The following is a 45000-nucleotide window of genomic DNA, read 5'->3' as shown; positions in this document are numbered from 1 at the left end:
CCAGAACACGCCCTGGATGTCGATGCCCTTCAGGAGGGCCAGGTTCAGCGGAATCTTCGGGATCTCGCCGGCTGCGAAGCCGACGACCAGGAAACGTCCCTTCCAGTTGAGCGAGCGCAGGGCCGGCTCGGAATAGGCGCCGCCGACCGGATCGTAGACGACGTCGATGCCGGCGTCGCCGCCGAGCCGCTTCAGTCCATCGCGCAGCGGTTCCTGGCTGTAGTCCAGGGTCAGGTCGGCGCCATGCGCCTTGGCGAGGTCGAGTTTTTCCGCCGAGGAGGCGCAGGCGATCACCCGCGCGCCCATCGCGTGGCCGAGCTCCACCGCCGCCAGCCCGACGCCGCCGGTGGCGCCGAGCACCACCAGGGTCTCGCCGGGCTGGAGATTCGCCCGGTCCTGGAGCGCATGCAGCGAGGTGCCGTAGGTGACTGAGAGGCCCGCCGCCTGCTCGTCGCTGACGCCGTCCGGCACCCGGGTCAGGCCGGAGACCGGCGCCACGACCCGTTCCCGGCAGGCGCCGTAGCCGAGATGGACGATGACCCGCTCGCCGACCCGGAAGGCCTCGACGCCGGACCCGAGCGCCTCGATCACCCCGCAGGCCTCGGCGCCCGGGGAGAAGGGGAGGTCCGGCTTCACCTGGTAGCGGCCGGCGATGATCAGCGTGTCGAAGAAGTTGAGCGCCGCGACGCTCACCCGCACCAGGGCCTCGCCCGGGCCGGGCACCGGATCCGGCACGTCCTCGATCACCAGGTCTTCCGGCCCGCCGAGCGCCTTGCACAGGAGTGCCTTCATCGCCACCGATCCTCCCCGCCGCACGCCGGCGGCCTGGCATCGAGTGGTGAGCCAGGCCGGGCCCGCTGGCAAGCCGACCTTCGCGTGAGATCGTGAGCGTCAGCGGCGCTCGTACGTGCCGACGAGCAGTCCCTTGGCGAGCACGTGGCCATGCATGCCCTCGAGGAGGGTGCTGCGGCCGGGAACGCCGTCGAGCCCGAGATGCCGGTTGAGGGCGTAGAGCTGGAACAGGTAGCGGTGCGGGCCGTGGCCGGTCGGCGGGTCGGGCGGCAGATAGCCGGTCTTGAGGAAGGAATTCTTCCCGATCTCCTCCACCGTGCCGCCCGAACCCGGGCTCGCCAGCGCGCCCTCGGCAAGGCCCTCGCTCGCGGGGTCGAGGTCCCAGGCGATGGCATGGACGATCGGCTTCGGGGTCGGGCTGTCGGCATCCTCCACCAGCAGCACCAGGGCTGCGGTGCCGGCCGGGATCCCGCTCCAGGCGAGCGGCGGCGAGAGCTTGGCCCCGTCCTGGGTGAAGCGGACCGGCAGCGCCGCCCCGTCCGGGAAGGCCGGGCTCGTCACCCGGAGGGCGACGGGCGCGCCGTCGAACTCCGCGTGGTAGGCGGTCTTCTCGATGCCGGCCCTCAAGCCCGACAAGGCCTCGCCCACGGCGTGGGGAATTTTTTCGAGCATGGACGCGTCTCCTCGTGTCCTGGCGACAACCGGGAGGGACGGGTCGGGGTTGCCCCGGTCAGCCGCGCGGTCTCTCGGCCGCGATCATATAGTTGACGGCGGTGTCGCGGGCGACGCTCCAGCGGGTGGTGAGCGGGTTGAACACCACGCCGGTCGTATCCGTGACCGATAGGCCGCCGCCCTCGACGGCGTCGCGCAGCTCGTCCGGGGTGACGAATTTCTCCCAGTCGTGGGTGCCCTTCGGCAGCCAGCCGAGAACGTATTCCGCCCCCACGATGGCGAGCGCGAAGGAGCGCATCGTCCGGTTGATGGTGGCGGCGAAGAGCAGGCCGCCGGGCTTCACGGCCTGGCAGGCCGTCCGCACGAAGGCCGGCATGTCGGTGACGTGCTCGACCACCTCCATGGCGCAGACCACGTCGAACCGCTCGCCCGCAGCCACCACCGCCTCGATCGTCTCGGCTCGGTAGCGAACCGGCACGCCGGCCGCGTCGGCATGGGCTTGCGCGACCTTCACGTTCGTCACCGCCGGGTCGAGCCCGGTCACCTCGGCGCCCAGCCGCGCCAGCGGCTCCGACAGGACGCCGCCGCCGCAGCCGACATCGACGAGGGTCAGCCCCGCGAGGGGGGTGGGCGCGAGCGGGTCGCGGCCGAAATGGCGGCAGGCCGTGTCGCGGATATAGGTCAGGCGCACCGGGTTGAAGCGGTGCAGCACCCGCATCGGCCCGGCCTCGTCCCACCAGGTCGCGGCGAGGCGATCGAAGCGGGCGACCTCGTCGCGGTCGATCGAGGGTCCGGTCGGTTCGCTCATCGGGACCAGGCTTTCGTGCGGGGATAAGGAATTCATCTCGATCGTCGAGGTAGCGCAGCCGCCGCCCAGGGCCAACCGCCCTGAGACGTCATGCGCCGGACCGGCGCCTGCGGCCACAAGATTGACACCGCCCCGGACCGCTTGTACCCGCCGGACGCCTGCGGCTTCGCGCTGCGGCACACAGAGAACATTGTTCGATCGGATCCCCATGCCCCGCCTGGTGATGAAATTCGGCGGCACCTCCGTCGCCACGGTCGACCGCATCCGCAACGTCGCCCGCCACGTCGCCCGCGAGGTGCGGGCCGGCTACGAGGTCGCGGTCGTCGTCTCGGCGATGTCCGGCAAGACCAACGAGCTGGTGGCCTGGTGCAAGGACGCCTCGGCGCTCTACGCCCAGTCCGAGTACGACGCGGTCGTGGCCTCCGGCGAGCAGGTCACCTCGGGCCTCCTCGCCATCGTGCTCGCCGAGATGGGCCTCAAGGCCCGCTCCTGGCAGGGCTGGCAGATCCCGATCGAGACCTCCGACCAGCACGGCTCGGCCCGGATCCAGGCCATCGACGGCGCCCGCCTCGATGCCGGATTCAAGCGCGGCGAGGTCGCGGTGATCGCCGGCTTCCAGGGCATCCATGCCGAGACCGGCCGCCTGACCACCCTCGGCCGCGGCGGCTCCGACACCAGCGCGGTCGCGGTCGCCGCGGCGATCGGCGCCGAGCGCTGCGACATCTACACCGACGTCGACGGCGTCTACACCACCGACCCCGGGTGGTGCCGAAGGCCCAGCGCCTCGAACGGGTCGCCTTCGAGGAGATGCTGGAGATGGCATCGCTGGGGGCCAAGGTGCTCCAGGTGCGCTCGGTCGAGCTCGCCATGGTGCACCGGGTGCCGACCACCGTGCGCTCCTCCTTCGACGACCCCGACGACGCCCGCCCCGGCACCCTCATCTGCGACGAGGACGATATCGTGGAACAGCAGATCATCACGGGCATCGCCTTCTCGAAGGACGAGGCGCAGATCACGCTTCGCCGGGTGAAGGACAAGCCCGGCATCGCCGCCGCCATCTTCGGCCCCCTGGCGGATGCCAACATCAACGTCGACATGATCATCCAGGTCGTGTCCGGCGACGGCGCGGCCACCGACATGACCTTCACGGTCCCGGCGGCCGATTACGAGCGCGCCCGCGCGATCCTCGACGCGCAAAGCGGCACGGTCGAGTTCGAGCGGCTCGAGGGCGCCACCGACGTGGTCAAGGTCTCGGCGATCGGCATCGGCATGCGCAGCCATGCCGGCGTCGCCGCCAAGGCGTTCCGGGCGCTCGCCGAGAAGGGCATCAACATCCGGGCGATCACCACCTCCGAGATCAAGTTCTCGGTGCTCATCGACGCCGCCTATACCGAGCTCGCCGTGCGCACGCTCCACTCGCTCTACGGCCTCGACAAGGCCTGATCGCGCTACGGGCCCCTTTGGCCCGATACCGGTGCGCCCCGTCCGCGATGCATCGCGGGCGGGGCGTTCGCTTTTTCGGCCCCGGCATCCCCTGGCGGGAAACGTCTCCCCCGATGGACGCTTGCCCGCCGGGCGCCGGACTCGCTATACGGCGGTAACGGGGCCGATGCGTCAGGCCCGCGCAGGCTCGGCCTCACGGTTGCGCCACGCGGGGCCCGGCTCGCCAAAGGGTGGAACACGACACGATGCCCGCAGCGCCTGGAGGCCCGCGCCTGCTACTGCGCCGCCTTCGCGAGGCCATGGCGGAGCCGGTCGGCCCGCAGGCGCGCCTCGACCGCATCGTCGTCCTGATCGCGTCCAACATGGTCGCGGAGGTCTGCTCGGTCTACGTCCTGCGCGACGACGGCAACCTCGAGCTCTTCGCCACCGAGGGCCTGAATCGCGAGGCGGTGCATCTCACCACCATGCGGGCCGGCGAGGGCCTGGTCGGCCTGATCGCCGCCACCGCCGAGCCGCTGTCGCTCTCCGACGCCCAGTCGCACCCGGCCTTCTCCTATCGCCCGGAGACCGGCGAGGAGGTCTACCACGCCTTCCTGGGCGTGCCGCTGCTGCGGGCCGGCAACACGCTGGGCGTGCTGGTAGTGCAGAACCGCACCTACCGGGTCTATTCCGAGGAGGAGATCGAGGCGCTCCAGACCACCGCCATGGTGCTGGCGGAGATGCTCGCCTCCGGCGAGTTGCAGGCGCTCTCGCCCGGCACGGTCAGCGCCTCGCGCCGGTCGCTGAGCCAGTGCGGCGTGGCGCTCGCCGACGGCGTGGGCCTCGGCCACGTCGTGCTGCACGAGCCGCGCATCGTGGTGCGCAACCTGATCGCCGAGAATGTCGAGCGCGAGGCCTCGCGCCTCGACACCGCCATCGCGGAGGTGCGCGCGGCGATCGACGATCTCGTCGAGCGCGGCGACGTGGCCGGCGCCGGCGAGCACCGGGAGGTGCTCGAGACCGTCCGGATGTTCGCCCACGACCAGGGCTGGCTGCGGCGGATGCGCGAGGCGGTGCTGTCGGGCCTCACCGCGGAAGCCGCGGTGGAGCGGGTGCAGTCGGACAACCGCGCCCGAATGCTGCGCCAGAGCGATCCCTACCTGCGCGAGCGCCTGCACGACCTCGACGACCTCGCCAACCGGCTGCTGCGCCAGCTCGTCGGCCGCCCGATCGGCGGGCAGGAGGCGATGCCCGAGAACGCCATCCTGGTGGCCCGCTCGATGGGCCCGGCGGCGCTGCTCGACTACGACCGCTCGCGCCTGCGCGGCGTCGTGCTGGAGGAGGGCGGGCCGACGAGCCACATCGCCATCGTGGCCCGGGCCCTGGGCATCCCGGCGGTGGGCGAGGTGGCGAACGCCACGGCGCTCGTCGAGAGCGGCGACGCCATCATCGTCGACGGCGGCACCGGCGAGATCCAGATCCGGCCGGGACCCGAGATCGAGGCGGCCTATGCCGAGAAGGCCCGGCTCCGGGCCCGGCGGCAGGAGCAGTACCGGGCGCTGCGCGACGTGCCGGCGGTCACCCGCGACGGCGTCGCGGTCGGGCTGCAGCTCAATGCCGGCCTCATCGTCGACCTGTCGCATCTGGGCGAGACCGGGGCCGAGGGCGTCGGGCTGTTTCGCACCGAGTTGCAGTTCATGGTCGCCGAGCGGATGCCGTCGGCGGCCGAGCAGCAGGTCCTGTACGAGGCGGTGTTCGACGCCGTCGGCGACCTTCCGGTCACGATCCGGACCCTCGACATCGGCGGCGACAAGGTGCTGCCCTACATGAAGGCGCTGGAGGAGGAGAACCCGGCCCTCGGCTGGCGGGCGATCCGCATCGGCCTCGACCGGCCGGGCCTCCTGCGCATGCAGCTGCGGGCCCTCCTCAAGGCCGCCCGCGGGCGGCCGCTCAAGATCATGTTCCCGATGGTCGCCACCGTCGAGGAATTCGTCCAGGCGAGGGGGATCGTCGAGCGCGAGAAGGCGCATCTCACCCGCCACGGCCACCCGCTGCCGGCGGATTGCCGCCTCGGCGTGATGGTCGAGGTACCCTCGCTCCTGTTCCAGATGGACGAGATCGCGGCGGAAGCCGATTTCCTCTCGGTCGGCTCGAACGACCTGATGCAGTTCCTGTTCGCGGTCGACCGCGAGAATCGCCAGGTCGCCAACCGCTTCGACCCGTTGAGCGCCGCGGCGCTCCGCGCCTTCCGGCTGATCGCCGAGCGGGCCAACGCCGCCGGCACCCCGGCCACGGTCTGCGGCGAGATCGGCGGGCGGCCGCTCGAGGCGATGGCGCTGATCGGGCTCGGTTTCCGTGCCCTCTCGATGTCGCCGGCCTCGATCGGCCCGGTCAAGGCGATGGTGCTGGGGATCGATGCCGGCGCGGTGGCGGCGTTCCTGGAGCGGGAACTGGCGCGGACCAAGGACGGGGCGTCTCTGCGGCCGGCGCTGGCGGCGTTCGCCGAGGAGCACGGCGTGCCCGTCTGACGGGCCGGTGCCGGACCCCTTGCGCCGAGCGGAGAGCCGCCCGTCCGCGCGATTCCGATGACGTCCGGCGTGCCGTCTCGGGCTCTCCTGCCGGGTCAGAGCCCGGGAGTGCCGGCGTCTTGCGTCCGGAATGCCGATCCTCGCGACGCGGTTCGACGGGCTGCCGCAGAGGCGACGTTCTCCGCATCGGTCCGGACTCCGCCGTCGCGGCCCCGGAACGATGCAGGCGGGTTGGAAAACCAGGATATCGATCGAAACAAACTTTGCCGAGAATCCAATCGGCGGCTCCGTGATGCGGGTTTCTTCTTCCCTCGGAGCTTGTTCGAGCGATTGCCCTGATTCGACATGCCAGGCAAACTCCCCCGATGTCGTCCCGGGTTCCGCTGTCGCGGCTCCGGGATGACATCGAGGCTGTCGGTCCGGTCGACGGACCCGTCAGGCCTCGCCCCGTTCCGCCGCGTCCTTGGCCGCCTCCAGCAGGAACTGGCCGACATACAGGTCCTGGAGCGCGATGCCGGAGCTGTCGAAGACCGTGATGTCCTCGGGCGACAAGCGGCTGGGGCAGCGGCCCTCGAGGACCGCGCCGATCGGCGAGAGGACCAGCGCGCCGCTCTCGATCCGCTCGCGGACGTGCTGGAACTCGCCGATCTCGACCGATTGCGAGGGCAGGTCGCAGAACAGGCGCGCGGTCTCGTGGAGCTCCACCGGCAATTCGTGCTTGCCGCGGGCATCCGAGCCCATGCCGGCGACGTGCGTGCCGGGCCGCACCCAGGCCGCCTCGAAGAGCGGTGCGCGCGAGGGCGTGGCGGTGACGATCACGTCGGCGGCGCGGCAGGCCTCCTCCGGCGAGGAGGGCGAGACCTCGAGGTCGACGCCGTGGTCCTTCAGCCGCTTGGCGAAGCCTTCGGCCTTCTGCCGCTCGCGGGCGACGACGTGGACGCGCGTGAGCGGCAGGATGCGGGCGAGCGCTCCGACCTCGTAGAGGGCCTGGTTGCCGGCCCCGAAGATCGCCAGAGTCCGGCTGTCGGGCCGGGCCAGGGCCTGGGCCGCCACCGCGTTGGCGGCGGCGGTGCGGTAGGCGTTGGCGGCGGCGGCCTCGACCACCGCGCCGATCCGCCCGCAATCCTGGTCGATCAGCAGGATCGTCGAGTTGTGGCGCGGCAGGCCGCGGGCGGGGTTGTTGTGCCAGAACGCCCCGACCTTGAGGCCGGCGAGTTCCGCGGTCGAGCCCGACTTGATCGAGAAGGTGTCGCGCGGGTCCGAGGCCCGGGCGATCACCGCCGGGAAGACGGTGGCCGTGTCGGAGGCCGCCGCCACCAGCGCCCGCCGCACGGGCTCGAACGCCGCCGCGTGCGAGATCAGGCGGGAGGAGAGGGATTCGGGAATGAACGTGGCCATGGATCGTTCCTGCTACCGGTAGAAGCCCAGGATGGCCTTGGTCTCGAGGTATTCCTCGAGGCCCTCGCGGCCGTATTCCCGGCCGTTGCCCGAGCGCTTGTAGCCGCCGAACGGGGCGTGCGGGTCCCAGTCGGGGGCGTTGAGGTGGACCTGGCCGGCCCTGATCTGCCGCGCCACCGCCCGGACCTGCTCCATGTCGGTGCCGTGGACGTGGGCGCCGAGGCCGTAGATCGTGTCGTTGGCGATCGCCACCGCCTCCTCGACGGTATCGTAGGGCAGGATCGCCAGGACCGGCCCGAAGATCTCCTCCTGGGCGATCGCCATGTCGCAGGCCACCTCGGAGAAGACGGTCGGCCGGGCGAAGAGGCCTTCGGTCAGCCCCTCGGGCCGCCCCGGCCCGCCGGCGACGAGCTTGGCGCCCTCCTCGATGCCGATCCGGATCATGCGCTGGATGCGGTCGTACTGCGCCCGGTTGGCGATCGCCCCGTGGGTGGTCTCCTCGCGCTGCGGATCGCCGACCACGAACCCGGCGGCGGTCTTGGCTGCCAGGGCCTCGACCTCGGCGAGGCGGGCGCGCGGCACCAGCATCCGGGTGGGCGCGCTGCAGGACTGGCCGAGGTTGCGCATCGCCGCGGCGACGCCGAGCGGGATGCAGCGGGCGAGGTCGGCATCCGGCAGCACGACGTTGGGCGACTTGCCGCCGAGCTCCTGGCCAACGCGCTTGACGGTGGGGGCGGCGGCCTGGGCGACGAGGACACCGGCCCGGGTGGAGCCGGTGATCGAGATCATGTCGACCTCCGGATGGACGCTCAGCGCCTCGCCGACCACCGGCCCGGTGCCGTTGACGAGGTTGAACACGCCGGCCGGGCAGCCGGCCTCGTGCATCACCTCGGCGAAGAGCAACGCGCTCAGGGGCGACAGCTCGCTCGGCTTGAGCACCACCGTGCAGCCCGCCGCCAGCGCCGGGCCGACCTTGGCGGTGACCTGGTAGAGCGGCCAGTTCCAGGGCGTGATCAGCCCGCAGACGCCGATCGCCTCGCGGGCGATGGCGGTGGTGCCGCGCTGCGACAGGAACGGATAGGTGGCGAGCAGGTCGCGGGCGACCCGCAGATGCGCCGCGGCCAGCGGCACCTGGGCCTGGCGGGCGTAAGTGATGGGGGCGCCCATCTCGGCCGACAGTGCCTGGGCGAACAGCTCCAGCCGCTCCATCACCAGCCCGTGGACGCGGTCGAGGAGGGCCGCCCGCTCGGCCGGCGCCGTCCGCGACCAGGCCGGGAAGGCCCGGCGGGCCGCCGCCACCGCGTGCTCCACGTCCTCTCGGCCGCACAGTGCGATCTCGGCGATCACCGCCTCGCGCGCCGGATCGACGACGCCGACGCGCTCGCACGCCGCCGGCTCGCGCCACGCCCCGTCGCTGTAGAAGCGGTCGAGATGGCCGGCCTCGGTCAGGTGCCGGATGGGATCGGTCATTGGAAGCGGTCCTTGAGGCGGTAATAGGCGCCGACCACCGGCAGGAACCAGGGCGGGCCGAAATGGCCGGGGATGGCGGGCCAGGCGAACTGGCTCCAGGGGTTCAGCTCGGCGCGGCCATCCATGACCTCGGCCATGATCGTGCCCATCAGGGTCGACATCTGGGTGCCGTGGCCGCTGTAGCCCATCGAGTAGTAGATGCCGTCGCGCTCGCCGGCCCGCGGGAGGCGGTCGCGGGTCATGTCGACCATGCCGCCCCAGCAGTAATCGAGGCGGACGTCGCTCAGCTCGGGGAAGACGTCGTGCAGGGCGGCGCGCAGGATCGCGCCGCTCTTCTCGTCCGAGGCTGGGTTGGAGACCGCGAAGCGGGCGCGTCCCCCGAACAGCAGCCGGTTGTCGGGGTGGTGCGGAAGTAGTTGACGAGGTTCTTGGTATCGACCGCGTTGCGGCGGCGCGGGGTGAGTCGGTCGAGCATCTCCAGCGGCAGCGGCTCGGTGACGATCAGGAAGGCGCCGACCGGCACGACGCGCCGGCGCACCCAGCCGAGGGGGCCGGCCTGCGAGATGCCGCTGGCGAGGAGCACCTGCTTCGCCCGGACCGTGCCGTTCGGCGTGCCGACGAGGTGGCCGCCTCCCGGTGCGGCCTTCAGGCTCGTCATCGGGGTGCGCTCGTGCACCGCCACGCCGCGCCGCGCGGCGGCCTCGGCGAGGCCGCGGACGAAGCGGCCGACATGCAGGGCGGCGCTCTTGCGGTAGACCAGGCCGCCGTAATAGCGCTGCGACCCGACCTCGCCGGGAAGATCGGCGCGGCTCACCATCTCGGTGTCGGGATCGACGGTCGAGGCGAGCAGCTCCTGGCTGCGCGCCAGCTTGTCGTAATGCTCGGGCTTGGCCGCGAGCTTGATCTTGCCGACGCGGGAAAAGCTGCAATCGATCGCCTCTTCCCGCACCAGGCGCTCGACCGTGTCGACGCCGGCATCGAAGGCGCGATAGAGCCGGTCGGCGACCTCACGGCCGAGCTTGCCCGAGAGCGTGCCGTAATCCTGGGCAAAGCCGTTGTTGCACATGCCGCCGTTGCGGCCCGAGGCGGCGCCGCCGATTATGTCGGCCTCGAGCAGCACGACGCGGGCGCCCTTCTTGGCGAGCGCCAGGGCGGCCGATGAGCCGGTGAGGCCGCCGCCGATCACCGCGACGTCGCAGGTGCCCTCGACGGGGCCCTTCGCGCCGCCCGCAAACGGCGTCGACGTGTCCAGCCAGTAGGATGTGAGCTTCATGGCGATACCGGGAGAGGAGGATTCGGGGAGGCGGCGCCGGTCGGCGCCGCGGGCGGCCTCGGCATCATCGCGTCGGCCGCGAACGGCCGGTGCCGGGGCGGCCGCCGGATCGGCGGCGGCAATGGTGCAGGAGCAGGCTGATCAGCAGCATCGTCGGGCCGCTCCGGTCAGTTGAACGACTGGTTGGCCAGCGCGAAGAGGCGCGCCGGCCCGGTCGGCGGCAGGCCGCCGCGGACCATCGTGAGGGCGTCGCCGACCTTCGGCAGGCCGATTCCGGCGAGCCACGGCGAGAGCCGTGCGGCGTCCGGCGCGTCGACCCGCACGAAACGGCCGTCGAGGGGGGCGAGCGCCGCCGCGATCAGGCGGCACGCCTCGTCCCGGCTCCCGGCGACGACCGGCCCGACGACGTGGCCGCGGCCGAAAGGGCGGGAGACCGCGTAGCCCGCGGGCGCCCCGTCCCGCAGGAGCACGAGGCCTTCGCCGGCCGCGACGAGGCGGTCCAGCATCGGCCGGCGCGCGAACCCGGTCGCCTCGCGGTCGAGCCGCGCCACGGCGGCGAGATCCGCCGGATGCATCATGCGGACGTCGCCATCGGCATCGGACCCGGCCGCCCGGGAGCGCCGGAACGGGCCCTGGTGCTGCGACAGGGTGCCGACGGGCGTGAAGCCGTAGCGCTCGTAGAGCCCGCGGCCCGCCTCGGTCGCGTTGAGCAGGATGGTGCGCGGGCCGGCAGCCCCGAGCAGCGCCTCCAGGAGGCGCTTGCCGTAGCCCCGTCCCTGGGCCGCGCCCGACACGATGATCATGCCGACGGTCGCGCACGCGCCCTCATCGGGAAACATGGCCGCCGTGCCGATCACCGCGCCGTCGTGCTCCAGGGCGAAGCCCCGGCCGACCCGGAGGGCGAAGTCCCAGTCCTCGAGCCGGTAGGGCCAGGACATCTCCTGCGACAGCGCCAGGGCGCCCGGCAGATGCGCCGCCGCGAAGGGCACCAGGGCGACCGGGTCGGCCTCGGCTCGGAAGGCCGGGAGGGTTGCGGATTGCATCACGGAACGATGTCTCGCGCGGGTTGCAGGATGGGACGGGCAAGCTCCGCCCATCGGTCGCGAACGGCTGTCCGCCCGGAGACCGACGGCTGTCGCACGTCGTCCGGTCCGGCCAGATGATGTCTCGAGGGCACGACCCAGGATGAGCACGATCCCGATGGAGCCGCGGGGTTGCGGCCGCATCCGGATCGACGTGTCCTGCATCGTCTTCGTCGTTTCGGCGGTGACCCGCGTCGGCGACCGGTCCCGCGTGATCGTCACGAGGCGCCGATGCCGCGTCGGCAGGGCGTTTCGTGGCGCGGACGCGGGACGGCTCTCAGCTCAGGGCATGGGCCGCCAGGCCGTAGATCCCCGGGCGTCCGGGCTCGACCGGGGTGAGCGGCGCGCCGCGGGTCAGGGTCTTGGTGGTGTCGAACAGCTTCAGCCCCGCCGCTTCCAGGTAGGAGCGGAGCGGGCCGGGGGGCTGGCGTGTGTCGACGCGGACGAACCGGCCGTCGAGGCCGCCGAGGAGGGCCGACGCGAGGGTGACCGCGTCCTCCTCGCTCCCGGCCACCAGCGGCCCGATGACGGTGCCCCGCCCGAAGGCGCGGCGCATGCCGTAGCCGACGAGGCGCCCGTCGCGGCGCAGGCCGCGGATCTCGGCCGTCCCGGCGAGATGCGCCATCAGCCGGGGCCGGGCGGCCCCGAACGCGGCCTCGTCCAGGGCCGCGACCTCGCCGATCCCGGCGGGCGCGATCGCCTCGACCGCCCCGGCGGAGCCGGGGACCGGCGCGGCCCAGGTCGTGGCGTAGCCCTGGTGCTGGTGGACGATCGCCTGCGGCTCGAAGCCGAGGGAGACGTAGAGGCGATAGGCGGCGCGGGTCGAGTTGAGGATCAGCCGGCGCTCGCCGCATTCAGCGAGGATGCGGTCCATCATCCAGCGTCCGCCGCCCAGGGCCTGGACCCGCGGCGTGGTGATGACCATGCCGATCGTCGCGCAATCCTCGCCGTGGGGGAACCACATGGCGGAGCCGAAGACGCGGCCGATCGCGTCGGTGGCGACGATGCCGTGGCCGAGGGAGCGGAGCGCGTCCCAGTCGCCCGGGCGGTGCGGCCACTCGACGCCGAGCGACAAGGCGTGGAGCGCTTCCACGTCGACGGAGGCGATGTCCTGCGCGTTGAGCTCGAAGGACTTCAGCCGCATCGTGTTGGGGGACGTCGTCACCACATCAACTCCTTTCGGCCGGCACCGCGGGGCGCGACCCGGGCGTCGTGCTGCCCGCTTCGCCTCTCCATGGCGCCACCCTCCGCCGTAAGATGCGCTGGATCGCGCCGACATTTCCGCTGGAGATCGCGCGGTTTTCGGAATTTTCGCCCGAAGCCTCCCGATTTACGGCAGGAGCCCCCGGTCGTGCGTCGTTAGGTTCGGGGCGGTTCAAGGGGAAGGCGGGCGGTGCGTCGCAGCCGGCCAGCCGACGACCGGGCTCTCACGCCGAGGAAACACCTATGTCCCTTCTCGTCACCATCGACACGAACCCGCAATTCGCCCCGAAGCCGGGCCTGCCGCTGCCTGAGCGCCTGATCGCCGGCTCGCCCGAGTTCAAGACCTGGGCGCAGGACGAATCCCGCGGTGAGATGATCAAGACCGGCATCTGGGAGGCCACCCCGGGCGAGACCCATTCGATCAAGGGCACCACCTTCGAGTTCTGCCACATCCTCTCCGGCCTGGTCGAGATCGAGGAGAAGGGCGGCGAGACCAAGACCTACCGGGCCGGCGACAGCTTCGTCATGAAGCCCGGCTTCGTCGGCATCTGGCGCACGATCGAGACCGTGCGCAAGATCTACGTCTGCGTCTACGAGTGATCGCGGCCTGACGCAGAGAGCTGGTTTCGGAGGTGGGGAAGGCGGCCGTGAGGCCGCCTTCTTTGCGTTCGGGCGTAAGGTTCGAGACACCGCGAGGCTTGGCGCAGGTGCGGGAGCCACAGCCCTGCGTGGGGATGGTCCAGGGCGGAACCGGGCGGGAGAGGGGAGGGCTCGTGCCCTCGATCCGCCGCTCCCGCAATCCGCGCAACCTGCCGCGGCGTGTCCCGTGGCCCCACCCATGGGTCGGGGGTCGAACCCGGCGGCTTTGACGAAAGCACATTATTGCGCCTGCCGGCGGCACGACCGCCCGTCCGGCGCCCCGTGCCGCACATCCGGGCATGGAGGCCGGCCCCCGCGCGTGCCGCCTACCCCAATTCCGCCCTTCGTGAATCGCGGGCGACACCGGCAATATCGAGGAATAAATACCTCTATCGGTGATGGAATCAGTCATCGCGCCACCATTCTTCGCCCGGAATGCATGAGATGGTTCGCGATCGTCAGGAGTGAAGCTTGTAATGCGCTAACACAAGGCGGTGCGCGGCGCGTCGGGACTGTCCACGACAGGGTCCCACGATGCATCGCACAAATTTTGCCGCGACCGCAGATTCGCAATTTTGTGCCGTCCCCTTCCGTCGTTTCGGTGCAAATCGCGTTGCGGATGCGCCACACTGCTTTCATCGAGAACCGGGCCGCGCGCCGATCCCCCAGAGGGTTCGGAAGCGAGGGTGCCGGCCAGGATCGGATGGCACGGACTTCGCTCCATCCGCCGAGTTTTACCCGCCGCCGTTCGGCTCGACGACGGCGTCGGACCGCCCTCCCGCGCCCCGAGCGCGGGACGGGCCCTCGAACGCGACGGCCCGCGAGATCGGATGTCGCCCTTGGCCGCGTTCCTCGGCCGGGCCTCCACGACCGATCCGCCAGCGTCCTCGTCATGTCCGTCGTCGCGGGATGCGGCCCGCCTCGACCCGTACCCCGATCCCCGCGCCGCCGACGGACCCCCGTCGCACCAGGAGACTTTGCGATGAGCGACACGATGGCCAACTGGACGCCCGGCGACGATGCGATGGTGGAGACCGCCATCCGGCGCGGCGCCGACCGGCGCGAATTGCTGCGGATGCTGCTGGCGGGCGGCGTGTCCCTCACGGCCGGCGGCGCGATCCTGGGCCGGGCCGGTGCGGCGCTCGCCGCCGAGCCGGTGAAGGGCGGCCACCTCAAGATCGCGGGCTTCGCGGCCTCGACCGCCGACACGCTCGATCCGGCCAAGGCCTCCAACGCCACCGACTACACCCGCTCCTGCGCCCTCTACAACCGGCTGACCTTCATCAACGGCGCCGGTCTGGTCACGATGGAGCTGGCCGAGAGCGTCGAGAGCACCGACGCCAAGACCTGGACCGTGAAGCTGCGCAAGGGCGTGACCTTCCATGACGGCAAGAGCCTGACGGGCCAGGACGTCGTCTTCTCGTTGAAGCGCCACCTCGATCCCGCCGTCGGCTCGAAGGTCGCCACCCTGGCCAAGCAGATCTCCGAGGTCACGGCCGACGGCCTGACCGTCACGATCACGCTCGCTGCCGCCAATGCCGACCTGCCGACGATCCTCGGCCTGCACCACTTCATGATCGTGGCCGACGGCACCACCGATTTCTCCAAGGGCAACGGCACCGGCGCCTTCGTGCTCAAGGAGTTCAAGCCGGGCGTCCGCTCGGTGATGGCCCGCAACCCCAACTACTTCAAGAAGGGCCCGTATTTCGACAGCTTCGAGTACTTCGCCATCGCCGACGAGCCGGCGCGCCTCAACGCGGTCCTCTCCGGCGACGTCCATGTCGGCGCCAACCTCAGCCCGCGTTCGCTGCGCGTCATCGAGGGCAATGCGGCGATCGCGCCGTTCATCAGCAAGCTCGGCAGCTACGGCAACCTCATCCTGCGGCTCGACATGGCGCCGGGCGACAAGGCCGGGGTGGTCGAGGGCTTCAAGTACCTGATCAACCGCCCGGTGATCCAGAAGTCGGTCCTGCGCGGCCTCGCCGAGATCGCCAACGACCAGCCGATCCCGTCCTGGAGCCCCTATTTCAACGCCGAACTGAAGCAGCGCGAGTTCGATCCCGAGCGCGCCAAGTCCCTGTTCCAGAAGGCCGGCATCCTCGGCCCGGAGATCCGCATCACCGTCTCGGACGCCGCCAGCAGCTCGGCCGACTACGCCGCGGTGCTCCAGCAGGCGGGCGGCAAGATCGGCCTGAACCTGGCGATCGACCGCGTGCCGGCCGACGGCTACTGGTCGAACTACTGGCTCAAGGAGGCGTTCCACGCCGGCAACATCAATGCCCGGCCGACGCCGGACATCATGTTCTCGCTGTTCTACCAGTCGAACGCGCCGTGGAACGAGAGCCGCTACAAGTCGGCGAAGTTCGACGCGATGCTGCTCGAGGCCCGCGGCCTGCTCGACCAGGCGAAGCGCAAGCAGATCTACGGCGAGATGCAGGCGATGGTGGCCAACGAGGCCGGCACCGTGATCCCGGTCTTCCAGTCGAACCTCGACGGCGTGACCCCGAAGCTCAAGGGGCTGGTCGCCAACCCGCTCGGCGGCCTGATGGGCTACACCCTGCCGGAATACGCCTGGTTCGGCGCCTGATCGACATCCTCGCCGGGCCCTGGCGGGTCACCCATCACCCGCCGGGGCCCTCGTGCCGTAAAGCAGCGCCCGGGTCGTCCATGAACTCTCTCATCCTCCGCATGATCGCGGGACGCGTCGTGGTCACCCTGCTGACGCTGCTGATCGTGGCGGTCGTCATCTTCTGCGCGACCGCCCTCCTGCCGGGGGATGTGGTCCAGATCCTGCTCGGCCAGTCGGCGACGCCGGAGGCGGTGGCGGGCCTGCGCCAGGCGATGCATCTCGACCAGCCGGCCGCCCTGCGCTTCCTGCTCTGGCTGAAGAACCTCGCGACGGGCGATCTCGGCGTGTCCTACGTCAACAACATCCCGGTCGCCGAACTGATCGGGAACCGCCTCGGCGCCTCGCTGAAGCTCGCGGCCGTGACCGCGGCGATCTCGGTGCCGTTCGCCCTGACCCTCGGCATCACCGCGGCGATCCTGCGCGGCACGCTCGTCGACCGGATGATCTCGGTCTTCACCATCGCGGTGATCTCGGTGCCCGAGTTCCTGGTGGCGACCCTCGCGGTGATCGTCTTCGCCGTCTATCTCGGCTGGCTCCCGGCCCTGTCGATGACCGGCGACGTGACGACGATCGGCGGCCTCATCAAGGCCTTCGCCATGCCGGTGATCACGCTGAGCTTCGTCGTCTCGGCGCAGATGATCCGGATGACGCGGGCCGCGGTGATCGAGACCCTGAGCGCGCCCTACGTCGAGATGGCCCTGCTCAAGGGCGCCTCGCGCCGCCGCATGGTGCTGCGCCACGCCCTGCCGAACGCGCTCGGGCCGATCGTCAACGCGGTGGCGCTGTCCCTGTCGTATCTCCTCGGCGGCGTCATCATCGTCGAGACGATCTTCAACTATCCGGGCATCGCCAAGCTGATGCTCGACGCGGTGTCGACCCGCGACCTGCCGCTGATCCAGGGCTGCGCGATGCTGTTCTGCTTCGCCTACCTCCTGCTGATCACCATCGCCGACATCGTCACCATCGTCTCCAACCCGAGGCTGCGCCACGCATGAGCGTCTCCCTGTCCAGCACGGAAGCCCCGCGCCGCTGGCGCATCGGCTACCGGATCAGCCCGGTCGGGGCGGTGGCCTTCCTGGTGATCCTCGCCTGGGCGGTCGTCGCGGTGATCGCGCCCCTGATCGCCCCCCATCCCGTCGGCGAGATCGTCGATTTCGACTTCTTCCAGCCGATGTCGGCCGCCTACCCGATGGGGACCGACTATCTCGGGCGCGACGTGCTCTCGCGCATCCTGTTCGGCGCCCGCTACACGGTGGGGATCTCGCTGGCCTCGGTGACGATCGCCTGCTTCTGCGGCGTCACCCTCGGCATGGCGGCGGCGGTGATCGGCGGCGTCTTCGATGCCGCGCTCAGCCGCTTCCTCGACGCGCTGATCTCGATCCCGAGCAAGATCATGGCGCTGGTGCTGGTGGCGGCGATCGGCTCCTCGATGCCGGTCCTGATCCTGACGCTGGCGGTGATCTACACCCCCGGCTCGTACCGCTTCGCCCGCGCGCTCGCCGTCAACGTCAACGCCATGGACTACGTCACCGTGGCGCGGGTGCGCGGCGAGCGTCTCGGCTACCTCATCCGGGCCGAGATCCTGCCGGGCATCATCGGCCGGTCCTGGCCGATCTCGGCCTGCGCTTCGTCTTCATCGTGCTGCTCCTCTCCAGCATGTCGTTCCTGGGGCTCGGCGTGCAGCCGCCGAACGCCGATTGGGGCGCGCTGGTGAAGGAGAACATCGGCGGCCTGTCACTCGCGGCGCCCGCGGTGATCTTCCCGCTCATCGCCATCGCCAGCCTGACGATCAGCGTGAACCTGCTGATCGACAACCTGCCCCAGAAGATCCGCGACCGGAGCGCCGCATGACCCGCCTCGTCGAAGTCCGGGACCTGCGCATCCAGGCGCGTACCGATGCCGGCCGCATCGTCGAGATCATCCGCGGCGTCTCGTTCGACATCGACGAGGGCGAGATCGTCGCCCTGATCGGCGAGAGCGGCTCGGGCAAGACCACCATCGCCCTCGACCTGATGGGCTATACCCGCCCCGGCTGCCGGGTCACCGGCGGCACCGTCACCCTCGACGGCGTCGAGATGGGGGCGCTGCCCGAGAGCGGGCGGGCGGCGATCCGCGGCTCGCTGGTCTCCTACGTGCCCCAGAGCGCGGCGGCCGCCTTCAACCCCGCCCACACCATCATGGACCAGGTGGTCGAGGTGGTGCAGATCCACGGCTCGATGCCGGTGGCGGATGCGCGCATCAAGGCGGTCGGGCTGTTCCGGGCCCTGGCCCTGCCGAACCCCGACACGATCGGCGACCGCTATCCCCACCAGGTCTCCGGCGGCCAGCTCCAGCGCCTCTCCGCCGCCATGGCGCTGATCGGCGACCCCAAGCTCGTGATCTTCGACGAGCCGACCACGGCGCTCGACGTCACCACCCAGGTCGAGGTCCTGCGCGCCTTCAAGTCGGTGATGCGCAAGGGCGGCATCGCGGGCGTCTACGTCTCGCACGACCTCGCGGTGGTGGCCCAGATCGCCGACCGGATCATCGTGCTGCGCCACGGCGAGATCCAGGAGGAGGGACGCACCGCCGACATCCTGGAGCGCCCGCAGCACCCCTATACCCGCCAGCTCCTGGCGGCGTTCCGGCCCGACGCCGCCCCGCGCCCGGCCCGTCTCGACCAGGACGAGGCCCCGCTCCTCGAGGTGCGCGGCATCGTCGCCGGCTACGGCAAGCCCGGCGCGGACGGGCTCCCGCCGATCCGCATCCTCAAGGATGTCAGCCTGTCGCTCGCCCGCGGGCGCAACCTCGGCATCGTCGGCGAATCGGGCTGCGGCAAGTCCACCCTCGCCCGGGTCATCGCCGGGATCCTGCCCGCGGCCCGCGGCGAGATCGTGCTCGACGGCCGGACCCTGGCGCCGGATTTCCGGAAGCGCCGCCGCGAGGACCTGCGCGATCTCCAGATCGTGTTCCAGTCCGCCGACACCGCGCTCAACCCGCACCAGTCGATCGGCGAGATCCTGGGCAGGCCGCTCGCCTTCTATCACGGCATGGGCGGCCGGGCGCGCGAGGCGCGGATCGACCAGCTGCTCGACATGGTGCGGCTGCCGCGCGCCTTGCGCCATCGCCGCCCCGCCGAGCTGTCCGGCGGCCAGAAGCAGCGCATCAACCTCGCCCGCGCGCTGGCGGCCGATGCCAAGCTGATCCTGTGCGACGAGATCACCTCCGCGCTCGACACCGTGGTGGCCGCGGCGATCATCGAGCTCCTGAAGGAGCTCCAGCGCGAATTGTTGCTGTCCTACCTGTTCATCAGCCACGACATCGAGACCGTGCGGGCGATCTGCGACGAGGTCGTGGTGATGTACAAGGGCGAGAAGGTCGAGCAGCTGCGCCCCGACGTGAATGACGGGCGGCCGACCCAACCCTATTCGCGGCTCCTGTTCTCCTCCGTGCCGCAGCTGCGCACCGGCTGGCTCGACGGGCTGGCGCAGGACCCGGAACTGACCCGGGCCTTCGCGCAACGGTGAGGGGGCGGATGCGCCGGTTCGGGCCGGCATGGCCTCCCGTGAAAAGGGGCTGTCCGGTTAAAAGACGAGGCGTGGGTTTCCCTCCCCCCTCTGCGGGGGAGGGTGGCCTACGGAGTAGGCCGGGAGAGGGGACGCCGCTTCCGGATAAGATTGAACCGTTCTGACAGGCGCCATCTGGAACAGCGTCGCGCTGCCCCTCTCGGCGGGACTTCGTCCCGCTGCCCCGGCTCCGCCGGGCACCCTCCCCCGCAGAGGGGGAGGTTAACCCCGCGCGATCCCTTTCCCGGACAATCCTGCGTAAATCGAGATTTCCGCCACCCACCTCAAAGCTTGAACATCGTATCCAGCGGCAGGTACGTCCGCACGAGTGGCGACTTCAGCACGACATAGGTGAAATATTGCTCGATGCCGACATCGAGATCCAGAAGTCGCTCCATCGTCGTCTGGTACTCGGTGACGTCGACCGTGACGAACTTGAGCAGATAATCGTAGCCACCGGAAATGAGGTGGCATTCCATGATCGACTCGATCTTCTCCACAGCCGCCAGGAACCGGGCGAAATCCGCCTGCCTGTGGTTCTTGAGCGTCACTTCGGTGAAGACGGTCAGGGCCTGCCCCAGCTTCGACAGGTTGATCTGGGCGGAATAATTCGCGATGTAGCCTTCCGTCTGAAGCTTCTTCACCCGCATGAGGCAGGGGCTCGGCGACAGGTTGACCCGCTCGGCGAGCTCGACGTTGGTAATGCGGCCGTTCTTCTGGAGTTCAGAAAGAATCTTGAGATCGATCCGGTCGAGCTTCATCGGCAGCTATCTGGTTCGTCATCCACGACGTTGAGTTTCGCCGCGTGGCGTGCGCCCCGCAATCGATCGGTCACGGCGAATACCAGAACATTCGTCTTCCGTCCTGCGGCGGGCGGCAGAAAATGCCACCATGCGCGTGATCCCGTGGGAGGGCCGGGTCCCGGCCATCCCGGGCGGCCCCGTCAGGCCTTGGCCGGGCCGGCCTCGTCGAGATAGGCCCAGGCCTGCGCCTCGTCGGCGAGGTCGAACGTCCGGGTCTCGACCGGCAGCACCGCTCCGGACAGCGTGATCATCGCCCGGGCGAAGGCCGGCGCGCCGACCACGACGTAGTTCCGGATATGGGCCACAGAGCGGGCCATCACCCCGGTGGCGTAGGCGTCGAACCGCGCGCCGAGATCCGAGCCCTCGTAGTGCGACATGATCAGCAGCATGTCGATCGTGTCGTGCGCCGTCATGGCCTCGTCGACGAGGGCCGACATCCATTCGATGTCCGGCTTGGTGATCCGGTCCTTGACCTCGAAGGCCAGGAGATCGGGCCGCTTCGCCTCGCGCCGGATGATCGAGCCGTCGGGTGCCGTGGTCATCAAGCCGTCTCCACCGTCCCCGCCTCGGGGCCACGCTCGACAAACGGCGGATGACCGCTTTTGATCCGGCGGGCCGACGCGGCCGGCCCGGGGCTGTTGCCCGATCAGCTTGGCTGTACGAGGGGCGGCCGCGCCCCGATACAGCGGCAGGTCGGCCTTGCCCTGCATTGTGCTTGGCCCTGCCTTGATCGCGCCGTTCGTTGATCTCGCGGTCCCGGCGGATTATGCATCGCGCCATGGAACTCCACGCGCCCGTCCCGCATTCGCCGGCTCCCTCGCGGTCCCCGGCTCTCCCGCCCTGCACGCCCCTGGCCTGCAAGCCGCCGCGCGCCGGCAAGGCGGCGCCGTTCCTGCCGATGAGCCGCGCCGAGATGGCGGCGCTCGGGTGGGATGCCTGCGACATCGTGCTGGTGACCGGCGACGCCTATGTCGACCATCCGAGCTTCGGCATGGCCATCATCGGCCGGCTGCTCGAGGCGCAGGGGTTCCGGGTCGGCATCATCGCGCAGCCCGACTGGCAATCGGCCGAGCCGTTCACGGCGCTCGGCCGGCCGAAGCTGTTCTTCGGCGTCACCGGCGGCAATCTCGATTCGATGGTGAACCGCTACACCGCGGACCGGCGGCTTCGCCACGACGACGCCTACACGGCCGGCGGGGAGGGCGGGAAGCGCCCGGACCGCTGCACCATCGTCTACACGCAGCGCTGCCGCGAGGCCTACAAGGACGTGCCGATCATCCTCGGCGGCATCGAGGCCTCCCTGCGCCGCATCGCGCATTACGATTACTGGTCCGACAAGGTGCGTCGCTCGATCCTGGCGGATGCCAAGGCCGACCTGCTCATCTACGGCAATGCCGAGCGCGCCGTGGTCGAGGTGGCCAACCGCATGGCCGCCGGCGAGGCGCCCCACGAGCTCGATTCGATCCGCGGCGTCGCCCTGTTCCGCCGGGTGCCGGAGCACAATACCGAGCTGCCCGCCGACGACCTCGATTCGGCCGACGAGGCCGCCACGCGGAAAGCCGGCGACACCGTGATCCGGCTCCCGGCCTACGACGACGTGAAGGACGACAAGGAGGCCTATGCCCGCGCCTCCCGCGTGCTGCACCGGGAGGCCAATCCCGGCAATGCCCGCCCGCTCGTGCAGCGCCACGGCGACCGCGACCTGTGGGTGAATCCGCCGCCGATCCCGCTCACCAGCGAGGAGATGGATTCGGTCTACGACCTTCCCTACGCGCGGGCCCCCCATCCGTCCTACGGCGACGCCAAGATCCCCGCCTGGGACATGATCAAGTTCTCGGTGACGATCATGCGCGGCTGCTTCGGCGGCTGCACCTTCTGCTCGATCACCGAGCACGAGGGCCGGGTGATCCAGAACCGCTCGGAAGGCTCGATCCTGCGCGAGATCGAGCGGATCCGCGACAAGACCCCGGGCTTCACCGGCGTGATCTCCGACATCGGCGGGCCGACCGCCAACATGTACCGGATGGCCTGCAAGGACCCGAAGATCGAGGCGGCGTGCCGGCTGCCCTCCTGCGTGTTCCCGGACATCTGCCCCAACCTCAACACCTCGCATGACGACCTGATCCGGCTCTACCGCAAGGTCCGGGAGGTGAAGGGCGTCAAGAAGGTGATGGTGGCCTCGGGCGTGCGCTACGACCTCGCGGTCAAGAGCCCCGAATACGTCAAGGAGCTCGTCACCCACCATGTCGGCGGCCGCCTGAAGATCGCGCCCGAGCATACCGAGCGCGGGCCGCTCGACAAGATGATGAAGCCGGGGATCGGCACCTACGATCGTTTCAAGGAGATGTTCGACGCCGCCGCCAAGGAGGCGGGCAAGAAGTACTACCTGATCCCGTACTTCATCGCGGCGCATCCGGGCACGACCGACGAGGACATGATGCACCTCGCGCTCTGGCTCAAGAAGAACGACTACCGCGCCGACCAGGTCCAGACCTTCCTGCCCTCGCCGATGGCGACCGCGACCGCAATGTACCACACCGAGGTCAACACGCTGAAAGGCGTGCGGCGCGGCGGCAGCGAGCCGGTCGAGGCGATCAAAGGCCTGCGCCAGCGCCGGCTGCACAAGGCGTTCCTGCGCTACCACGACCCCGAGAACTGGCCCATCCTGCGCGAGGCGCTGCGGGCGATGGGCCGCGCCGACCTCATCGGGCCGCGGCCGGACCAGCTCGTGCCGTTCTCCCAGCCGCCGGGCACCGGGCTCGGCGCGAAGCCGGGCGCCAAGGGGCGGGGCCCGCAGCGGCCGGCCGGCGGCGGGCAGCGGTTCACCACCAAGGGCGTGCCGCCGCTGAGGAAGTGACGGTCGCGGGCGCCTGCACCCTCCCCCCTCTGCGGGGGAGGGTGCATGCTCACAGCCGTTGCTCCCGCATGTGCAAAGCCTTGTGTATTCTGCACCCTGCGGTATGTCGGCCGAGGGTGTCCACCAGTTCGAGGGGTTGATCGGCCCCAGCCTCTTGCTCCCGAGCCCTTGCCGGGAGCCGCACGGACCTCACGTTCGAGAGACCCGCGATCGAACCCGTTCCCGCCGCATGCCCGACGCCACCGCCCCCGGCCGCCCTTCCTCGCCGGAGGTGGGCGGATGGGCGCGATGATGCGCGCCCATGACTGGTCGGGCGCGCTGAGGAGAGCGCGGCCGGATTCTCGCTCCTGCATAAACCCTGCTCGGCCGAGCAGGTCTCGCGCCTCCTGCGCAAGGTGATGCAGCGCAAGCCGTGGCGGCAGACGGCGAAGGCCTGATCCCGGCCGCAGGCCGGGGCCGCCACTCATGTAAAAATTTTCCTCTTACTTTCGGCGTGGGGGAGGTTCCCTGCATCGGCACTGCCGTGATCGAGGAATGGACCATCTCCCGGTTGCCCGAGCAGGGAGAAGATCGTTTTCGCACGCCCGCGGGACCGCTTACGATCGGGATTGACCTTGGGTCGCCCGGATCGGAAACGGGCGGCGGATGCCCGCGCGAGCGGTGGCCGCCGTGCCGAAAACCCGCTCCCGGCCGCCCCTTCCCGGAGCGCGGCCCGAAACCTGCTTGGGGGATCGGGATGCCGAGGCGACGGCAGGCGCCCGCACCGCCGGGTTCGCAACGAGGACCGTGCATGACCACCGGCATGATCACCCGCAAGACCCTGCTCTCCGCCCTCGCCGCCACGGCCCTCGGCGCGCTCGCCGGGCTCGGCCCGGCCCGGGCGGCGGACAAGAGCCTGACCTTCGCCTACCAGGACATGACGACGCCGATCCGCGTGCTGATGGAGAGCGGCGAGCTCGAGAAGCGGACCGGCACCAAGGTGAAGTGGGTCAAGTTCGCCACCGGCGCCGACGTCGTCCGCGCCATGGCGTCGGGCAGCGTCGATGTCGGCGAATCGGGCTCCGCGGCGATCGCCGCGGCGGCCTCGCAGGGACTGCCGATCAAGCTGTTCTGGATTCTCGACGATATCGGTGATGCCGAGCAGCTCGTCGCCCGCAAGGGCGCCGGCATCGCGTCGATCAAGGACCTGAAGGGCAAGACGATCGCCGTTCCGTTCGTCTCCACCGCCCATTACCAGCTGATGTACGCCCTGAAGGAGGCGGGTCTGGGCCCCAAGGATGTCCGCATCCTCAACATGCGCCCGCCGGAGATCGCCGCCGCCTGGGAGCGCGGCGACATCGACGCCACCTTCGTCTGGGCGCCGGTGCTGACGAACGTCAAGAAGACCGGCACCGTCCTCGCCTCGGCCGGCGACTTCGCCGCCAAGGGCAAGGCGACCTTCGACGGCATCGTGGCGACAGACGCCGCCCTCTCGGCCCACCGCGACTTCCTGGTCACCTTCGCGCGGCTGCTCGCCGCCGCGGATGCCGACTACGCCAAGTCGGGCGGCACCTGGACCGCGACCTCGCCGCAGGTGGCGGCGATCGCCAAGTGGACGGGCGCTGCGCCCGCCGACGTGCCGGATTCGCTCGGAGCCTACCGCTTCCCGACGCTGCCTGAGCAGGCCTCGTCCCGCTGGCTCGGCGGCGGGGCGGCCGGTGCGCTCAAATCGACGGCGGAATTCCTGAAGGAGCAGGGGCGGGTGCCCGAACTCGCGCCGAATTACGGCGCCTTCGTCACCGCCGACGTGGTCGACGCCGCCCTCAAGCCCTGAGCTGCCATGGGACTCTCCCGCCCTCGACCTCGTCCTGAGGTGTCAGTCCATCGGAGATGGACTGACCGCGAAGGAGGGCTCCAGACGTCTCCGCGATCCCTGGAGCCCTCCTTCGAGGCTCCTTTCAGTCGCACCTCAGGATGAGGTCGTGTTTGGGAGGGGCGGGAGCCTCAAGTGAACGGTCCTGTCGTGGGCCGTCCGAAGCTTGCATGACTGACCCTGAAAGAGATCCGCCGATGCTCGAGATCACTAAGCTCAGCGTCCATTACGGCGAGGGCGAGCGCGCGACCCTCGCCCTGTCCTGGATCGACCTGACGATCGAGCCGGGAGAGTTCGTGGTGGCGCTCGGCGCCTCGGGCTGCGGGAAGACGACCCTGCTCAACTGCATCGCCGGCTTCCTGCCGCCGACGGAAGGGCGGATCCTGCTCGACGGGCGCCCGGTCACCGGGCCGGGGGCCGATCGCGGCGTGGTGTTCCAGCGCCACGCCCTGATGCCCTGGCTCGACGTGCTCGACAACGTCGCCTTCGGCCTCACGATGCAGGGGGTTCCGCGACGGGACCGCGAGGCGCGGGCCCGCGCCATGCTCGACCTCGTCGGCTTGAGCGATGCGGGGGGAAAGCGGATCTACGAACTGTCGGGAGGCATGCAGCAGCGCGTCGGCATCGCCCGGGCGCTCACCGCCGATCCGCGCATGCTCCTGATGGACGAGCCCCTCGGCGCACTCGACGCCTTCACCCGCGAGCAGGTCCAGGAACTGATCCTGACCGTCTGGGCGCGGACGCGGAAGATGGCGTTCTTCATCACCCACGAGGTCGAGGAGGCGATCTTCCTGGCGACCAAGCTCGTCATCATGACGCCCCGGCCGGGGCGCATCGCCGAGATCATCCCGCTCGATTTCTGCCGCCGCGTCCTCGCCGGCGAGCCTTCCCGGGCCGTGAAGTCGAGCCCCGACTTCATCGCCATGCGCGAGCGCGTGCTGCACGTCATCCACGACCATGGCGGGGCGAGACCCGCATCCGAGCGAGGAGCCGCCGCGTGAACGAGGCCGCCACCGAGATGCCCGACGCGGCGACCCGCACCCTGTCCTCGGTCCGCCGGCGCCGCGCGGCGATGCGGGGCGTCGCCCCGCCGCTATGGCTCATCAGCCTCGCCACCATCGCGGTCGCCTTCGTCGCCTGGCTCGCGGCGACGCAAACAGGCCTCATCAAGCCGCTGTTCCTGCCCCGGCCGGCGAGCGTGCTCGGGGCGTTCTCGGATGCGCTCGACGGACGCATCGACGGGGCGCCGCTCGTCGAGCACGTTATGACCAGCCTGATGCGGGTCGTCGGCGCCTTCGTGCTCGCGGCCCTCGTCGGCATCCCGGTCGGCCTCGCCACGGGCCTGAGCCCGAGCTTGCGGGCGATCCTCGACCCGTTCATCGAGTTCTACCGGCCGCTGCCGCCGCTCGCGTACCTGCCGCTCGTCATCATCTGGTTCGGCATCGGCGAGACCTCGAAGATCCTGCTGATCTTCCTCGCCTGCTTCGCCCCCGTCGCCCTCGCGGCGCGGGCCGGCGTCTCGGCGGCGAGCCTCGACCAGGTCAATGCCGCGCGGGCGCTCGGCGCCAGCCGGGCGCAGGTGGTGCGCCACGTGATCCTTCCGGCAGCGCTCCCCGACATCCTGGTGGGCCTGCGCATCGGCATGGGCGTCGGCTGGACCACCTTGGTGGCCGCCGAGATGGTCGCGGCCTCGACCGGCATCGGCCAGATGGTGCTCAACGCCTCGAACTTCCTGCGCACCGACATCGTGGTGATGGGGATCCTGGTGATCGGCGCCCTCGCGGCGGCGTTCGAGTTCGGCATGCGCCGGCTGGAACGGCGCCTCGCCCCGTGGAAGGGTAAGGTCTGACGATTCCCGCCGATTCGCCTGCCCGATTCGAAGGACGCCCGATGAACGACATGTCCCGCACCAACGACCTGCGCCACGTCATCGAGGCGGACCGGGCCCATGTCTGGCACCACCTCTCGCAGCACAAGCCCTACGAGACGACCGACCCGCGGGTGATGGTCGAGGGCAAGGGGATGCGGGTCTGGGACGCGACCGGGCGCGAATATCTCGATGCGGTCTCCGGCGGCGTCTGGACGGTCAATGTCGGCTACGGCCGCACCAGCATCGCCGACGCGGTGCGCGACCAGCTGGTCAAGCTCAACTACTTCGCGGGCTCGGCCGGCTCGGTCCCGGCGGCCCTGTTCTCCGAGCGGCTCATCGAGAAGATGCCCGGCATGAGCCGAGTCTACTATTCCAACTCGGGATCGGAGGCGAACGAGAAGGTATTCAAGATGGTGCGCCAGATCGCGCACCGGCACCATGGCGGGCGCAAGTCCAAGATCCTCTTCCGCGAGCGCGACTATCACGGCACGACGATCGGGGCGCTGGCCGCCGCCGGCCAGGACCAGCGCCGCGACCAGTACGGCCCGTTCCCGGACGGGTTCGTCCCGGTGCCGCACTGCCTCGAATACCGCAGCCAGTGGGGCGCGGTGGAGAATTACGGTGAGCGGGCCGCCGACGCGATCGAGGCGGTGATCCTGCGCGAGGGGCCCGACAGCGTCGGGGCGATCTGCCTCGAACCCGTCACCGCTGGCGGCGGGGTCATCACGCCGCCGAAGGGCTACTGGGAGAAGGTGCAGGACATCTGCCGCCGGCACGAGATCCTGATCCACATCGACGAGGTGGTCTGCGGCATGGGCCGCACCGGCGCGTGGTTCGGCTATCAGCATTACGGCGTGAAGCCGGATTTCGTGACCATGGCCAAGGGCGTGGCCTCGGGCTACGCGGCGATCGCCTGCACGACGACGACCGAGGCGGTGTTCTCGCTGTTCAAGGACGATGCCGCCGACCCGATGTCGTACTTTCGCGACATCTCGACCTTCGGCGGCTGCACCGCCGGCCCGGCGGCGGCGCTCGAGAACATGCGGATCATCGAGGACGAGGGCCTGATCGAGAACACGATCGCGATGGGCGAGCGGCTGATGGCGGGCCTGCACGGCCTCGCCGAGCGCCACCCGGTCATCGGGGATGTCCGCGGCAAGGGCCTGTTCTGCGGCGCCGAGCTCGTCGCCGACCGCACCACGAGGGAGCCGGCGGAGGAGAAGCGGGTCCAGGCCGTGGTGGCCGATTGCATGGCGAACGGCGTCATCATCGGCGCCACCAACCGCTCGCTCGCCGGGCTCAACAACACGCTCTGCCTCAGCCCGGCCCTGATCGCGACCCCGGCCGACATCGACCGGATCGTCGAGACGATCGACGCGGCGCTGGGGCGGGTGTTCGGCTGAGCGCCGCGGATCCGACAGCGGCCTGACGGCGGCCGGCCATGGGCTCCCACCCTCGGACCTCATCCCGAGGTGGTGGCGACCGGAGATCGCGCACGATCGGGGATCGACCGACCGCGAAGGAGGGGGCTGGTCGACGGGTCGCCCGCGCCCCAGCCGCAGGGCCGCGCGAACGGATCGTCGCGGATATCGGGCCGCAGGCCGCTCCCGTGGTTTGGCATGGTCCGAACCTTGCTGCACACTGCCCCGCCGCGAACCGGGACGGAGCATGGCGGACCTGCGAAGCCTCGAGATCTTCTACTGGACCGCCTCGCTGTGCAGCTTCCGCAAGGCGGCGGAGCGGATGAACACCTCGCAGCCGGCGGTGTCGCAGCGCATCGCGGCGCTCGAGGAGGAGTTCGGCGTGCGGCTGTTCGAGCGGCGCGCCCGCTCGGTGGTGCTGACGGCCAAGGGCCGCGACCTTCTGCCTTACGCCGAGCGTTTCCTGCGCCTGCGCACCGAGATGATGCAGGCGGTGGCCGGCCCCGGGTCGCTGCGCGGCGTGCTGCGGCTCGGCGTCTCGGAGACCATCGTCCATACCTGGCTGATGCGCTTCATCGCCCGGATGAACGAGGCCTATCCGGGCGTCACCGTCGACATCGCGGTCGACATCTCGCCCACCATGCGCGATGCGCTCCTGAACCGGGACCTCGACCTCGCCTTCCTGGTCGGGCCGATCACCATGCCGAGCCTGGTCAACCTGCCGCTCTGCAGCGTGTCGCTCGCCTGGATCGCCGCGCCGTCCCTCGATCTCGGCCCCGGCGAGGTGAGCCTGGCGGCGCTCCTGCGCCATCCCCTCATCACCTATCCGAAGAACACCAACCCCTACGTGTGCTTGCGCGAGATGCTGGCGCAGTCGAACCTGCCGCCGCCGCGCCTGCACAGCAACGCCTCGCTCTCCACCATCGTCCGGATGGCGCGGGAGGGAATCGGCATCGGGGTGATCCCGCCGGAGGTGGTGCGGCGCGACCTCGACGAGGGTGCGCTGCGGATCATCGCCCCGGCGCCTTCCCTGCCCGACATCGGCTTCACCGCCACCTATCCGAACGCGCCCGATTGCGGGCTCGCCGCGACGGCGGCGCGGCTGGCCTGCGAGGTCGCGGCCGAGCCGGACTGGCGATGATAAGCTCCCCTTATCGAAACCGATGCGAAAAGACGATTTGTCCTTACCTGCTCAACCGGTGATCATGGCGCATCGGTGAGCACGGAGCCATCCGGGCAAAGGAGCGGTGATGACCCTTCCCTTCGATCGGGCGCGGATGAGCGGCGAGGCGGCGCGGCTGGCCTGCCGCAGCGGCGCCATTACCGGCTGCACCGCCGGCATCGCCGACGGCTACGTCCAGGGCAACCTCGCGGTGCTGCCCGCCGACCTCGCCGACGAGTTCCTGCTGTTTGCCCAGCGCAACCCGAAATCGTGCCCGATCATCGGCGTCTCGGCCAGGGGCGAGCGCAGCATCCCGGAACTCGGCCTCGATCTCGACATCGCCACCGACATCCCCGCCTACCGGGTCTGGCGCGACGGCGAGGTGGTGGCGGACTGCGCCTCCGTCGCGGAATTCTGGCGCGACGACCTCGTGGCCTTCGTGATCGGCTGCTCCTACTCGTTCGAGGCGGCCCTGGCCGAGGACGGGCTGCCGCTCCGCCACGTCGAGATGGGGGTGCGGGTGCCGATGTACCGCACCAGCATTCCGTGCGCCCCGGCCGGCCGCTTCTCCGGGCCGATGGTGGTGTCGATGCGCCCGCTCACCCCCGCGCAGGCCATCCGGGCGGTGCAGATCACCTCGCGGTTTCCCTCCGTCCACGGCGCGCCGGTCCATCTCGGCCGGCCGGACCTGATCGGCATCCGCGACATCGACGCGCCCGATTACGGCGACCCGGTCACGATCCGCGACGACGAGATGCCGGTCTTCTGGGCCTGCGGCGTCACCCCGCAATCGGTGATCGCCGCCGTGCGGCCGGCCTTCGCCATCACCCACGCGCCGGGCTGCATGCTGATCACCGACCGTCGCAACAGCGAATTCGCGGTGCTGTGACAGATGTCCCCGGTCCGTTCGTCGTAATCTCTCGTTCGCGCATCGTTTCCGCATTCGGGCTGGTGACAGCCTCGACACGGGCTTTTCAAAGCCGGCGGAATGAGGCTTGGATGACGTCCCCACCTCTTGGAGGCCAGCGCATGATCCGTCGTCGAGAACTCTTGGTGGGGGCCGGCGCCCTGTCGCTCGCGGGCCTGCGCGGCGCCCCGGCCCGGGCGGCGGCACCCGAGGTGGTGGTCGGCGTGCTCTACGCCATGTCGGGCCCGAGCGCGCAGGTCGGGGTGGATGCCCGCCACGCCATCGAGACGGCGCTCGACCTCATCAACAACGACCACGACCTCGACCTGCCGGGCGCCAAGGGCGCGGGCCTTGCCGGCATGGGCGGCGCCAAGATCCGCCTCGTCTTCGCCGACCACCAGGCCGACCCGCAGAAGGGCCGCGCCGAAGCCGAGCGCCTGATCACCCAGGACAAGGTCGCTGCCCTCGTCGGCTGCTACCAGTCGGCGGTCTCGGCGACGGTGAGCGCCACCGCCGAGCGCTACGGCGTGCCCTTCGTCTGCGCCGATTCCTCGTCGCCGAGCCTGCACCGCAAGGGCCTGAAGTTCTTCTTCCGCCCGGCCGCCCACGACGAGATGTTCTCGACCGCGATGTTCGACTTCCTGGATGCCCAGCGCAAGCGCGGCCAGAAGATCGACTCGGTCGCCCTGTTCTTCGAGGACACGATCTACGGCGTCGATTCGTCCACGGTGCAGCGCAAGCTCGCCGCCGAGCGCGGCTACAAGCTCGTCGCCGACGTGAAGTACAAGAGCAACTCGCCCTCGCTCACCGCCGAGGTGCAGCAGCTCAAGACCGCCAACGCCGACGTGCTGTTGCCGACGAGCTACACCACCGACGCGATCCTGCTGACGAAGACGATGGGCGAACTCGGCTACAAGCCGAAGAGCATCATCGCGCAGGCCGCCGGCTTCTCCGAGAAGGTGACCTACGACGCCGTCGGCGACAAGCTCCAGGGCGTGATCTCGCGCGGCAGCTTCTCCCTCGATCTGGCCGCCAAGCGCCCGATGGTGGCGACCGTCAACGGGATGTACAAGGCCCGGGCCGGCCGCGACTTCAACGACAATTCCTCGCGCCAGTTCATGGCGATGATCGTGCTGGCCGACGCCCTCGACCGCGCCGGCTCGACCGACGGCCAGAAGATCCGCGCCGCGCTCGCCGCCACCGACATCCCGGGCACCCGCACGGTGATGCCCTGGACCAAGGTCGCCTTCGGGCCCGACGGCCAGAACACCCATGCCGACCCGGTGCTGCTGCAATGGATCGGCGACAAGTTCGTCACGGTGTTCCCGGAATCGGCGGCCGTGGCGCCGGCCAAGTGGCCGATGAACGCGTGACGGCACAGGCGTCGATTCGCCGACGCCTGTGACACTCGCGACGTTCCAAGACGAAGCGCTCCCCCCTCTCCCGTGTGGGAGAGGGGCCGGGGGTGAGGGTGGCTCGGGCTCCCGATAAGTCGTCGGGCGTCCAGCTGCGCAGCTCGACGGTTCAGAGTCATTGCGGCGCCGTCTCCACCCTCACCCCCACCCCTCTCCCACACGGGAGAGGGGATCCCGCGCCTCTCTCGGCGGCGGTCGAACACGTCTCGCGCCCTCACCGGAGCCCCCCAACCCCATGACGACGCAAGCCCTGGTTCAGGTGCTCGCGAGCGGCCTCCTGATGGGCTTGATCTACGCCCTGATCGCGGTCGGACTCTCGCTGATCTTCGGCCTGATGGACGTGGTGAACTTCGCCCATGGCGAGTTCCTGATGCTGGCCATGTACGCGACCTTCGGGCTGGTGCTGGTCACCCATCTCGATCCGGTGGTGCTGATGCCGGTGGTCGCCGCCCTGCTCTTCATGCTCGGGGCCGCGGCTTACATGGGCGTGGTGCGCTTCGCCATGCGGGCCAAGGCCAACCAGGGCATGGTGCAGATCTTCGCGACCTTCGGGCTCGCGATCCTGCTCCAGGGTGCCGCGCAGTACCTGTTCACGCCCGATTACCGCAACGTCCAGAACACCTGGCTCGGCGGGCGCACCCTCGATCTCGGCGGGATCTTCCTGCCCTGGCCGCAGCTCTTCGGCGCCGTGGTGTCGCTCGCGGCCTTCGGCGGCCTGCACCTGCTGATGAGCCGCACCGATTTCGGCCGCGCGCTGGAGGCCACCCGCGAGGACCAGGGCGCGGTGGCGCTGGTGGGCATCGACCGCAACCGGGTCTTCGCCCTCGGCTGGGGCTTAGGGGCGGCGCTGGTCGGCCTCGCCGGGGCGGTGCTGGCGATCTTCTACTACATCCACCCCCAGGTCGGGGCGAGCTTCGCGCTCATCGCCTACGTCACGGTGGCGCTCGGCGGCTTCGGCAGCGTCGGCGGCGCGCTCGTCGCCGGCATCATCGTCGGCCTCGTCGAGGCGGTCACGGCGGTGATTCTGCCGCCGGCGCTGAAGTCCGTCGGCGTCTACGCCCTCTACCTCGCGGTGGTGTTCGTGCGGCCGCAAGGCCTGTTCGGGAGGCTTTGATGACCACGCCGACCACCGCCCTCGCGCCGGGCTCCCCGCCCGCGCGGGCCGAGGCGAGCTACGCGGCCAGGCGCCGGCGCAAGCTGATCGTCGCGCTCCTCGTCTTCGCCGCGCTCGCAGCGCTCCCCTACGGTATCAACGACGTCTATCTCCAGAACGTCCTGATCCTCACCCTGATGTATGCCGCTTTGTCGCAGAGCTGGAACATCCTGGGCGGCTATTGCGGCCAGGTGTCGCTTGGCCACGCGCTGTATTTCGGCTTCGGCGCCTACGCGACCTCGGTCCTGTTCGTCACCTACGGCGTGCTGCCGTGGTTCGGCATGCTGGCGGGCGGGCTGCTCTCGGCGCTCGTCGCGCTCGTCCTCGGCTATCCGTGCTTTCGGCTGGCCGGCCACTACTTCTCGATCGCCACCATCGTGATCGCGGAGATCGGCCTGCTGCTGGTCCACAACTGGGACTTTGTCGGCGGCGCCATGGGCATCCAGTGGCCGTTCAACCCGGATTCCTGGTGGACGCTGCAATTTGCCCGCGACAAGGTCCCGTATATCCACTTCGCCATCGGCTTCCTGGCGGTGGTCTGGTTCGTGACCTGGCTGATCGAGGGGTCGCGCTGGGGCTATTGGTGGCGCGCGGTCAAGGACGACGCCCAGGCCGCCGAGAGCCTCGGCGTCGAGGTCTTCCGCTCCAAGATGGCGGCGGCGGCCGTCTCGGCCTTCTTCACCGCCATCGGCGGCGGCTTCTACGCCGCTTACGTCTCCTACATCGATCCCGAGAGCGTGATGAGCTTCCGCTTCTCGCTGCTCTTCGCGCTCCCGGCGGTGCTCGGCGGCATCGGCACCCTGTGGGGGCCGCTCGTCGGGGCGGCGATCCTGATCCCGCTCACCGAGATCAGCCGTTCGTATCTGGGCGGCAGCGGCAGCGGCCTCGACCTGATGCTCTACGGCGTGCTGGTGATGGTGGTGGCGCTCGCCCGGCCCGAAGGCGTGCTCAGCCTGTTTCGCCGCACCCGCAAGGCCCGCAACGAGGAGGCGACACCGTGAGCGACGCTCTGCTGCGCATCGACCACGTCACCCTGCGCTTCGGCGGCCTCGTCGCCAATGCCGATGTCAGCCTCGACGTGCCGGAAGGCCAGATCCTCGGGCTGCTCGGGCCGAACGGCGCCGGCAAGTCGACGCTGTTCAACCTGATCTCCGGCACCTACCGGCCGAGCGAGGGACGGATCTTCTTTCGCGGCGAGGACATCACCGGTCTCTCCGCCCCCGAGCGCTGCCGGCGCGGCATCGCCCGCACCTTCCAGGTGCCGCGCTCGTTCGATTCGATGAACGTGCTCGAGAACGTCGTCGTCGGCGGCTTCTCCCGTCACGCCAACGCCGCGGCGGCGCGCCGCGTCGCCCTCGAAACCCTCGACTTCGCCGGTCTCGCCGACCGGGCCGAGGCGGTGGCGGGGGAGCTGACCCCGCCGGAAAAGCGCCGCCTCGAAGTCGCCCGGGCGCTCGCCACCGAGCCGAAGCTGCTCCTCCTCGACGAGGTGCTGACGGGTCTCACCCCGAGCGAGGCCAAGGCCGGGGTCGAGCTGATCCGCAAGGTCGCGGCCCGCGGCGTCACCGTCATCATGGTCGAGCACGTGATGGAGGTGGTGATGCCGCTGGTCGACCGGGCCGTCGTGCTGCATCTCGGCCGCGTCCTCGCGGAAGGCCACCCGACCGAGGTGGTGCGCCACGAGGGCGTCATCACCGCCTATCTGGGGGAGCGTCACCGTGCTGCTTGAGGTCCGCGGGCTCTCCACCGCCTATCAGGGCCTGTTGGCCATCCAGGGCGTCTCGATCGAGGTCGAGACCGGCGAGATCGTCGTCGTGGCGGGCGCCAACGGCGCCGGCAAGTCGACCTTGCTCAAATCCATCGCCGGGATGGAGCGGCCGAAATCCGGCGAGGTGGTGTTCGACGGCGCCCGCATCGACGGGCTGCCGGGCCACGCCATCACGGCGAAGGGCATCGCCTACGTGCCGGAGAACAAGCGGCTGTTCCCGCGCCTCTCCGTCGCCGACAACCTGCGGCTCGGCAGCTATCTCCACCGCAAGGAAGCCGACCGCGAGGCGCCGCTGGAGCGCGTCTTCTCGCTGTTCCCCCGCCTGAAGGAGCGCCTGCCGCAGCGCGCCGGCACCCTCTCGGGCGGCGAGCAGCAGATGCTCGCCATCGGCCGCGCCCTGATGACCCGGCCGCGCCTCCTGATGCTCGACGAGCCCTCGCAGGGCATCATGCCCAAGCTCGTCGACGAGATCTTCTCCGCCATCGAGGCGATCCGCGCCTCGGGCACCACAATCCTCCTGGTCGAGCAGCGCCTGGCCGAGTCGCTGGGCATCGCCGACCGGGCCTACGTGCTCCAGACCGGGCGGCTGATGCTCTCGGGCCCGGCGGCGACGCTGCGGGACGATCCGGAGGTGAGGCGGGTTTATCTGGGGATTTGAGGATCGCGAGGTCTGAGGGTTGTCTGGCCTGCGTGTATCTCTTTTTCTTTCCAACCCACGACCTCATCCTGAGGTGTCAGTCGATCTTCGATCGACTGACCTCGAAGGAGGGCTCCAGAAGTCGCCGCGATTCCTGGAGCCCTCCTTCGAGGCTCCCGGTGGTCGCACCTCAGGATAAGGTCGTGGGTGGGATGATTTGAAGGGGCGTCGGTGCAAGACTCCCCCCCATCCCCCCGATGCTCTACAGAGGGCTCCGCACGGAGACCCATCGATGACCAGCCGCACCACCGAGATCACGCTTGAGCGCATCGCCCTGATCCGGCGGCTGGTCGTGGCCTGGGACCCGGCGGGGCAGGGGCCCCGGTGATCCACCCGGACGCGCCCTATGGCAGCCTCGACCGCGACGGCGACATCGCCAACGTCACCGGCGACGACGAGGGCGCGGCGGAGGAGCACCGGGCGGTGGGCGAGGCGCTGGTCGCCTTCCTGCGCCATGCCGAACTCAAGCCGGGCCGCTACAGCTACCACAACCCGCTGACCAAGCTCGACCTGTCCCACGTCTCCGACGTGTTCCGCGACGAGGCAGCCGGCACCTCGCCGGAGCAGATCGTGTTCGAGGTCGGACCCGAGCACATCGCCCTGATCCGCCGCCTCGCCATGGGCTGGGATGCAGGCAGAGGCGTCCCGGCGGTGGATGCGCAGGCCCCCTATGGGCCGGGCTCCCTGGAGGAGGCGATGACCCACGCGCTCGGCGGCGCCCCGGCCGAGGATCCGGCCCGGCTGCACCGCTCGATGCAGCCCGCCCTCCAGATCTTCCTGCGCAGCGCCGACATCGCCCCGGGCGACTACGACGTCTGAACCTTATTCGATCGGGCTCTACAGATCTCGAACTCACCGCGTCATTCAGGGGCCGCGCAGCGGAGCCCGGAATCCAGAAGCGCAGGTGGAGGAGAACGAAGCGGAACGCAATCTGACTGGCCGCGAGAACTTACCCCAGGGTTGAAGGCCGCGGGCCCCTGGTGCGGGGGGCTCGATCATGCCCGGCGGCGGTGCGGGGCTGGATTGTAGCGCGCCGCGTCGACGCGCACGAATACGTGATCAACGTCATGCTCCTGCAATTTAGATCGCCGAGGAAGGCGAGGGCCGCAAAGCCGCTGCCGGCAACCAGTACGAGATCGCGCCCTGGCAGCCAGTGCCGGGCGTTGAGGATGATCTGGCGCCCGATCTCGATCAGAGGCTTGTGGCGGCAGCCTTACTCGCGGTATGCGCGCTCAGCGAGGACGGGGGCGGTGAGGAGCGGTAGGGCCCAGATCCGATGAGCCGAGGAAAAGGGCGTCAGCAGCATCAAACTGAGTCAGCGAGCCCGCTGGTCTTGATAGAGGCTATCGGCGGAGCGCGCTGGATCACGGTAGATGCCGCGGGTCTTGATGCGCTTACGCAGCGTGGCTCGAACGTATCGTCGAGGCCCGGCACCACTGGGCCAAGCGGTGCGGACGCCGAGATCAGGTGTCCGGACGGGATGCGGATGCCGGAACGGGGGTGACCAAGCGGCGCGTTTGAGGATGCGGTGGAAGTTACTGAGTGGCGCCCGTGGGCGTCGTCCATGATCCGCAGCAGGCTGGCCAAGGCGCGTCGCCCCAGGGCTAGAATGGCGCCCAGGAGCAGGATCTCGGCGTGCCGCCAGGTATGGTGGATGAAGCGTGGCGTGACGATCAGCATGAGGCCGGCGAAACTGGCGGGCAGGCCGGACATAGCGGTGTCTCTTGGTCGAAACAGCGCCGGCCAACCCACCCTCGAAGCCCGGAACGGTCGAAGTCGAGCTGAAGGTGCGCAGGTGGGCCCTCCCGCTCTCAAGCAGTGACACCACTTCACGGGATAGGGCCTACTCGACGGAACTGCACGCACCATGACCTGGCCCTGATTGAGCGTTCGATTGAATAAATGTCACCTCTTGCTAGGAGTACCAGAATCGTAATAATCAGTGACCGCAGTGCCATGACCAACCTCAGATTGTGATAGATCGGAATCTGAACCCAGGAGGGAATTAAATGTCGAATTTCATCGTTTCAGGAAAGAAAGTTTGGATAACCGGCCATAGAGGTATGGTCGGATCAGCTTTGGTGCGCAGATTTCAGCAAGAAAATTGTACAATTCTGACTGCTTCCCGCGACGAACTCGATCTTAGAAACCCTATTACTGTTCGCCAATGGCTTAAAGATCATAAGCCTGATGCGGTAATCATTGCCGCTGCAAAAGTAGGAGGAATTCTCGCAAACGACAGCTATCCGGCAGATTTCATACATGACAATATTGCTATTTCCAGCAGCATAATAAATGGAAGTTTTCATGAGGGCGTAAATAAACTCATGTTTCTTGGTTCATCTTGTATATATCCGAAGTTCGCAGCACAGCCGATAACTGAGTCCGCCTTGCTTACAGGTCCTTTGGAGCCAACAAATGAATGGTATGCCCTTGCTAAAATTGCCGGCATTAAAATGTGCCAAGCCTATCGTAAACAGCATGGCGTAGATTACATCTCAGCAATGCCTACAAATTTGTATGGCCCGGGAGATAATTATAATCTTCACACAAGTCATGTCATACCGGCATTGATACGAAAATTCCATGAAGCAAAAACTCAATCTATGAATGAAGTGGTCGTATGGGGGTCTGGAAAGCCTCTCAGAGAATTTATGCATGTTGACGATTTGGCAGATGCACTTTTTTATCTTATGGCTAATTACTCAGAATATGAACATATTAATGTCGGTTCGGGGCAAGAAATCAGTATTTATGATTTGGCCGTTCTCATATCTGATATTGTCGGATTTAAAGGAAAACTGACGTTCGACCAAAGCAAGCCCGACGGAACTCCGAGAAAGCTTATGGACTCAAGCCGGCTTAGTGATTTAGGTTGGGAGGGCAAAATAAAGATTCAGGACGGCATTAAAAATGCGTATGAAGATTTCGTTCTAAATCATTAAATCGCTGACTCTTGAGCGGGATGATCGAACAATGACGGACCCAAGACAACTGTCATTTGCAGTAAAGGAAGGCAGATTAATAGAATAAAATATTAGTATATGTATTTATATGGCAAGTGGCGAGATTATAGATCGTATGCATCGACCCTGTAAATATACAATTGGACCTCAGTAAAGAATAGTAAAAAACTGAAGTAAAAAACGAAACGGAGTATAGCTGTATCCTAATTACGGATATGGGCTGTTACTTATCTATAAAAACATCTTCTAGTTGGGTAGCTTGACGCAATCGATTTTTATGAATATAAAAAGATTACATTGCCGAATGAAAAAACTTGCAGAAAGCGGAAGTGTTGACGTTCGTGCCAAAAAAGTCCTAAGCACCGGCCCAGAAGGCAGTTTGAGGAGATAAACGTGAACGGCAAGCGTGCACTTATTACAGGCGTAACGGGGCAGGATGGCGCGTATCTCGCCCAGCTTCTGCTGCAGAAGGGATACACGGTTGCAGGCATCGTGCGTCGCTCCAGCCATGCTGGTGTCTTTGATCACCGCCTGAAATGGCTCGGTATCGAGCGCGACGTCGAGCTGATCGATGGCAACCTGATCGATCTCTCGAGCCTCATTCGAATCATACAGGCCACCAAGCCTGATGAGATCTATAATCTCGCTGCTCAGTCTTTCGTTACCTCGTCGTGGCAGCAGCCGCTGCTGACAGGACAAGTCACAGGTATCGGCGCGGCAAACCTGCTTGAAGCAGCGCGCAGCCTGGTACCGCAAGCACGTTACTATCAGGCTTCAACATCAGAGATGTTCGGCCTGATTCAGGAGCAGATGCAGAGCGAGTCGACCCCCTTCTATCCGCGCTCTCCTTACGGCGTAGCTAAGCTCTACGCCCACTGGATGACGATCAACTATCGCGAGAGCTTTGGGCTGCACACCTCCAACGGCATCTTGTTCAATCACGAGAGCCCACTGCGTGGTGTGGAGTTCGTCACGCGCAAGGTGACCGATAGTGTAGCGCGGATCAAGCTCGGGCTGGCCAAGGAGCTGCGCCTTGGTAACGTCGATGCCAAGCGCGATTGGGGTCATGCCAAGGACTACGTCCGGGCAATGTGGCTGATGCTGCAGCAGGAGACGCCGGACGACTACGTGATTGCCACGGGGCGGACCACCACCGTGCGGGATATGTGCGAGATTGCATTCCGCCACGTCGGTCTCAATACAGAAGATTATCTCGTCATTGATCCCAACTTGTTCCGCCCCGCGGAAGTAGAAGTGCTGCTGGGCAATCCCGCGAAGGCGAAAGCCAAGCTCGGCTGGGAAGCTGAGATCGGGCTGGAGGCAATGATTCAAGAGATGGTCGAAGCGGACCTCGCGAGACTGAAGTCGAAAGGCTAAAATAAGCCAATGCGCTCCCATCGCGTACTCGTCACCGGAGCCGCCGGCTTTGTCGGGCGTTACGCGATGGCGGCGCTTCGATCAAAGTTGTGCGGGGACAGTGCCCTTCTAGGAATAGGACGGACTGCCAATCCGTCCCACGCCGAAGCCGATTTTCAGGTTATCGACTTATCTGACAAGTCGGCTTTGCGCAAATGCATTGCAGATTTTGCGCCGACTCACATTCTGCATCTGGCAGCTCAAGCTTCGGTGAAGCAGGGCGGATACGCTGTCGCAGAGACGTGGCAGGCCAATGTCGGCGGTCTTTTGAATCTCGCTCAAGCTGCGATGTCGGAGGCGCGGGGGCGGCATTTATATTTGTCAGCTCAAGCGAAATATACGGCCGTGCATTCCTGTCAGGTCAACCTCTCGACGAGACGGCTTCGCCGGATCCGGTAAGTCCCTACGGTAGATCGAAATGGATTGGCGAACAGATCCTGCAGGATATCCTGGGAAGTGGTCGTGGTCATCTCATTGTCCTCAGACCGTTCAACCACACGGGTCCCGGGCAGGACGAACGCTTCGTGGCACCGTCCTTTGCATGTCAGATCGCGCGGATTGAATGTGGCCTCGCTCCTCCCTGTCTCAAGGTCGGCGATTTGACAGCAAAACGCGAGTTCCTCGACGTAAGGGATGTAGTCCGAGCCTACGTCGGTGTCATAGAGGCATCAGACCGGATAGCGGGAGGTGCGATTTTTAATATTGCATGTGGAAAGATGCGTGCAATAGAAGATTTGCTCACGTCTTTCAGGCAGCGATCGCAAGTTTCGTTCGAGGTCGAAGTCGATTCGAGTCGTCTCAGGCCGAGCGAAATCCCAGTCGCGGCGGGTAGTTCAGGTCTCCTACAAGGGGTCACCGGTTGGGTGCCCGAAGTTGCGTGGTCGAAAACACTCGACGATTTAATGGGCTATGCTAGAGGCCGATTTCAAGCTATAAACGGTAAATAACTCCTGCAAAGCGGAGGGCGTCACGATGGGAGGCGCTCAAAGCGGCAGGAGGGGAGCGCCAACACGGTCACGGCTCAACGGGTCACCTGACGGTGGCGTTCAGCGCCAGAGGTTCAACTGGTTCAAGCGCTCCTCTGACTTCTCCTGCTGCCTGATCTAGGCCCGAATCGTTGTCTCGTCCCGAACAACCGTCGGCGCATAGAAGCCCGTTGGCCGAGGAGTGCTGACCGAGACGATCTCGTGCTCCTCGAGGACCTCGTCCGCATCGGCGGCGCCAAGCCCGGATGGGATCTGACCCCGGCCTGGATGGACAAGCTCGGCCTGCCCCGTCTCGCCTGACCTCACCTCCTCGAACCGCCCGGTGCGGACCCGCATGCCGGGTGGTGCAGGAGGCGTGCAGTCCACATGGACTGCCTCCTATCCCGATTCTACAAGACCGAACGAAGAATCAGAGGGAGGAGCGGCCGATGATGGTGCTCGTCGTCGGTGCCGGGGTTGTCGGTCTCGCGATCGGTCGGGAACTGGCCCTGCGCGGCCACGAGGTGATCGTGGCGGAGGCCGAGGGCGGCATCGGGACCGGCGTGTCCTCGCGCAACTCCGAGGTGATCCATGCCGGGATGTACTACCCCGGCGGCTCGCTCCGGGCGCGCCACTGCGTCGAGGGCCGGCGCCGGCTCTACGCCTTCTGCGCGAGCCACGGGGTGCCGCACGCCAGGATCGGTAAGTTGATCGTCGCGGCGACCGAGCCGGAGGGCGCGAAGATCGCGGCGATCCACGCGCAAGGGCTCGAGAACGGCGTCGAGGGCCTGTCGCTCCTCGACGGTGAGGAGGCGCGGCGCCTGGAGCCGAACCTGACCTGCAACGCCGCGCTCCTCTCGACCGAGACCGGCATCGTCGACAGCCACGCCCTGATGCTGGCGCTGCAAGGCGACATCGAGGGGGCGGGCGGCGCGCTCGCCTTCAACACCCCGATCACGCGCCTCGCCCGCTCGCCCGAGGGCTGGGTGGCGCGCTTCGGCGAGGACGAGATCACGGTCGATGCCGTGGTGAACGCCGCGAGCTTCGGCGCGCAAGGCCTCGCCCGGGCGACCGAGGGCTATCCCGAGGCCCGGGTGCCGCGGCTGGTACTCGCCAAGGGCAGTTATTTCGGCTGCATCGGGCGGCCGGCCTTCTCGCGGCTGATTTATCCTGCGCCCGTTGAGGGCGGATTGGGCATCCATCTCACCCTCGATCTCGCCGGACGGATGCGCTTCGGCCCCGACGTCGAGTGGATCGGCGGGCCCGATTACGAGGTCGATCCCGGCCGCGGTGCCCTGTTCACCGCCGCGATCCGCCGCTACTGGCCCGCGCTTCCCGACGGCGCGCTGGTGCCCGACTATGCCGGCATCCGCCCGAAGCTGTCCGGCCCGGGGGAGGGGGCTGCCGACTTCCTCATCGACGGCCCGGCAGAGCACGGGCTGCCAGGGCTGGTGCATCTCTTCGGCATCGAGAGCCCGGGACTGACCTCGAGCCTGTCGCTGGCCGAGGACGTCGCGGATCGGTTGGGGGCGTAGGGTTCATCGCGCAATTAGGGGTCCAGACGAGCCTCGCGCAGGACCGACAATCCGACTCTCAACCCCACCCCGAGCAACCATTAGACTGGTCGGCTTCGGCATGATTTTGCGGCGGGCAGCGCTGGGCAGGAGTATGGACGACGCTTCGCCTTGCCCACATTCCTGCCCATGCAACACCAGCAGCAGGTGAGATCGCTTGGTTCGGTTTTACTCCCGCGACCGGATGGCGATGGCCGGCCAGCGGGACCTGGTTCCGATGCGTCAGGCGACCTTGCCCGCCGGCCTCTCCGGCGGTCCAGGCCGTGCCCGCTGCAACACGGTCTTGGCAAAGACCAGTCGCTTGCGCGTACAGGCGATCATCACGAGCCTGAACGGCTTGCCCTCCTGGCTCAGCTGCTCGCGCATCGCCACCAGGTCCGGGTTCCTCTACCCTGGCGATCGTGCTCGACGCGTTCGCCGGGCGCGCGGTGCGCGGAGGTCCGTAGGCATCTGTGCAAACGTGCGGCGTCGGCAGGTCGAGCTGAGGCAGTAGAACCGCCGCACCTCGATGCGGAGCTTGGTCTGCGATGCCGGCAGCGGCAGATCGGAGGGATGGCGGTGGTAGCGGCGATGGACGGACCGGCTCGCATGACCGCACCCGGGGCACCGGCCGCCGGCTGTGTGCAGTCGCATCGGGATGACGAGGCGATCCTCGCGTCGCTCGACAAACCGTGCGACGCGGCGCTCGGGGATGGCCAGGAGAATGCCCAGGCCACCGACGACGAGGACGGTGGGTCACCCATCATCGGCCGGGGTCAGTCCGCCGCCATCCCCGCAAAGTGAGCAAGAACCAGAAACGGGGCAATCCCGGGGTGGAAGGTCGGCTCGTCGTGTGACGACCGACGTGCTTGCCGCCCGCACCACCCCCCGCCCAAAGAATCGCGTGCGTCCGGCCGCCGTCTTGGCGCGGCGGGGTGCCGCTGCTATCTCCCGTCCACTCTTATCCCCACCGCCGTGCGCCCCGCGCATCGCAGCGCCTGCGCGCCGGAGACAGCCTCACGATGACCGCGTCCCCCATCGACAACATCCGCAACTTCTCGATCGTCGCCCATATCGACCACGGCAAGTCGACGCTCGCCGACCGGCTGATCCAGATCACCGGGGCGGTCGCGGCGCGCGACATGAGCGAGCAGATGCTCGACTCGATGGACATCGAGAAGGAGCGCGGCATCACCATCAAGGCGCAGACCGTGCGCCTGGAATACAAGGCGCAGGACGGGCGCGACTACGTCCTCAACCTGATGGACACTCCCGGCCACGTCGATTTCGCCTACGAGGTGTCGCGCTCGCTCGCCGCCTGCGAGGGCTCGCTCCTCGTCGTCGACGCCTCCCAGGGCGTCGAGGCGCAGACGCTGGCCAACGTCTACCAGGCCCTCGACGCCAACCACGAGATCGTTCCGGTCCTCAACAAGATCGACCTGCCGGCGGCCGAGCCCGACCGGGTCAAGGAGCAGATCGAGGAGGTGATCGGCATCGATGCCAAGGACGCGGTGCCGATCTCGGCCAAGACCGGCGTCAACATCGAGGCGGTGCTGGAGGCGATCGTCACCCGCCTGCCGCCGCCGAAGGGCGACCGTACGGCGCCGCTGAAGGCGCTGCTGGTCGATTCCTGGTACGACGTCTATCTCGGCGTCGTCGTGCTGGTGCGCATCGTCGACGGCGTGCTCAAGAAGGGCATGACGATCCGCATGATGGGGGCGGATGCCGCCTACGGCGTCGAGCGCCTCGGCGTATTCCGCCCGAAGATGCAGGACATGGCCGAACTCGGCCCCGGCGAGGTCGGCTTCTTCACCGGCTCGATCAAGGAAGTCGCCGATACCCGCGTCGGCGACACCATTACCGAGGACAAGCGCAAGACCAAGGAGGCGATGCCGGGCTTCAAGCCTGTGCAGCCGGTGGTGTTCTGCGGTCTGTTCCCGGTCGATGCCGCGGATTTCGAGAATCTGCGCGGCGCGATGGGCAAGTTGCGGCTCAACGACGCCTCGTTCTCTTATGAGATGGAGACCTCGGCCGCCCTCGGTTTCGGCTTCCGCTGCGGCTTCCTCGGGCTTCTCCATCTCGAGATCATCCAGGAGCGGCTGGAGCGCGAGTTCAACCTTGACCTGATCTCGACTGCGCCGAGCGTGGTCTACCACCTCAACATGTCCGACGGGGAGAAGAAGGAGCTTCACAACCCGGCGGACATGCCCGACGTGATGAAGATCGACACGATCGAGGAGCCCTGGATCCGCGCCACCATCATGACGCCGGACGAGTATCTCGGCGGCGTGCTCAAGCTGTGCCAGGACCGGCGCGGCACGCAGATCGACCTCAACTACGTCGGCAAGCGTGCCATGGTCGTCTATGACCTGCCGCTCAACGAGGTGGTGTTCGATTTCTACGACCGGCTGAAGTCGATCTCGAAGGGCTACGCCTCATTCGACTACCATATCTCGGATTACCGCGAGGGTGACCTCGTGAAGATGTCGATCCTGGTCAATGCCGAGCCGGTCGACGCGCTTTCCATGCTGGTCCACCGCACCCGCGCCGAGAGCCGTGGTCGCGCCATGTGCGAGAAGCTGAAGGACCTGATCCCGCGCCACCTGTTCCAGATTCCGGTCCAGGCGGCGATCGGCGGCAAGATCATTGCCCGCGAGACGATCCGGGCCCTGTCCAAGGACGTCACCGCGAAGTGCTATGGCGGCGACATCTCCCGCAAGCGCAAGCTCCTCGA

The 45000-nt window shown here is 68.3% G+C and carries 36 protein-coding genes and 4 pseudogenes (2 of these 40 only partly in view); 27 read left to right on the top strand and 13 right to left on the bottom strand.

Annotation, left to right across the window (positions count from 1 at the left end):
* From F1D61_RS02710 to ubiG, 3 genes are all read right to left on the bottom strand, one after another.
* Nucleotides 1–792: the 5' portion of an NADPH:quinone oxidoreductase family protein gene (locus F1D61_RS02710; protein WP_203156404.1), read on the bottom strand. The gene continues 183 nt to the left of window position 1, outside the view; 792 of the gene's 975 nt are visible here — the first part of the coding sequence; its start codon is at nt 790–792; its stop codon lies off the left edge, out of view.
* Nucleotides 793–891: 99 nt separating this feature from the next.
* Complete coding sequence (locus F1D61_RS02705; RefSeq protein ID WP_203156403.1) at nt 892–1464, bottom strand: YbhB/YbcL family Raf kinase inhibitor-like protein; 573 nt, start codon at nt 1462–1464, stop codon at nt 892–894.
* 58 nt (nt 1465–1522) lie between these two features.
* Nucleotides 1523–2272, bottom strand: a complete 750-nt coding sequence (gene ubiG / locus F1D61_RS02700) for a bifunctional 2-polyprenyl-6-hydroxyphenol methylase/3-demethylubiquinol 3-O-methyltransferase UbiG (RefSeq protein WP_203156402.1) — start codon at nt 2270–2272, stop codon at nt 1523–1525.
* A gap of 208 nt (nt 2273–2480) precedes the next feature.
* Here ubiG and F1D61_RS02695 point away from each other — a divergent pair.
* Together F1D61_RS02695 and ptsP are read left to right on the top strand one after the other, a co-directional pair.
* A pseudogene (locus F1D61_RS02695) lies at nt 2481–3715 on the top strand (aspartate kinase).
* Between the two features lie 245 nt (nt 3716–3960).
* Nucleotides 3961–6222 carry a phosphoenolpyruvate--protein phosphotransferase gene (gene ptsP / locus F1D61_RS02690; RefSeq protein WP_203156401.1) on the top strand — a complete coding sequence of 754 codons (2262 nt, stop codon included), beginning with the start codon at nt 3961–3963 and terminating at the stop codon, nt 6220–6222.
* Between the two features lie 435 nt (nt 6223–6657).
* On the opposite strand, the gene F1D61_RS02685 is transcribed toward ptsP, so the two are convergent.
* From F1D61_RS02685 to F1D61_RS02665, 5 genes and pseudogenes are all read right to left on the bottom strand, one after another.
* Nucleotides 6658–7620 carry an ornithine cyclodeaminase family protein gene (locus tag F1D61_RS02685; protein ID WP_203156400.1) on the bottom strand — a complete coding sequence of 321 codons (963 nt, stop codon included), beginning with the start codon at nt 7618–7620 and terminating at the stop codon, nt 6658–6660.
* 12 nt (nt 7621–7632) lie between these two features.
* Entirely contained in the window at nt 7633–9090 is a 1458-nt protein-coding gene (locus F1D61_RS02680; RefSeq protein WP_203156399.1) for an aldehyde dehydrogenase family protein, read from the bottom strand.
* Nucleotides 9087–10363: pseudogene (locus F1D61_RS02675) on the bottom strand (NAD(P)/FAD-dependent oxidoreductase). The gene F1D61_RS02680 and the pseudogene F1D61_RS02675 overlap by 4 nt, the downstream one beginning before the upstream one ends.
* A gap of 167 nt (nt 10364–10530) precedes the next feature.
* On the bottom strand, nt 10531–11406 hold the full coding sequence (locus F1D61_RS02670; RefSeq protein ID WP_203158895.1) for a GNAT family N-acetyltransferase: 876 nt from the start codon (nt 11404–11406) through the stop codon (nt 10531–10533).
* Nucleotides 11407–11722: 316 nt separating this feature from the next.
* Nucleotides 11723–12589 carry a GNAT family N-acetyltransferase gene (locus F1D61_RS02665; protein ID WP_203158894.1) on the bottom strand — a complete coding sequence of 289 codons (867 nt, stop codon included), beginning with the start codon at nt 12587–12589 and terminating at the stop codon, nt 11723–11725.
* A gap of 302 nt (nt 12590–12891) precedes the next feature.
* Between F1D61_RS02665 and F1D61_RS02660 the strand changes: the two genes are divergently transcribed.
* From F1D61_RS02660 to F1D61_RS02640, 5 genes and pseudogenes are all read left to right on the top strand, one after another.
* Nucleotides 12892–13248, top strand: a complete 357-nt coding sequence (locus F1D61_RS02660; RefSeq protein WP_203156398.1) for a cupin domain-containing protein — start codon at nt 12892–12894, stop codon at nt 13246–13248.
* 1021 nt (nt 13249–14269) lie between these two features.
* On the top strand, nt 14270–15874 hold the full coding sequence (locus F1D61_RS02655) for an ABC transporter substrate-binding protein (protein WP_203156397.1): 1605 nt from the start codon (nt 14270–14272) through the stop codon (nt 15872–15874).
* An 80-nt stretch (nt 15875–15954) separates the two neighbouring features.
* Nucleotides 15955–16911 (top strand): ABC transporter permease, encoded by a 957-nt coding sequence (locus F1D61_RS02650; RefSeq protein WP_203156396.1) that lies wholly within the window; start codon nt 15955–15957, stop codon nt 16909–16911.
* Nucleotides 16908–17767, top strand: a pseudogene (locus F1D61_RS02645) (ABC transporter permease). Before F1D61_RS02650 ends, F1D61_RS02645 begins: the two are co-directional and overlap by 4 nt.
* Nucleotides 17764–19422 carry an ABC transporter ATP-binding protein gene (locus F1D61_RS02640; RefSeq protein ID WP_203156395.1) on the top strand — a complete coding sequence of 553 codons (1659 nt, stop codon included), beginning with the start codon at nt 17764–17766 and terminating at the stop codon, nt 19420–19422. The pseudogene F1D61_RS02645 and the gene F1D61_RS02640 overlap by 4 nt, the downstream one beginning before the upstream one ends.
* A 323-nt stretch (nt 19423–19745) precedes the next feature.
* On the opposite strand, the gene F1D61_RS02635 is transcribed toward F1D61_RS02640, so the two are convergent.
* Both F1D61_RS02635 and F1D61_RS02630 read right to left on the bottom strand, forming a co-directional pair.
* On the bottom strand, nt 19746–20222 hold the full coding sequence (locus F1D61_RS02635) for an Lrp/AsnC family transcriptional regulator (protein WP_203156394.1): 477 nt from the start codon (nt 20220–20222) through the stop codon (nt 19746–19748).
* A gap of 182 nt (nt 20223–20404) precedes the next feature.
* The gene (locus F1D61_RS02630) at nt 20405–20806 is read right to left on the bottom strand and encodes an STAS/SEC14 domain-containing protein (protein WP_203156393.1); all 402 of its coding nucleotides are present in this window, start codon (nt 20804–20806) and stop codon (nt 20405–20407) included.
* 356 nt (nt 20807–21162) lie between these two features.
* On the opposite strand from F1D61_RS02630, the gene F1D61_RS02625 reads away from it, so the two are divergent.
* The 13 genes and pseudogenes from F1D61_RS02625 to F1D61_RS02565 all read left to right on the top strand — a co-directional run bounded on the left by F1D61_RS02625 (nt 21163) and on the right by F1D61_RS02565 (nt 36185).
* Nucleotides 21163–23121, top strand: coding sequence for a YgiQ family radical SAM protein (locus F1D61_RS02625; RefSeq protein ID WP_203158893.1), 1959 nt, complete (start codon nt 21163–21165; stop codon nt 23119–23121).
* A gap of 790 nt (nt 23122–23911) precedes the next feature.
* Complete coding sequence (gene tauA / locus F1D61_RS02620) at nt 23912–24934, top strand: taurine ABC transporter substrate-binding protein (protein WP_203156392.1); 1023 nt, start codon at nt 23912–23914, stop codon at nt 24932–24934.
* 236 nt (nt 24935–25170) lie between these two features.
* On the top strand, nt 25171–25974 hold the full coding sequence (locus F1D61_RS02615; RefSeq protein WP_203156391.1) for a taurine ABC transporter ATP-binding protein: 804 nt from the start codon (nt 25171–25173) through the stop codon (nt 25972–25974).
* Nucleotides 25971–26822 carry an ABC transporter permease subunit gene (locus F1D61_RS02610; protein ID WP_246775684.1) on the top strand — a complete coding sequence of 284 codons (852 nt, stop codon included), beginning with the start codon at nt 25971–25973 and terminating at the stop codon, nt 26820–26822. Before F1D61_RS02615 ends, F1D61_RS02610 begins: the two co-directional genes overlap by 4 nt.
* Nucleotides 26823–26863: 41 nt before the next feature.
* Nucleotides 26864–28246: an aspartate aminotransferase family protein gene (locus tag F1D61_RS02605; protein WP_203156390.1), complete on the top strand. Its 1383-nt coding sequence runs from the start codon at nt 26864–26866 to the stop codon at nt 28244–28246.
* A 265-nt stretch (nt 28247–28511) separates the two neighbouring features.
* Complete coding sequence (locus tag F1D61_RS02600; RefSeq protein ID WP_203156389.1) at nt 28512–29405, top strand: LysR family transcriptional regulator; 894 nt, start codon at nt 28512–28514, stop codon at nt 29403–29405.
* Between the two features lie 109 nt (nt 29406–29514).
* Complete coding sequence (locus F1D61_RS02595) at nt 29515–30315, top strand: putative hydro-lyase (protein ID WP_203156388.1); 801 nt, start codon at nt 29515–29517, stop codon at nt 30313–30315.
* Nucleotides 30316–30455: 140 nt separating this feature from the next.
* On the top strand, nt 30456–31706 hold the full coding sequence (locus F1D61_RS02590) for an ABC transporter substrate-binding protein (protein WP_203156387.1): 1251 nt from the start codon (nt 30456–30458) through the stop codon (nt 31704–31706).
* Nucleotides 31707–31983: 277 nt separating this feature from the next.
* Nucleotides 31984–32862: a branched-chain amino acid ABC transporter permease gene (locus tag F1D61_RS02585; RefSeq protein WP_203156386.1), complete on the top strand. Its 879-nt coding sequence runs from the start codon at nt 31984–31986 to the stop codon at nt 32860–32862.
* Nucleotides 32862–33902, top strand: a complete 1041-nt coding sequence (locus tag F1D61_RS02580; protein WP_203156385.1) for a branched-chain amino acid ABC transporter permease — start codon at nt 32862–32864, stop codon at nt 33900–33902. Before F1D61_RS02585 ends, F1D61_RS02580 begins: the two co-directional genes overlap by 1 nt.
* Nucleotides 33899–34630, top strand: a complete 732-nt coding sequence (locus F1D61_RS02575) for an ABC transporter ATP-binding protein (protein WP_246775683.1) — start codon at nt 33899–33901, stop codon at nt 34628–34630. Before F1D61_RS02580 ends, F1D61_RS02575 begins: the two co-directional genes overlap by 4 nt.
* Nucleotides 34623–35327 (top strand): ABC transporter ATP-binding protein, encoded by a 705-nt coding sequence (locus F1D61_RS02570; protein WP_203158890.1) that lies wholly within the window; start codon nt 34623–34625, stop codon nt 35325–35327. Before F1D61_RS02575 ends, F1D61_RS02570 begins: the two co-directional genes overlap by 8 nt.
* 271 nt (nt 35328–35598) lie before the next feature.
* Nucleotides 35599–36185, top strand: a pseudogene (locus F1D61_RS02565) (hypothetical protein).
* A gap of 486 nt (nt 36186–36671) precedes the next feature.
* Here F1D61_RS02565 and F1D61_RS02560 read toward each other — a convergent pair.
* Nucleotides 36672–37079, bottom strand: a complete 408-nt coding sequence (locus F1D61_RS02560; RefSeq protein WP_203156384.1) for a hypothetical protein — start codon at nt 37077–37079, stop codon at nt 36672–36674.
* 296 nt (nt 37080–37375) lie between these two features.
* On the opposite strand from F1D61_RS02560, the gene fcl reads away from it, so the two are divergent.
* From fcl to F1D61_RS02540, 5 genes are all read left to right on the top strand, one after another.
* Complete coding sequence (gene fcl / locus F1D61_RS02555) at nt 37376–38311, top strand: GDP-L-fucose synthase (RefSeq protein ID WP_203156383.1); 936 nt, start codon at nt 37376–37378, stop codon at nt 38309–38311.
* Nucleotides 38312–38725: 414 nt separating this feature from the next.
* Nucleotides 38726–39709 carry a GDP-mannose 4,6-dehydratase gene (gmd, locus tag F1D61_RS02550; protein WP_203156382.1) on the top strand — a complete coding sequence of 328 codons (984 nt, stop codon included), beginning with the start codon at nt 38726–38728 and terminating at the stop codon, nt 39707–39709.
* Between the two features lie 9 nt (nt 39710–39718).
* Nucleotides 39719–40147: an NAD-dependent epimerase/dehydratase family protein gene (locus F1D61_RS35215; RefSeq protein ID WP_432443199.1), complete on the top strand. Its 429-nt coding sequence runs from the start codon at nt 39719–39721 to the stop codon at nt 40145–40147.
* Entirely contained in the window at nt 40063–40695 is a 633-nt protein-coding gene (locus F1D61_RS35210) for a GDP-mannose 4,6-dehydratase (protein ID WP_432443285.1), read from the top strand. Before F1D61_RS35215 ends, F1D61_RS35210 begins: the two co-directional genes overlap by 85 nt.
* Nucleotides 40696–41162: 467 nt before the next feature.
* Complete coding sequence (locus tag F1D61_RS02540) at nt 41163–42248, top strand: NAD(P)/FAD-dependent oxidoreductase (RefSeq protein ID WP_203156380.1); 1086 nt, start codon at nt 41163–41165, stop codon at nt 42246–42248.
* A 261-nt stretch (nt 42249–42509) separates the two neighbouring features.
* Here F1D61_RS02540 and F1D61_RS02535 read toward each other — a convergent pair whose 3' ends face one another.
* The gene (locus tag F1D61_RS02535) at nt 42510–42653 is read right to left on the bottom strand and encodes a hypothetical protein (RefSeq protein ID WP_203156379.1); all 144 of its coding nucleotides are present in this window, start codon (nt 42651–42653) and stop codon (nt 42510–42512) included.
* A gap of 21 nt (nt 42654–42674) precedes the next feature.
* Nucleotides 42675–42920: a transposase family protein gene (locus F1D61_RS35205; protein ID WP_203156378.1), complete on the bottom strand. Its 246-nt coding sequence runs from the start codon at nt 42918–42920 to the stop codon at nt 42675–42677.
* On the opposite strand from F1D61_RS35205, the gene F1D61_RS02525 reads away from it, so the two are divergent.
* Complete coding sequence (locus F1D61_RS02525) at nt 42876–43070, top strand: hypothetical protein (RefSeq protein WP_203159395.1); 195 nt, start codon at nt 42876–42878, stop codon at nt 43068–43070. The genes F1D61_RS35205 and F1D61_RS02525 overlap by 45 nt on opposite strands.
* A gap of 218 nt (nt 43071–43288) precedes the next feature.
* Nucleotides 43289–45000, top strand: partial view of a translation elongation factor 4 gene (gene lepA / locus F1D61_RS02520; RefSeq protein WP_203156377.1) — the 5' portion only. Its footprint extends 94 nt past the window's final position; the window shows 1712 of its 1806 coding nt (coding positions 1–1712); it begins with the start codon at nt 43289–43291; the stop codon falls past the right edge of the window.

Origin of the sequence: Methylobacterium aquaticum, from assembly GCF_016804325.1 — a bacterium.
Classification (GTDB): domain Bacteria; phylum Pseudomonadota; class Alphaproteobacteria; order Rhizobiales; family Beijerinckiaceae; genus Methylobacterium; species Methylobacterium aquaticum_C.
The sequence above is the reverse complement of the archived record's forward strand: the minus strand, read 5'-3'. Positions and strand labels throughout refer to the sequence as shown.

Coding starts and splice junctions, on each gene's coding strand:
- F1D61_RS02705 (WP_203156403.1), bottom strand. CDS start 1,464: ATGCTCGAAAAAATTCCCCACGCCGTGGGCGAGGCCTTGTCGGGCTTG.
- ubiG (WP_203156402.1), bottom strand. CDS start 2,272: ATGAGCGAACCGACCGGACCCTCGATCGACCGCGACGAGGTCGCCCGC.
- ptsP (WP_203156401.1), top strand. CDS start 3,961: ATGCCCGCAGCGCCTGGAGGCCCGCGCCTGCTACTGCGCCGCCTTCGC.
- F1D61_RS02685 (WP_203156400.1), bottom strand. CDS start 7,620: ATGGCCACGTTCATTCCCGAATCCCTCTCCTCCCGCCTGATCTCGCAC.
- F1D61_RS02680 (WP_203156399.1), bottom strand. CDS start 9,090: ATGACCGATCCCATCCGGCACCTGACCGAGGCCGGCCATCTCGACCGC.
- F1D61_RS02670 (WP_203158895.1), bottom strand. CDS start 11,406: ATGCAATCCGCAACCCTCCCGGCCTTCCGAGCCGAGGCCGACCCGGTC.
- F1D61_RS02665 (WP_203158894.1), bottom strand. CDS start 12,589: ATGCGGCTGAAGTCCTTCGAGCTCAACGCGCAGGACATCGCCTCCGTC.
- F1D61_RS02660 (WP_203156398.1), top strand. CDS start 12,892: ATGTCCCTTCTCGTCACCATCGACACGAACCCGCAATTCGCCCCGAAG.
- F1D61_RS02655 (WP_203156397.1), top strand. CDS start 14,270: ATGAGCGACACGATGGCCAACTGGACGCCCGGCGACGATGCGATGGTG.
- F1D61_RS02650 (WP_203156396.1), top strand. CDS start 15,955: ATGAACTCTCTCATCCTCCGCATGATCGCGGGACGCGTCGTGGTCACC.
- F1D61_RS02640 (WP_203156395.1), top strand. CDS start 17,764: ATGACCCGCCTCGTCGAAGTCCGGGACCTGCGCATCCAGGCGCGTACC.
- F1D61_RS02635 (WP_203156394.1), bottom strand. CDS start 20,222: ATGAAGCTCGACCGGATCGATCTCAAGATTCTTTCTGAACTCCAGAAG.
- F1D61_RS02630 (WP_203156393.1), bottom strand. CDS start 20,806: ATGACCACGGCACCCGACGGCTCGATCATCCGGCGCGAGGCGAAGCGG.
- F1D61_RS02625 (WP_203158893.1), top strand. CDS start 21,163: ATGAGCCGCGCCGAGATGGCGGCGCTCGGGTGGGATGCCTGCGACATC.
- tauA (WP_203156392.1), top strand. CDS start 23,912: ATGACCACCGGCATGATCACCCGCAAGACCCTGCTCTCCGCCCTCGCC.
- F1D61_RS02615 (WP_203156391.1), top strand. CDS start 25,171: ATGCTCGAGATCACTAAGCTCAGCGTCCATTACGGCGAGGGCGAGCGC.
- F1D61_RS02605 (WP_203156390.1), top strand. CDS start 26,864: ATGAACGACATGTCCCGCACCAACGACCTGCGCCACGTCATCGAGGCG.
- F1D61_RS02600 (WP_203156389.1), top strand. CDS start 28,512: ATGGCGGACCTGCGAAGCCTCGAGATCTTCTACTGGACCGCCTCGCTG.
- F1D61_RS02595 (WP_203156388.1), top strand. CDS start 29,515: ATGACCCTTCCCTTCGATCGGGCGCGGATGAGCGGCGAGGCGGCGCGG.
- F1D61_RS02590 (WP_203156387.1), top strand. CDS start 30,456: ATGATCCGTCGTCGAGAACTCTTGGTGGGGGCCGGCGCCCTGTCGCTC.
- F1D61_RS02585 (WP_203156386.1), top strand. CDS start 31,984: ATGACGACGCAAGCCCTGGTTCAGGTGCTCGCGAGCGGCCTCCTGATG.
- F1D61_RS02580 (WP_203156385.1), top strand. CDS start 32,862: ATGACCACGCCGACCACCGCCCTCGCGCCGGGCTCCCCGCCCGCGCGG.
- F1D61_RS02560 (WP_203156384.1), bottom strand. CDS start 37,079: ATGTCCGGCCTGCCCGCCAGTTTCGCCGGCCTCATGCTGATCGTCACG.
- fcl (WP_203156383.1), top strand. CDS start 37,376: ATGTCGAATTTCATCGTTTCAGGAAAGAAAGTTTGGATAACCGGCCAT.
- F1D61_RS35215 (WP_432443199.1), top strand. CDS start 39,719: ATGCGCTCCCATCGCGTACTCGTCACCGGAGCCGCCGGCTTTGTCGGG.
- F1D61_RS02540 (WP_203156380.1), top strand. CDS start 41,163: ATGATGGTGCTCGTCGTCGGTGCCGGGGTTGTCGGTCTCGCGATCGGT.
- F1D61_RS02535 (WP_203156379.1), bottom strand. CDS start 42,653: ATGCGCGAGCAGCTGAGCCAGGAGGGCAAGCCGTTCAGGCTCGTGATG.
- F1D61_RS02525 (WP_203159395.1), top strand. CDS start 42,876: ATGACCGCACCCGGGGCACCGGCCGCCGGCTGTGTGCAGTCGCATCGG.
- F1D61_RS35205 (WP_203156378.1), bottom strand. CDS start 42,920: ATGCGACTGCACACAGCCGGCGGCCGGTGCCCCGGGTGCGGTCATGCG.